The organism is Rhizobium sp. 01T444 (genome assembly GCF_056398305.1).
This window is the reverse complement of record NZ_JBFTPD010000003.1, coordinates 372,114-429,784: the sequence shown is the minus strand read 5'-3', so window position 1 is coordinate 429,784 and position 57,671 is coordinate 372,114. Positions and strand designations below refer to the sequence as shown.

Annotated in this window: 51 protein-coding genes (2 of these 51 cut by a window edge); 22 read left to right on the top strand and 29 right to left on the bottom strand. The window is 58.5% G+C overall.

The features are described from left to right. The 3 genes in view from AC1DTN_RS07525 to AC1DTN_RS07515 are tightly spaced (each overlapping or abutting the next) and all read right to left on the bottom strand, a layout consistent with a single transcriptional unit that may run on beyond the window. On the bottom strand, positions 1-1,001 hold the 5' end (the start) of the coding sequence (locus tag AC1DTN_RS07525) for an error-prone DNA polymerase (protein ID WP_477920273.1). It extends 2,479 nt beyond the left edge of the window; only the first 1,001 of its 3,480 coding nucleotides appear in the window; the start codon lies at positions 999-1,001; its stop codon lies beyond the left edge, outside the window. After that, a complete protein-coding gene (locus AC1DTN_RS07520) occupies positions 998-2,473 on the bottom strand; it encodes a Y-family DNA polymerase (RefSeq protein WP_477920271.1) in 1,476 nt (491 codons plus the stop codon). Before AC1DTN_RS07520 ends, AC1DTN_RS07525 begins: the two co-directional genes overlap by 4 nt. After that, positions 2,457-3,401 (bottom strand): ImuA family protein, encoded by a 945-nt coding sequence (locus AC1DTN_RS07515; RefSeq protein WP_439016892.1) that lies wholly within the window; start codon positions 3,399-3,401, stop codon positions 2,457-2,459. Before AC1DTN_RS07515 ends, AC1DTN_RS07520 begins: the two co-directional genes overlap by 17 nt. A 161-nt stretch (positions 3,402-3,562) precedes the next feature. Between AC1DTN_RS07515 and AC1DTN_RS07510 the strand changes: the two genes are divergently transcribed. Continuing rightward, on the top strand, positions 3,563-4,000 hold the full coding sequence (locus AC1DTN_RS07510; protein ID WP_113322206.1) for a metallopeptidase family protein: 438 nt from the start codon (positions 3,563-3,565) through the stop codon (positions 3,998-4,000). Positions 4,001-4,002: 2 nt separating this feature from the next. Here AC1DTN_RS07510 and AC1DTN_RS07505 read toward each other — a convergent pair whose 3' ends face one another. Together AC1DTN_RS07505 and AC1DTN_RS07500 are read right to left on the bottom strand one after the other, a co-directional pair. Then, on the bottom strand, positions 4,003-4,209 hold the full coding sequence (locus AC1DTN_RS07505; RefSeq protein ID WP_113322205.1) for a DUF1737 domain-containing protein: 207 nt from the start codon (positions 4,207-4,209) through the stop codon (positions 4,003-4,005). Then, complete coding sequence (locus AC1DTN_RS07500; protein WP_477920270.1) at positions 4,209-5,114, bottom strand: HpcH/HpaI aldolase/citrate lyase family protein; 906 nt, start codon at positions 5,112-5,114, stop codon at positions 4,209-4,211. The genes AC1DTN_RS07505 and AC1DTN_RS07500 overlap by 1 nt, the downstream gene beginning before the upstream one ends. 113 nt (positions 5,115-5,227) lie before the next feature. On the opposite strand from AC1DTN_RS07500, the gene AC1DTN_RS07495 reads away from it, so the two are divergent. The 3 genes from AC1DTN_RS07495 (at position 5,228) to leuD (ending at position 6,731) form a co-directional block, all read left to right on the top strand. After that, positions 5,228-5,458: a hypothetical protein gene (locus AC1DTN_RS07495; RefSeq protein ID WP_007824784.1), complete on the top strand. Its 231-nt coding sequence runs from the start codon at positions 5,228-5,230 to the stop codon at positions 5,456-5,458. Positions 5,459-5,567: 109 nt separating this feature from the next. Further along, complete coding sequence (locus tag AC1DTN_RS07490; RefSeq protein ID WP_477920269.1) at positions 5,568-5,987, top strand: VOC family protein; 420 nt, start codon at positions 5,568-5,570, stop codon at positions 5,985-5,987. 135 nt (positions 5,988-6,122) lie between these two features. Then, the gene (leuD, locus tag AC1DTN_RS07485; protein ID WP_113322202.1) at positions 6,123-6,731 is read left to right on the top strand and encodes a 3-isopropylmalate dehydratase small subunit; all 609 of its coding nucleotides are present in this window, start codon (positions 6,123-6,125) and stop codon (positions 6,729-6,731) included. Between the two features lie 62 nt (positions 6,732-6,793). Here leuD and AC1DTN_RS07480 read toward each other — a convergent pair whose 3' ends face one another. After that, the gene (locus AC1DTN_RS07480; protein ID WP_113322201.1) at positions 6,794-7,726 is read right to left on the bottom strand and encodes a pyridoxal-phosphate dependent enzyme; all 933 of its coding nucleotides are present in this window, start codon (positions 7,724-7,726) and stop codon (positions 6,794-6,796) included. Positions 7,727-7,907: 181 nt separating this feature from the next. Here AC1DTN_RS07480 and leuB point away from each other — a divergent pair, with 181 nt between their 5' ends. Next, positions 7,908-9,020: a 3-isopropylmalate dehydrogenase gene (leuB, locus tag AC1DTN_RS07475; protein WP_037102127.1), complete on the top strand. Its 1,113-nt coding sequence runs from the start codon at positions 7,908-7,910 to the stop codon at positions 9,018-9,020. 293 nt (positions 9,021-9,313) lie between these two features. Then, on the top strand, positions 9,314-10,048 hold the full coding sequence (gene lpxE, locus AC1DTN_RS07470; RefSeq protein WP_477920267.1) for a lipid A 1-phosphatase LpxE: 735 nt from the start codon (positions 9,314-9,316) through the stop codon (positions 10,046-10,048). An 84-nt stretch (positions 10,049-10,132) separates the two neighbouring features. Here lpxE and AC1DTN_RS07465 read toward each other — a convergent pair whose 3' ends face one another. The 5 genes from AC1DTN_RS07465 to AC1DTN_RS07445 all read right to left on the bottom strand — a co-directional run bounded on the left by AC1DTN_RS07465 (position 10,133) and on the right by AC1DTN_RS07445 (position 16,517). Then, positions 10,133-12,019 carry an MFS transporter gene (locus AC1DTN_RS07465; RefSeq protein ID WP_439016896.1) on the bottom strand — a complete coding sequence of 629 codons (1,887 nt, stop codon included), beginning with the start codon at positions 12,017-12,019 and terminating at the stop codon, positions 10,133-10,135. Positions 12,020-12,225: 206 nt separating this feature from the next. Next, complete coding sequence (locus AC1DTN_RS07460) at positions 12,226-13,509, bottom strand: FtsX-like permease family protein (protein ID WP_439016897.1); 1,284 nt, start codon at positions 13,507-13,509, stop codon at positions 12,226-12,228. Further along, entirely contained in the window at positions 13,506-14,195 is a 690-nt protein-coding gene (locus AC1DTN_RS07455) for an ABC transporter ATP-binding protein (RefSeq protein WP_439016898.1), read from the bottom strand. Before AC1DTN_RS07455 ends, AC1DTN_RS07460 begins: the two co-directional genes overlap by 4 nt. Before the next feature lie 6 nt (positions 14,196-14,201). After that, positions 14,202-14,663 carry a hypothetical protein gene (locus AC1DTN_RS07450; RefSeq protein WP_113322196.1) on the bottom strand — a complete coding sequence of 154 codons (462 nt, stop codon included), beginning with the start codon at positions 14,661-14,663 and terminating at the stop codon, positions 14,202-14,204. A gap of 99 nt (positions 14,664-14,762) precedes the next feature. Further along, positions 14,763-16,517 carry an alkaline phosphatase gene (locus AC1DTN_RS07445; RefSeq protein ID WP_439016899.1) on the bottom strand — a complete coding sequence of 585 codons (1,755 nt, stop codon included), beginning with the start codon at positions 16,515-16,517 and terminating at the stop codon, positions 14,763-14,765. A gap of 69 nt (positions 16,518-16,586) precedes the next feature. Here AC1DTN_RS07445 and AC1DTN_RS07440 point away from each other — a divergent pair, with 69 nt between their 5' ends. The 3 genes from AC1DTN_RS07440 to AC1DTN_RS07430 all read left to right on the top strand — a co-directional run bounded on the left by AC1DTN_RS07440 (position 16,587) and on the right by AC1DTN_RS07430 (position 18,958). Beyond that, entirely contained in the window at positions 16,587-16,817 is a 231-nt protein-coding gene (locus tag AC1DTN_RS07440; RefSeq protein WP_439016900.1) for a hypothetical protein, read from the top strand. Between the two features lie 114 nt (positions 16,818-16,931). After that, positions 16,932-17,966 (top strand): aspartate-semialdehyde dehydrogenase, encoded by a 1,035-nt coding sequence (locus AC1DTN_RS07435; RefSeq protein ID WP_113322194.1) that lies wholly within the window; start codon positions 16,932-16,934, stop codon positions 17,964-17,966. Between the two features lie 170 nt (positions 17,967-18,136). Then, positions 18,137-18,958, top strand: coding sequence for a lytic murein transglycosylase (locus AC1DTN_RS07430; RefSeq protein WP_113322193.1), 822 nt, complete (start codon positions 18,137-18,139; stop codon positions 18,956-18,958). A 53-nt stretch (positions 18,959-19,011) separates the two neighbouring features. On the opposite strand, the gene AC1DTN_RS07425 is transcribed toward AC1DTN_RS07430, so the two are convergent. The 3 genes from AC1DTN_RS07425 to pdxY form a co-directional block, all read right to left on the bottom strand. Then, positions 19,012-20,637 carry a GGDEF domain-containing protein gene (locus tag AC1DTN_RS07425; protein ID WP_439017289.1) on the bottom strand — a complete coding sequence of 542 codons (1,626 nt, stop codon included), beginning with the start codon at positions 20,635-20,637 and terminating at the stop codon, positions 19,012-19,014. Positions 20,638-20,729: 92 nt separating this feature from the next. Beyond that, positions 20,730-21,371, bottom strand: coding sequence for a carbonic anhydrase (locus tag AC1DTN_RS07420; protein ID WP_037072467.1), 642 nt, complete (start codon positions 21,369-21,371; stop codon positions 20,730-20,732). 60 nt (positions 21,372-21,431) lie between these two features. Further along, positions 21,432-22,307 carry a pyridoxal kinase PdxY gene (pdxY, locus tag AC1DTN_RS07415; RefSeq protein WP_477920265.1) on the bottom strand — a complete coding sequence of 292 codons (876 nt, stop codon included), beginning with the start codon at positions 22,305-22,307 and terminating at the stop codon, positions 21,432-21,434. A gap of 276 nt (positions 22,308-22,583) precedes the next feature. Here pdxY and AC1DTN_RS07410 point away from each other — a divergent pair, with 276 nt between their 5' ends. Together AC1DTN_RS07410 and AC1DTN_RS07405 are read left to right on the top strand one after the other, a co-directional pair. Further along, on the top strand, positions 22,584-27,362 hold the full coding sequence (locus AC1DTN_RS07410) for an NAD-glutamate dehydrogenase (RefSeq protein WP_477920264.1): 4,779 nt from the start codon (positions 22,584-22,586) through the stop codon (positions 27,360-27,362). Further along, positions 27,359-28,777 carry an MFS transporter gene (locus AC1DTN_RS07405; protein ID WP_477920263.1) on the top strand — a complete coding sequence of 473 codons (1,419 nt, stop codon included), beginning with the start codon at positions 27,359-27,361 and terminating at the stop codon, positions 28,775-28,777. The genes AC1DTN_RS07410 and AC1DTN_RS07405 overlap by 4 nt, the downstream gene beginning before the upstream one ends. Positions 28,778-28,822: 45 nt before the next feature. Here the strand turns inward: AC1DTN_RS07405 and purH are convergent, their stop codons facing one another. The 4 genes from purH to htpX form a co-directional block, all read right to left on the bottom strand. After that, the gene (purH, locus tag AC1DTN_RS07400; protein WP_310389750.1) at positions 28,823-30,439 is read right to left on the bottom strand and encodes a bifunctional phosphoribosylaminoimidazolecarboxamide formyltransferase/IMP cyclohydrolase; all 1,617 of its coding nucleotides are present in this window, start codon (positions 30,437-30,439) and stop codon (positions 28,823-28,825) included. 92 nt (positions 30,440-30,531) lie between these two features. Next, positions 30,532-32,199 carry a heparinase II/III family protein gene (locus tag AC1DTN_RS07395; RefSeq protein ID WP_310389752.1) on the bottom strand — a complete coding sequence of 556 codons (1,668 nt, stop codon included), beginning with the start codon at positions 32,197-32,199 and terminating at the stop codon, positions 30,532-30,534. 102 nt (positions 32,200-32,301) lie between these two features. Continuing rightward, positions 32,302-33,693 (bottom strand): RsmB/NOP family class I SAM-dependent RNA methyltransferase, encoded by a 1,392-nt coding sequence (locus tag AC1DTN_RS07390; RefSeq protein WP_477920262.1) that lies wholly within the window; start codon positions 33,691-33,693, stop codon positions 32,302-32,304. Beyond that, a complete protein-coding gene (gene htpX / locus AC1DTN_RS07385; protein ID WP_310389756.1) occupies positions 33,684-34,646 on the bottom strand; it encodes a zinc metalloprotease HtpX in 963 nt (320 codons plus the stop codon). The genes AC1DTN_RS07390 and htpX overlap by 10 nt, the downstream gene beginning before the upstream one ends. 110 nt (positions 34,647-34,756) lie before the next feature. On the opposite strand from htpX, the gene AC1DTN_RS07380 reads away from it, so the two are divergent. Both AC1DTN_RS07380 and AC1DTN_RS07375 read left to right on the top strand, forming a co-directional pair. Then, positions 34,757-34,981, top strand: a complete 225-nt coding sequence (locus AC1DTN_RS07380) for a DUF1674 domain-containing protein (RefSeq protein ID WP_310389758.1) — start codon at positions 34,757-34,759, stop codon at positions 34,979-34,981. Between the two features lie 75 nt (positions 34,982-35,056). After that, positions 35,057-35,473, top strand: a complete 417-nt coding sequence (locus AC1DTN_RS07375) for a thermonuclease family protein (protein WP_439016907.1) — start codon at positions 35,057-35,059, stop codon at positions 35,471-35,473. Positions 35,474-35,505: 32 nt separating this feature from the next. Here the strand turns inward: AC1DTN_RS07375 and acs are convergent, their stop codons facing one another. Beyond that, the gene (gene acs / locus AC1DTN_RS07370; protein ID WP_477920261.1) at positions 35,506-37,461 is read right to left on the bottom strand and encodes an acetate--CoA ligase; all 1,956 of its coding nucleotides are present in this window, start codon (positions 37,459-37,461) and stop codon (positions 35,506-35,508) included. Positions 37,462-37,694: 233 nt separating this feature from the next. Here acs and AC1DTN_RS07365 point away from each other — a divergent pair, with 233 nt between their 5' ends. Next, the gene (locus AC1DTN_RS07365; protein WP_477920259.1) at positions 37,695-38,396 is read left to right on the top strand and encodes a DUF1013 domain-containing protein; all 702 of its coding nucleotides are present in this window, start codon (positions 37,695-37,697) and stop codon (positions 38,394-38,396) included. Between the two features lie 71 nt (positions 38,397-38,467). Here the strand turns inward: AC1DTN_RS07365 and AC1DTN_RS07360 are convergent, their stop codons facing one another. Beyond that, the gene (locus AC1DTN_RS07360) at positions 38,468-39,403 is read right to left on the bottom strand and encodes a flagellin N-terminal helical domain-containing protein (RefSeq protein WP_477920258.1); all 936 of its coding nucleotides are present in this window, start codon (positions 39,401-39,403) and stop codon (positions 38,468-38,470) included. 417 nt (positions 39,404-39,820) lie between these two features. Then, positions 39,821-40,480 (bottom strand): YggS family pyridoxal phosphate-dependent enzyme, encoded by a 660-nt coding sequence (locus AC1DTN_RS07355; RefSeq protein WP_477920257.1) that lies wholly within the window; start codon positions 40,478-40,480, stop codon positions 39,821-39,823. Between the two features lie 196 nt (positions 40,481-40,676). On the opposite strand from AC1DTN_RS07355, the gene leuS reads away from it, so the two are divergent. Genes leuS through holA form a run of 3 tightly spaced genes read left to right on the top strand, consistent with a single transcriptional unit; the run spans position 40,677 to position 44,877 of the window. After that, positions 40,677-43,307 carry a leucine--tRNA ligase gene (gene leuS, locus AC1DTN_RS07350; RefSeq protein ID WP_477920256.1) on the top strand — a complete coding sequence of 877 codons (2,631 nt, stop codon included), beginning with the start codon at positions 40,677-40,679 and terminating at the stop codon, positions 43,305-43,307. Next, positions 43,297-43,818: an LPS assembly lipoprotein LptE gene (gene lptE / locus AC1DTN_RS07345; RefSeq protein ID WP_477920255.1), complete on the top strand. Its 522-nt coding sequence runs from the start codon at positions 43,297-43,299 to the stop codon at positions 43,816-43,818. Before leuS ends, lptE begins: the two co-directional genes overlap by 11 nt. Before the next feature lie 12 nt (positions 43,819-43,830). Beyond that, positions 43,831-44,877, top strand: coding sequence for a DNA polymerase III subunit delta (gene holA / locus AC1DTN_RS07340; RefSeq protein WP_477920254.1), 1,047 nt, complete (start codon positions 43,831-43,833; stop codon positions 44,875-44,877). Here the strand turns inward: holA and AC1DTN_RS07335 are convergent, their stop codons facing one another. The 8 genes from AC1DTN_RS07335 to hemE form a co-directional block, all read right to left on the bottom strand. After that, a complete protein-coding gene (locus AC1DTN_RS07335) occupies positions 44,878-45,759 on the bottom strand; it encodes a ParB/RepB/Spo0J family partition protein (RefSeq protein ID WP_477920253.1) in 882 nt (293 codons plus the stop codon). It lies immediately after the preceding gene. 33 nt (positions 45,760-45,792) lie between these two features. Continuing rightward, positions 45,793-46,587: a ParA family protein gene (locus tag AC1DTN_RS07330; RefSeq protein ID WP_477819882.1), complete on the bottom strand. Its 795-nt coding sequence runs from the start codon at positions 46,585-46,587 to the stop codon at positions 45,793-45,795. A 19-nt stretch (positions 46,588-46,606) separates the two neighbouring features. Further along, complete coding sequence (gene rsmG, locus AC1DTN_RS07325) at positions 46,607-47,224, bottom strand: 16S rRNA (guanine(527)-N(7))-methyltransferase RsmG (protein ID WP_477920252.1); 618 nt, start codon at positions 47,222-47,224, stop codon at positions 46,607-46,609. Positions 47,225-47,252: 28 nt separating this feature from the next. Next, positions 47,253-49,127, bottom strand: coding sequence for a tRNA uridine-5-carboxymethylaminomethyl(34) synthesis enzyme MnmG (gene mnmG, locus AC1DTN_RS07320; protein ID WP_477920251.1), 1,875 nt, complete (start codon positions 49,125-49,127; stop codon positions 47,253-47,255). A 65-nt stretch (positions 49,128-49,192) separates the two neighbouring features. Then, on the bottom strand, positions 49,193-50,515 hold the full coding sequence (gene mnmE, locus AC1DTN_RS07315) for a tRNA uridine-5-carboxymethylaminomethyl(34) synthesis GTPase MnmE (protein WP_477920250.1): 1,323 nt from the start codon (positions 50,513-50,515) through the stop codon (positions 49,193-49,195). A 105-nt stretch (positions 50,516-50,620) separates the two neighbouring features. Further along, positions 50,621-51,886 carry a transcription termination factor Rho gene (rho, locus tag AC1DTN_RS07310; RefSeq protein WP_113322177.1) on the bottom strand — a complete coding sequence of 422 codons (1,266 nt, stop codon included), beginning with the start codon at positions 51,884-51,886 and terminating at the stop codon, positions 50,621-50,623. 198 nt (positions 51,887-52,084) lie between these two features. After that, the gene (hemJ, locus tag AC1DTN_RS07305; protein WP_477920248.1) at positions 52,085-52,621 is read right to left on the bottom strand and encodes a protoporphyrinogen oxidase HemJ; all 537 of its coding nucleotides are present in this window, start codon (positions 52,619-52,621) and stop codon (positions 52,085-52,087) included. Beyond that, the gene (gene hemE / locus AC1DTN_RS07300) at positions 52,621-53,658 is read right to left on the bottom strand and encodes a uroporphyrinogen decarboxylase (RefSeq protein ID WP_477920247.1); all 1,038 of its coding nucleotides are present in this window, start codon (positions 53,656-53,658) and stop codon (positions 52,621-52,623) included. Before hemE ends, hemJ begins: the two co-directional genes overlap by 1 nt. A gap of 402 nt (positions 53,659-54,060) precedes the next feature. Here hemE and AC1DTN_RS07295 point away from each other — a divergent pair, with 402 nt between their 5' ends. The 5 genes in view from AC1DTN_RS07295 to dnaQ are tightly spaced (at most 35 nt apart) and all read left to right on the top strand, a layout consistent with a single transcriptional unit that may run on beyond the window. Next, positions 54,061-54,882: a pyruvate, water dikinase regulatory protein gene (locus tag AC1DTN_RS07295; protein ID WP_007813808.1), complete on the top strand. Its 822-nt coding sequence runs from the start codon at positions 54,061-54,063 to the stop codon at positions 54,880-54,882. 35 nt (positions 54,883-54,917) lie between these two features. Continuing rightward, a complete protein-coding gene (locus tag AC1DTN_RS07290) occupies positions 54,918-55,517 on the top strand; it encodes a Maf-like protein (RefSeq protein ID WP_439016918.1) in 600 nt (199 codons plus the stop codon). After that, the gene (locus AC1DTN_RS07285; protein WP_113322172.1) at positions 55,510-56,367 is read left to right on the top strand and encodes a shikimate dehydrogenase; all 858 of its coding nucleotides are present in this window, start codon (positions 55,510-55,512) and stop codon (positions 56,365-56,367) included. Before AC1DTN_RS07290 ends, AC1DTN_RS07285 begins: the two co-directional genes overlap by 8 nt. Beyond that, positions 56,367-56,978, top strand: a complete 612-nt coding sequence (gene coaE, locus AC1DTN_RS07280) for a dephospho-CoA kinase (protein WP_113322171.1) — start codon at positions 56,367-56,369, stop codon at positions 56,976-56,978. Before AC1DTN_RS07285 ends, coaE begins: the two co-directional genes overlap by 1 nt. Then, positions 56,971-57,671, top strand: partial view of a DNA polymerase III subunit epsilon gene (gene dnaQ, locus AC1DTN_RS07275; RefSeq protein WP_113322170.1) — the 5' portion only. It continues 16 nt past the right edge of the window; 701 of the gene's 717 nt are visible here — the first part of the coding sequence; it begins with the start codon at positions 56,971-56,973; its stop codon lies off the right edge, out of view. The genes coaE and dnaQ overlap by 8 nt, the downstream gene beginning before the upstream one ends.

Here is a 57,671-nt window from a genome sequence, read left to right as displayed (position 1 = left end):
TGCTTGGCCACTTTCTCCGGAACGCCATCAGGATAGCGTATTAGCGCACCCGCTCTCGTCAGCCTTTCGAGAGTTTCCTGCGGCGTTTCGCCCGGATCGTTTTCGGGGGGATAATTGTGTTTCAACTCGTTCAGCGAAAAGCTCAGCTTCCCGAAGAACAGCTGCGTATTCTCGACAGCATCCGGATAATCCCGGAAGATCCTCGATATTTCACGTGAATCCTTGAGATACCGCTCTGCATTCGGCGCCAGAAGGAATCCGGCTTCCGATATCTCCACATGTTCCCGGATGGCGATCACGATATCCGAAAGCGGCCGGCGCTCGGTGTCATGATAAAGCGGCTGATTGGTCGCAATCAGCGGCATGCGATTTCGAGCAGCAAGCATGGCAAGCACCGCAAAAGCCTGCCGATCACGACCGTCATAGGCCGGCGACAGCGCCATGAAAAATGTCTTGCGGAAGCGTTTGCGAAACCGCTCCAGATAGTCTTCGAGGACTGGCTGGCCGGCTGGATCATTCACGACAGTCCGATCAGGGACGAGGGCAAGCATCATCTCATCGCCCCATTCCATAAGCTCTGCTTCCGTGAGGATGCAGGTTCCCTTAACCGATTCTTCCTTCAGATTGCCCGCGCTGAGCAGGCGGCAGAGGTTTGCCCAACCTCGCCGGTTGCGCGGATAGGCAAGGATATCAGGCGTTCCATCGCAAAAGACGAGGCGGGCGCCGGGCTGAACCCGGATAGGATCGAGGATTACCTCTTTTTTTCCCTCCTTCTTCGCCTGGGCTAGAATTTCATCTCTGTTCTTGTATCTCTCCTCAAGCTGTTCTGCCTGTGCATGTGCCCGCACCACGCCGGCCACCGAATTGCGATCCGCAATGCCGAGACCACCGAGCTTCAGGCACGCGGCCTGTACGACCATCTCTTCGGGTTTCGAAGCACCTTCGAGGAACGAGAAATTCGTCTTCGCACCGATCTCGAAAAATGTGGGTTCGGGCCTCATGCAAAGACCCCGTGCATGAACCAGCGAGGATCAGGGTTCTCACCGTAGAGACCCCGGCGATAGATCCAGAAGCGATGTCCGGCCTCATCCTCGATCCGGAAATAGTCTCGCGCTTCGGCGTTATCACCATCGATCCACCATTCCATGGCAATCCGTTCAGGGCCTTCGCTCCTCGCCACCTGATGCTGCAGGCGCCGCCAACGGAAAGTCTGCGGCGCACCATCGGGCACTTCGGCAAATGCGACATCGACCGGTTCCGGCGTTGCAAAGAGCCGCAGAGGACGTTCCTCACGCAAAGGAAGCGCGCTTCCCTGCTCCGCCTTCCGCCGGGCCGGAAGGCTCTCCATTGCCGGCACCGTGATCACGGCGCGCTCCGGCACATGGCTCTCGCGAAGCTGGAAGCTTTGCAGGCAGTCCGAACCAAGCCGGGCCGCGACACGGTCGACAAAACTTGAAAGCGAGATCTCCCCCTGCCGGTCGCCTTCGAAATCGCCCTGCGCCTCGTTGAACGGGTCATGACGCAACACATTCAGGCGCAAGATCTCGAAGCCATAACCAGCATCGATATCGTCATAGATCATCTGCAGCCGCTCGGAAAACAGCCCGGCAACGAGCTTCGGCTCACGAAGCGGCCGGGAGGCGCCGACGGAAATGCGGAAAACCCTGCCGTCGACACGAAACAGCACCAGTTCGAACACCCGGCCGCCGGCGCCGCGCGCTTCCAGGGACGGTTTTAGCGACATGGCGACCTGTCCGGTAACCGCGAGGATCTGCTCTTCCGTGCCGATCGGCTCGACCAGACGGCGTTCGGATGAGAGGCTGGCGACAGGAAGCCGAGGAGAGATGGGTTCTTCCTCACGGCCGAGCGCCTGATCAAGGCGCAGAAGCAGCGTTGGCCCGAAGCGGCGGGTCAGCGGCGCCCGCGGCGCATGAATGACATCGCCGACGTATTTGAGGCCAAGTTTCCTAAGAGCATCGACGGTCTGGCCCTCCAGCCGCAAGGCCGCGACAGGCAGCGGCATCAGCATGCGCTCCATCTCTTCATCCTCCACGACGCCGCCCTGCCCGAAACGGGAGACTGCCCAGGAAAGACCCGGCGATGAGGAGATCGCACCCCGCACATCGAGCCCCATATGGAAGAGCCGGGACAGAATATCCTTGAGAAGCGCCACCTCACCGCCGAAGAGATGGGCGCAGCCGGTAATATCGAGAAACAGCCCGTCCTTGCCGTCGAGCGCGACCATCGGCGTATAGCGGTCGCACCAGTCGGCGATCCCTTCCAGTAACCGTCGATCGGCTGCTGGATCTTCCTCCAGGACATCAAGCGCCGGAAACATGGCGCGCGCTTCGGCAACGCCCTGTTCCTTTCTCAGCCCTAGCTTCTCGGCGAATTCATCCAGCGCTGTCAGCCGCATGGCATTATTGAGCTTGCCGGAACAGACGAGGGGTGCCGCTTCAGGACGCCCTTTCAAACGCCAGGACAGGCCCCATCGCCTGCGGGCGATACGGTCCGTTGGCAGATGCGGAAAGCTGAGCGCCAGAATGCGCTGACTGTTCGCTTGGAGGCCGAGCGAAGCTTGGCTCGTCGACGGGGAAAAATTCGCGTTCATGGGGGTTCCACTCCAGAAGAAAGGAGAGCGGGGCCGGATTGCGGCTCTTCTCCAGCGTGAGACGGAAAATCGGATTGCCGATGCTGCCGGAAAATTTTGATCCATCCGGCAACGACCGCAGATCAGACGGCGCCGGCTCGACATGCAGACGGAAGACAGCGCTGCTCGCCTCCTCCTCCCCAGCCTGGCGGACGAGAAAGAGCGGACGGCGGACGGCGCGTGCCCTGAGACTGAGCCGGCGGCTTTCGGTCAGGCCGAAATGCAGGGGATTGCCGCGCACTTCGAAGACGACAACCGAGAAGGCAGCACTTTCGATGGCCGCTTCCGCCAGCCAGAGCGCATCCTCCAGCTTGCGCGGCGCGGCATGGAAAAACCTTTCCGGCTTCAGCCCGAAATCCTTCAGCCCCGGAGCATAGGGACGACCCGCCTCCAGTGTGCCGACGGCATCACCGATCCAGAGCAGCGGCAGCAACCTGCCGGTATCCTCCTCGTGCTTCTGCAGTCGCGCTGCAATGGCCATCGCCAGTCCACTCGCCGCCCCTGCATCACCGGAACTCGCCGCGCGGAATTCGGTAATCGCATCGAGCTGAAGGCCGCCTTCCAGCGCTTCATCGAGTGCTTCCACCCCGAAGGGGAGGTGTGGCAGCATACACTCCTGCCGCCGTTTGCGTCCTTCCGCCAGGGCTTCCCGTTCCGCCGCGGCAAGCGCCGGCGCGGGTTTTCCCTCCAGTCGGGCAATGGTTTCGCGGAGCGCAAAAAGCCGCTCGCGCGCCAGGGCGGTCTGCGCCATGGCGGTCTCTCCATTCGTCTTGTTCCTGTTATGTTCTTATAGATTCCAGAGCTCTAATGAAGAGTCAACAATCATTTCATAAGAATTTATTCCTGCCTTTGATTCCGCACTCGAAAATCGGCGATAAAGGTTCTATATGGGCCGCAAAGGAAGGAATACTTATGGCCCGCATAGACCAGAGCGATGATTGGCGGGACCGCCATGCGCCGGCGATCAGCACCTTCGAGTCGCTGGCAATGGAGGCCTACAGTCATCTGCCGGACGAATTTCGCAAGCTGACGACCAATCTGACCATCGAAATCGAAGATTTCCCCGACGACGAAGTCTTCGAGGATATGGCGCTGGAAACGCCCTTTGACCTGCTCGGCCTTTTCGAGGGCCGCGGCATTTCGGAGCGCTTTACCGTGGAAACCGGCGAGATGCCGAACCGCATCCGCCTCTATCGCCGTCCGATCCTCGATTACTGGGCCGAAAACGACGAAACGCTGGGTGACATCATCACCCATGTGCTGATCCATGAGATCGGCCACCACTTCGGCCTCAGCGACGATGACATGGAACGCATCGAGGCAAGTGCCGAAGAGGCGGCAGAGCGTTAAGCTTACTGCTCGGACAGCTTCATGTCCGGGTGATAATCCTTGCCCTCGACATCCTTGACGACGGCCTGGCCGCACTGCATCTGGCCGGTCGCAGCATTGAAGCCATAGCTGGGCGAGCCGGACAGCGACCAGCCCTTGTTCAGTGCCGTCGTGACCTTGTGGCAAAAGGAAGCGTCGTCGGGACCGGTCAGGAAGCGGTAGAGTTTCATCAGGCGGGCTTTCTTGCAGAAATCAGGTGCGCTTTATGGACCAGAGCTTCGGCCTGGACAAGATGCAGCCGCTCGATCATCCGCCCGTTCACATTGATGACGTTGAGCCCCTCGGTCGCCGGATCGGCGAAAGCGGCAATGATGGCTTCCGCCTCCGCAATCTCCTCCGCGTCAGGCCCGAAATGCGTGTTGGCGGCTGCAATCTGCGCCGGATGGATCAGCATCTTGCCTGCAAAACCCATGGCACGGCCCTGCCCGCACTCGGCATCGAAACCTTCGTCATCCCGGAAATCGTTGAAGACGCTGTCAAGCGCATCGAGCCCATAGGCCTTGACCGCCAGAATGACCTGCATCAGCCAGGGCACGAGATAGGTCCGCCCCGACTGCGGCAAGGCGCCCGTTTCCTTGCGCAGGTCGTTGAGGCCGACGACGAGGCAATCGAGCCGCGATCCCGGCGTGCGGCCGGATTCGGCGATCGCTGCGGCATTCAGCACGCCACGCGGCGTCTCGATCATCGCCCAGATGCGCAACTCCTCCGGCGCATAAGCCTCGGCAAGCAAATCGCTGACAGCCATTACATCCTGTGGCTCATCCACCTTTGGAAGCAGAACGGCATCGGGCGAAAGCGCCTTGACCAGTTCCAGATCCGCCAGCCCGAATCCGGATGACAAAGAATTGATACGGATGATCCTTTCCTTGCCCGCAAGCGGCGGCCCGGCAAAAAAGGCCTTCAGATTGTCGCGCGCTTCCGCCTTCTTCTCGAGCGCGACGGAATCCTCCAGATCGAGAATAACCGCATCGCAATCAAGGGAATGGGTCTTTTCAAGCGCACGCGCATTGATGGCGGGTACGCTCAGCACCGAGCGGCGCAGACGCAGGGAACGAAGAGGTGGTGTTCGGCTCATGGACCATTAGTGCCAAGCTTCGCAAAGCCCGGCAAGACAACAAAAAGCCACGCTTGGCTTGCAGAGAGGAAAAAGAAGGACCACATTCCTTTCCGTAGAAAGGTTTCAAACCAATGCAGAACATTCGCTCCATCTTCTTCATGCTTGCCGGCGCCACCGTTTTCGTGGCCATGCTGCTTCTCACCTTCTCGGTCACGCTCGCCGTTGGCGGCATCCTGACCGTGCTCATGGTCGGCCGCGCCCTTTCGATGAAGATGAAGCCCGCTCCCGTCCGCGCCCGCGCCGATGGTAAGCGCGAGATGCGCATCTGGAACGACGGCCGCGGCACGATCATCGATCTCTGATCATTTTCTCTGAAAATTCTGACCGACATTGTCGGCTCACGTTCCCATGCTACGTCCTTGAAGCAGCCAGGCATTCAGCCGGCACTTTAAAAACGAATGGAGGACGAGCATGGATGCAACGGAGAACAACCAGACCAAGATGCCGCCGGTCAAGAACGGCCTGCTTCCCTATCTGACGGTCGACGGCGCGGTAAAGGCTGCGGAATTCTACAAGAAAGCTTTCGGCGCTGAAGAAGCCTATCTCGTGCCGGTCGACGAGAGCAGCCGCACGATGCATGTGCATCTCTACATCAATGGCAGCTCGCTCATGCTGTCGGATGCCTATCCGGAATACGGCCATGCCTTCAAAGGCCATGAGGGCTTCGCCATCCAGCTGGTGATCGACGATATCGATTTCTGGTGGAACCGCGCAGTGGCTGCCGGCGCCGAAGTCGTCATGCCGGTCGAACTGATGTTCTGGGGTGATCGCTACGGCCAGCTTCGTGATCCGTTCGGCGTGCTCTGGGGCCTGAATGCACCGTCCAAGTAAAGGGACACACGCAATCGGCAGGCCGCGCGAAACATCGCGTGGCCACCATCAACGAAAGATTCTTCTTCATTTCGGCGGGAAACTGGAATAGATGCAAAGTCAGAAAGTACGTTTTGCTGAAATGGAGCATAGGTCATGGATAAATTCGTGAAGCTCACGGGCGTTGCAGCCCCTCTGCCGGTCGTCAACATCGACACCGACATGATCATTCCGAAGGACTATCTGAAGACCATCAAGCGCACCGGCCTTGGCAAGGGCCTTTTCGCCGAAGCCCGCTACAACGAAGACGGCTCCGAAAACCCTGATTTCGTGCTGAACAAGCCGGCTTACCGCGAGGCAAAGATCCTGGTTGCCGGTGACAATTTCGGCTGCGGCTCCTCGCGCGAACACGCTCCATGGGCGCTGCTCGATTTCGGCATCCGCTGCGTGATCTCCACCAGCTTCGCCGACATCTTCTATAACAACTGCTTCAAGAACGGCATCCTGCCGATCCAGGTCAGCCACGAAGACCTCGACAAGCTGATGGACGACGCCGAGCGCGGCTCCAACGCCATTCTGACGGTCGACCTTGAAAACCTCGAAATCACCGGTCCGGACGGCGGCTCGATCAAGTTCGATCTCGACGAGTTCAAGCGCCACTGCCTGCTGAACGGCCTCGATGATATCGGCCTGACCATGGAAAAGGGCAAGGCGATCGACGAGTTCGAAAAGAAGAACGCCGCTTCGCACCCCTGGGCCGCCTGAGCCTCACCAAATTGCTTTGAGATCGAGCCGGGCTTTCGCCCGGCTTTTTCTTTGTCCGGATCTCAGAGAAACTTTTCTCTCCAGACGCTGAGCTTTTCAAGCGACACGCCGATACCGCCGCAAACTTCGATCAGCGGATTGTCGAAGCGCGACAGCAGACCGGCATGCACATCGGCAACGGCAAGTGCGGCACCACAGGCCGGTTCGACCAGGATGCGCTGCGCATCGGCAAATTTCAGGCAGGCGGCCACGGCATCGGCATCGCTGACGAGAACACTTTCGATCGGGTGATGCTTCGGCAGATCGAAGACATGCTGCGCCACCTGCCGCGCGCCGAGCGAGGTGGCAATCGATGTAATGGCCGGCAGCGAAATACGCTCATTGGCCTTGAGGCTTGCATGAAATGATGCAGCTCCTTCCGTCTCGACGGCAATGACAGGCACGTCCGAAAGCCCGTTCCGCTTCAGCCCCTCGACGATGCCGGCAAGCAGACCGCCACCGCCGACGCTGGTAACGACACAATCGAATTTGGCACCCTTTGCCACCACCTCATCGATCAGCGTCGCATGGCCATCCCACAGGAGCGGATGGTCGAAAGGATGCACATAGGTCGCCTTGCGGCTTTCGGCGAGTTCGATCGCATGCGCATTGGCCTCATCGAAGACAGAACCATGAACCAGCACATTGGCGCCCGTTGCGGCAATCGTTCGACGCACGTCAGGTGCCGTCGTCTCAGGCACGACGATCGTAACAGGCACGCCAAGTGCCCGCCCGGCATAGGCTGCGGCAATGCCGGCATTGCCGCCGGAGGCGCAGAAGATCTCGCGCGCACCGTTTTGAACCTCATGCTGGCAAAGGCGGCCGACACCACGCAGCTTGAAGCTGCCTGAAGGCTGTAGCGCATCGAGCTTTAACCAAAGCGGCTTGCCGCTGGCGCTGAAATCGGGTGCTGTCTGGATCAGAGGAGTGTCGAGATGAAGGGGCGCAAAAGACATGGGAGAATATCCAGGGAAAGAAAGGCAGGCCTGTCGTTCTAGCTCGTTTGCAGGCACGGGAGCAACCTTGTCAGACATCACATGACGCGGAGGCAAGCGTACCGATTCACCCCTTCTCTCGCTTGAAATGCCCATTTCCGGGGTCTAAGAAGCCGCAGCTTGTTTTTCCGCGGAGGGTTTCATGACAGTGCGCAATCTTTTCCTGCTGCCGGGTGACGGTATCGGCCCCGAAGCCATGGGTGAAGTCCGCAAGATCATCGCTTACATGAATGAGGCGATGAATGCCGGTTTTGTCACCGACGAGGGCCTCGTTGGCGGCTGCGCCTATGATGCGCATGGCGCAGCGATCTCCGAAGACGACATGAAGAAGGCGCTAGCAGCCGACGCTGTGCTCTTCGGCGCCGTCGGCGGCCCGAAGTGGGATAGCGTTCCCTATGAAGTACGCCCGGAAGCCGGCCTACTGCGCCTGCGCAAGGATCTGGAACTTTTCGCCAATCTGCGTCCGGCGATCTGCTATCCCGCACTCGCCTCCGCTTCCTCGCTGAAGCCGGAACTGGTCGAGGGTCTCGACATCCTCATCATTCGCGAACTGACGGGCGGTGTTTATTTCGGCGAGCCGAAAGAAATCATCGATCTCGGCAATGGCCAGAAGCGCGGCATCGATACGCAGGTTTACGACACCTACGAGATCGAGCGCATTGCCGGTGTCGCCTTTGAAATGGCCCGCACCCGCAACAACCGCGTCTGCTCCATGGAAAAGCGCAACGTCATGAAATCTGGCGTGCTCTGGAACCAGGTCGTGACCGAGACGCACAAGGCGAAATATTCAGACGTACAGCTCGAGCATATGCTGGCCGATGCCGGTGGCATGCAGCTCGTGCGCCAGCCGAAACAGTTCGACGTCATCGTCACCGACAACCTCTTCGGCGACATGCTCTCGGACGTTGCCGCCATGCTGACCGGCTCTCTCGGCATGCTGCCGTCGGCCTCGCTCGGAGCACCTGACGGAAAGACCGGCAAGCGCAAGGCGCTCTATGAGCCGGTTCACGGCTCAGCACCCGATATCGCAGGCAAGGGCATCGCCAATCCGATCGCCATGATTGCCTCCTTCGCCATGTGCCTTCGCTACTCCTTCAATCTGGTCAAGGAAGCAGACAACCTCGAAAAGGCGATCGCCAACGTGCTCGACAAGGGCATCCGCACTGGCGACATCATGGCACCAGGCAGCCGCCAGGTCGGCACCGTCGAGATGGGCGACGCGATCCTCGACGAGTTCAAGGCCCTTTCTGCCTGATATTTCACGTGAAACGCTTTTCGGCCCTTCGCACCTCATGCGGAGGGCTTTTTTGTTGAAGCCAGCGTCCCCGCTCCTATGAATGATGTCACGGTAGGGTCTGGCATTCAGCGCACGGGTCGCATTTGCCATCGCTATCACGCTCACTCGCCTCTGCCTGATCCTCTCCTTCAGGGCACGAATTGGACCATTACCAAAATTGATTAGAATTATCTCGGGAGTCCCGCCCTCTGTCGTAATCCTGTGCATTTTTACCGCCTATCTCATACCCAAGGGTTATACGGATAGTCGGAATGCGGGAACTTCTAGTCTCCTTGGACAGGCGCTGGCGCAGAAATAGATGCGTCATGCCACCATTGCGGTGGCGCGCATGCCTTTTCATTACGCTGAACGCCGTCATCCTTTCCATGCTGATCTTTGATGCGCCAATCGGTGCCGGCCATCTGCCGGAGTCCATTCAGCGCTTCGGCGAGATGTTGACCGATTTCGGCAATTCCGCCTGGCTAATCCTCACCAGCGTCCTGCTCTTTTTCCACGGCAGAGCCGGCTACAAGCTTTTGAACAGTGCAAAAGCAAGGGCCCAGGCACTCTATGTGAGCTGGATCGGCGCCTACCTGTTTACGACCGTCGTCTTTTCCGGCCTGCTCGCAAACCTTCTGAAACGCACGATCGGCCGCGCGCGCCCCGAACATTTCCAGGACCTCGGGGTGCTTTCCTTCACACCCTTCTCCGGCCATGCAGCGCTGGAAAGTTTCCCGTCAGGCCATTCAACCACGGTGGGCGCCTTCTTTGCCGCCTTCGCCCTGCTCTTCCCGCGTTACCGGGTGCCCTTCATCGCCGGTGCCATCTGGCTCGGCATGACGCGTGTCATGGTCGGCGCGCACTATCCAAGTGATGTCATTGCCGGCCTTGCCTTCGGCGCGTGGTTCTCGCTGCTGACAGCAATCGTCTATGCGCGCTACGGCCTGCTTTTCAAACTTGCGCCGGATGGCTGGCCGATGTCCAAGCGATACTTCCCAAACGCATAAGAAATGACGCGTAAGAAAAATAACGCATGAAAAACCCGGCGCCTTTCGAGCGCCGGGCTTTGTTCTCAAGATATCCGCCGTGCCTTAATCCAGCGCGTGAATATCCCGATTCTTGGTTTCCGGCAGGAACAGCAGGCCGATGACCAGCGTGATCGATGCGAACACGATCGGATACCAGAGGCCGTAATAGATGTTGCCGGCGGCAGCACTCATCGCAAAGGCCGTAGCTGGCAGCAGACCGCCGAACCAGCCGTTGCCGATATGATAGGGCAGCGACATGCCGGTATAGCGGATGCGGGTCGGAAAGAGCTCGACCAGCAGCGCCGCGATCGGGCCGTAGACCATCGTCACGTAAAGTACGAGCACGAACAGGACGGCGATCGTGCCGATCCAGTTGACGCGAGCAGGATCAGCCACCATCGCGAACGTACCACCGCCAGGGATCGTGTAGACGGCCATGTCGGTGACACTTTTCGCTTCATCCGCCGTCAGCAGCTTGCCGGCAACGAGTTTGTCGGCCGGCAGCGTTTCCTTCTGGCCCGCGCGTATCGCATCGGCATTGAGGGTGAGTTCCGGATTGGCGGCGATGAAGGCATCGAGCTTGGCATCGGCAACCTTGGCAACACCGCGCTTCAGCGGATAGCCGGCATCATGAAGGGCAAGATTGACGCCCTTTTCGAAGGCAGCATTGGTCTTGGCGGCATCGGCACCGGCTGCGACAGCGTCGTAACCGGTAATCGTGTCGTCACCGACCTTCACGGTCGCCGGCTGGCCGGCCGGACCCGGCACCACGTCATAAGGCACCGAGTTCTTGGTCAGGAACGCCGTTGCGATATCGCATGAACTGGTGAACTTGGAGGTACCGGTCGGATTGAACTGGAATTTGCAATCCGCCGGATCCACCGTCACCGTTGCCCGGATCGTCGCCTGCGCCTCATAGAGGGCTGGATTTGCCGTATAAGTCATCGCCTTGAACAGCGGGAAATAGGTGACCGCTGCGATGAGCAGCCCCGCCATGATGATCGGCTTGCGGCCGATCCTGTCCGACAGTCCGCCGAAGATGACGAAGAATGGCGTGGCGAGGAAGAGGGCAATCGCGACCATGATGTTGGCCGACTGCAGATCGACCTTCAGCACGTTCTGCAGGAAGAACAGGGCGTAGAATTGACCGCCGTACCAGATGACCGCCTGGCCCATGGTAGCGCCGAAAAGCGCAATCAGCGCGATCTTGGCATTCTTCCACTGGCCGAATGCTTCCGTCAGCGGTGCCTTCGATCCCTTGCCTTCCGCCTTCATGCGCTGGAAGGCGGGCGACTCGTTCATCTTCAACCGGATCCAGACGGAGATGCCGAGCAGGACGACCGAGACGAGGAACGGAATGCGCCAGCCCCAGGCGGCAAAGGCGGTCGAGCCCATGATCGACTGGACCGTGACGATGACGATCAGCGACAGGAAGAGACCGAGGGTTGCCGTCGTCTGGATCCAGGACGTGAAATAGCCGCGGCGGCCGTTCGGCGCATGTTCGGCAACGTAAGTGGCCGCACCGCCATATTCGCCGCCCAGCGCCAGGCCCTGCAGCAGGCGCAGGCCGATCAGGATGATCGGAGCGGCAATACCGATGGAGGCAGCACCCGGCAGGATGCCGACCAGGAAGGTCGAGAAGCCCATGATGAGAATGGTCACCAGGAAGGTGTATTTGCGGCCGACGAGATCGCCGAGGCGGCCGAAGACCAATGCGCCGAACGGACGCACCAGGAAACCCGCAGCGAAGGCGAGCAGCGTGAAGATGTTACGTGTCGCTTCCGGATACTGGGTGAAATAGGTCGCGCCGATATAGGTGGCGAGCGAACCGTAAAGATAGAAATCATACCATTCGAAAACCGTGCCTAGCGACGAGGCGAAGATGACCTTCTTCTCCTCGCCCGTCATCGGACCGGCTTTCGCGCCGTCGACGCTTGCGACATTTGCCATTGTCTGTCCTCCACAGAGTGATGAGCAACGGTCGCGGCCTACTCTCCTCAAAGCATACCCCTAGCCGCGACACGCCTGACGAGAGTTTGACAGAAAAGACGAGCCAGAAAGAGGGATGCTTTGGGATTATGACTTTAGTCTAATTTTTGTGCATGGAATTGCTCTAGCATGGCTCTTGTCGTGGCGGAACAGGCACGCTGCAATCGTCACACTCGCAAAGCCTGGGCCGGGGACTGCCGGTAGGCGAGCACTGCCGGCAAGGCGGCGAGAACAGCGGCGAAGGCGAGAAGGATCACCGCAAGCGTTCCGTCTTCGCGTGCAAAGCCGACGGGCAGGTTGACGCCGCTGCTTTGCGAGAACAAGCCGGAAAGAATGAGTGCTGCGCCATAGCCGAGTGTAAAGCCAAGCCCGACTCCAACGGCGACGAGGACATAGAATTCCAGCCAGACAATGCCGAAGATCGCGCCGCGGGGAGCACCGAAGGCGCGTAGCGCGCCAATCTGCCGCCGACGCTGGCCGATATGGATGACAGTCACGAGGATCAGCGAGGCGGCGACGAGCCCCTGCGCGCCGGAGGCAACAGCAACGAGAATCTGCTTGGCATCACCGAGCGTCGCATAGAGGCTGGTCAGCACCTCGCCGGGAAAGACGGCAATCGTCGTGCCGTTGCGATAGTCCTGCCGCAGCTTGTAGGCATCGGCAATCGTCTTTGGCTTGATGAGGATGGCCGGAAGACCGGGCGTTTCCGCGGTCCAGCTCTCGTTCAGGCCGGCATGGGGATCAGGCTCCGCATGATGGTCGGCATCCTCATGGGCACCTTCCGCGTGTACGGCCTCTTCATGAGGATCCGCCTCCCCGGCGTGGTCATGCTCATGCTCTTCGCCCGCTTCCAGTCCATGGATATGCCAGACGGCCTGGATTGGAACGAGGATAGCGCGGTCCCAGGCTGTGCCTGTCGGCCGCAGGCGCCCCGTCACATGATAGGCGAGCTCCGTATGGGTGTGGCCGCCGGTTTCGATCGTGCCGTGCATCGGCTTGATCTCGCCGCCGACGGCAAGGTCGACGCTCGAGCCGATGACAGCCTCGCCCTCACTGGCGAAAACCTGGCCTTCGGAAAAGCCGCCGGAAATCGTTTCCGTCAACGCCCTCGTCGTGCCGACAATCGGATAGCCCGAGAAGGAATCGCCGAAGCCGACGGGGGCAGCCCATTCAACGCGCGGATCGGCGGCAAGCTTGGCCAGAACGTCGCCGGACATCAGCGGCAGCGCAGACGGCTGCAGGAAGATCGACGATAGCACGAGCTGGGTTTCGCTGCCGCCCGCGCCGATGACGAGATCGAACTTGTCGGCCGCACGGGCGCTACCAAGACGTAAGGCACGTTCCTGCAGGATGACGGAAACGCCGAGCGCCGTTGCAAGCGCCACCAGCAGCACGACAACGAAGGAACCAGCCCACAACCGGCGCAGATCGGCGAGGATGAAGCGGATCATGCGGCCGCTCCCTTAATGTCGGAATCGTCGATGATACGGCCGGAGCGGAATGTAAGGCGGCGATCGAGACGGCTGGCAAGGCGGGAATCGTGCGACACGACGATCAGAGTGCTGCCTTCGGCCACGGCAAGATCGAGCAGCAGATCACCGACGGCATCGCCGCTTTCCGCATCGAGGCTGGCGGTCGGCTCGTCGGCGACGATGACGCCGGGCTTGCGCAGGAGCGCCCGGGCAATCGCCACACGCTGCATTTCGCCGCGCGACATGGTCTCAATCTTCTGCCCGGCGCGTTCAAGGCCGACGATGTTAAGGAGATCGTGGGCGCGCTCGACTATTACTGACGTAGCGGCACGCGCAAGACGCGCAGGCAATAACACGTTTTCGACAGCAGACAGGCCGGGAAAAAGGTGAAATTCCTGCATGATCAATCCGATATTGGCGGCCCGGAAGCGGTCACGGCGACTTTCGGAGAGCGCGGCGATGTCCTCGCCTTTCCAGCGGATGCGGCCTTCACGAACCCGCTCTAGTCCGGTGATGACATTGACGAAGGTACTTTTACCGGAGCCCGAGCCGCCCGTCACTGCGATACGGCTGCCGGCGGCAATCGACAAATGATCGATCGCGAGCGCAGGCGCCGATAAGCCGGGAAAGGTCACGGCGAGATGTTCAATATCGAGAGCCAGCATCGACGCTCAGACAGTGAAATATTCGGCCTGGCGGATGCGCAGCAGGCTGACGAAACCAGTCTCGGGATCCTGCCAGGATCCATACTCCAGCATACCACGCACCTCGATCGTCTGGCTCGGCTGCACGAAGGTCTGCTTCTCGCCAAGATAAACGACGACGATATTGTCCGGCCAATCCGCATCCGACGAACAGAACGGGCAGAGCGACATCGGCACTTCGGTCAGCACGAAGAATTGTGCCTCTGCCTTCAGCGGCGGAGCCATGAAGCCCTTCATGCTGATGTCCTTGCCGGCAAGCGTTTTCACCTTGTCGGAGAATTCGAGCCCCAGCACACCGAACTTGCCGTAGAGCTCGTCGAAAGTGAGCGAAGAATCGGCAGCGCGAGCAAGGGAACCGACGAAGGGAAGCGTGACGGCAGCACTGATCAGCTGGCGTCTGCTGAGCTGCAGCGAAGAGAATTTTTCCATGGCGATCTCCAGGAACCAAATTCCCGGCCGCTTAGCGGCCGGGATCATGATCGATGAAAGAGGCAAGGCCAGCAAGTGGCCTTGCCGGATCGACTTGGATCAGTTCGTCTGCTTGGCGCCGAGAGCGAAAGTGTCTGCCAGCACGCGGTAGACATCGCTCTGTTCCATGTAGCCATGGAAGCCTTCAGCACCCGGACCGGCCGACTGCAGAACGACGTCGTCAACGGCGTGAACACCGCTGTCGCCGCTCTTCGGAATATTGCCCTGAACAAAGACAGCGCCAGGAACATCCTTGTACTGTTCGTTGGCGACATATTCCTTCTTTTCGTTCTGGATAGCCGGAACGAACGGGCCTTCGAGCTTCGGACGGAAGGTCTCGTAATGGTCAGGGCCGTTGTTGGCGCTCAGGAACAAGCGACGGCTGACGTCGATCTTATCGGGATAACCGTCGCCATTCTCGTCCTTGTAGTTCGGGAAGCCGGCTTCGGCATAGGTCCCGACCTTTTCGCGCATTTCCGTGCCTGGCTTCTCATCATCGACGGTACCGATGATGGAAACGCCGTGAGTGTGGTCACCGGTGACGACGATCAACGTGTCCGGATGAGCCTTCTGGAATTCGCGGGCTACACCGACCGCCTTGTCAAATTCGATGGTATCGACGACGGCACGATCCCAATCGAGCGGATGGGACATCTTGTCGATCGAGGAACCTTCAACCATGAGGAAGAAGCCTTCCGGATTCTTGGACAGACGGTCGAGCGCGACCTTGGTCATGTCGACGAGACCCGGCTGGTTCGGGAACTTTTCGACGGTGCCCTTCTTCAGGAACTCACGATCAAGCGTGACGTCCATGTTGCCGGTATGGAAGAGACCAAGAAGATTGCCTTCAGCCGATGCATTGGCCGCAAGCTCGTTCTTGTCGGTCGCAAGCTTGTAGCCGGCATCCTGGAAGAGCTTGATGTAATCCTGATTGTCCTTGCGCTTCGAACCGGCGACCTCTTTGCCGAGGAAATAGGCCGAGCCGCCGCCAAGGAGGACTTCCGGCTTGACTTCGAGCAACATGCCGACGATGTCGGCCTTGTCGCTGCGGTTGCGGGTATGGGAAACGACGGCAGCCGGCGTGGCGTCTTCGACTTCGGCCGTCGCAACGATGCCGACAGACTTTTTCGTCATGCGGCGAACGGCCTCTGCGAAGGTTTCAACGCGCGGATCATCGAGCGAGTCAGGTGTACGGTCTGCATAAACGCCAATCGCGTTGACGGCCGTCTTGTGGCCCGTCATGTAAGCCGACATTGTGTTGGCCGAGTCCGTGGCAACGGCATTCGTCGCCGACGTACCGATGAACGCCATGCGCTCGAGATCGTCCATGTTCAGGCGGCCATTCGCTTTACCTTCCGTCATGCCCTTGGACATGATGCGGGCAGCCGTGCGATGCGCGACGGAAAGACCGTCGCCGAGCAGGAAGATGATGTTCTTTGCCTTCGGCTGGGCCGCGGTGTCGTAGACGTTCCAGGTTACGGACTTCGTCTCGTCGCCGGCGGCGATCTCGACCTTATAGGCGCCAGGAGCGGAAATCTTCAGGCCGCGCAGCAGGAGAGCGGAACCGAGAGCCTTGTCTTCCTTACCCTTTTCCAGCTCGACGAACTGTGCCTCGCCCCCGAGGACAGTTTTGTAATCCTGGCCGTTGACCGTGATCTTCACGTCTTCCGGCTTGACCTGCTTGCTGAGCTCGACCTTGAAGTCGAACGGTGAACCAGCCAGAATCGTAGCGCGATCAAGCGGATAGATCGAAGCTGCCTGAGCGGCACCGGCAAGAATCGTGGTGGCCGCGAAAGCGGCGAGAAGCATACGCATGGAAAAACCCCCGTTTTTCGTTGCAGTTATTACAACGGGTCGGGGATACCCCCCGGCAATGACAGAGGGATGACAAAACGCCGCAGCATTGCAGCACCCTTCTCCTACTCTCGTCCCACACGTAAAAACCTTGACTCCTGTGGAAAACCTTTTATGAGCAACGACGGAAAAGGAATATCCATGGTTCGCCACGAGCACGCCATCGCTGAGCGCAATAACCTGGCAGAAAATGCCCGGTTGGATTTTGCCGTTCCGGTTTCTTCCAAAACCAAGGCCAAAACGACGACGAAAACCGTCTGACGTCTCTGGCCTGCCGCTCTCTCCCCGGCCCGGCTGGGGACAGGAAGCCGCGATGATATCGCGCTTCCCCCCCCTCACCGGACAAGAGGAGAGAAGAGAAAGAGAGCTTGAGAAATGGGTTTCAAAGTTGCAGTTGCCGGAGCCACCGGAAATGTCGGGCGCGAAATGCTCAACATTCTCTCCGAACGTGGTTTCCCGGCCGATGAAGTCGTAGCACTCGCCTCCTCCCGCTCCCAGGGCCTCGAGGTTTCCTACGGCGATCGGACGCTGAAGGTCTCCAATCTGGAGAATTACGATTTCTCCGACACCGATATCTGCCTGATGTCGGCCGGCGGCGAGGTTTCCAAGCGCGTCTCCCCGAAGATCGGCCAGCAGGGCTGCGTCGTCATCGATAATTCTTCGGCCTGGCGCTACGACGCCGACGTGCCGCTGATTGTTCCGGAAGTAAATCCGGATGCGATTTCGCTCTTCACAAAGCGCAACATCATTGCCAACCCGAACTGCTCGACTGCCCAGCTCGTCGTTGCGCTGAAGCCGCTGCATGACTTCGCCAAGATCAAGCGTGTCGTCGTCTCGACTTACCAGTCGGTTTCCGGCGCCGGCAAGGATGGCATGGACGAGCTCTTCAACCAGACACGCGCCGTCTTCGTTGCCGATCCGATCGAGAACAAGAAATTCACCAAGCGTATCGCCTTCAACGTCATTCCGCACATCGACACTTTCATGGAAGACGGCTACACGAAGGAAGAGTGGAAGGTTCTGGCTGAAACGAAGAAGATGCTGGATCCGAAGATCAAGGTGACCTGCACCGCGGTCCGCGTTCCGGTCTTCATCGGCCATTCTGAATCGGTCAACATCGAATTCGAAAACGAGATTACGGCTGACCAGGCCCGCGATATCCTGCGCGATGCGCCGGGCTGCCTCGTCATCGACAAGCACGAGGATGGCGGCTACATCACGCCATACGAATCCGCCGGCGAGGATGCGACTTTCATTTCGCGCATCCGCGAAGATGCGACCGTCGAAAACGGCCTCAACATCTGGGTGGTCTCCGACAACCTGCGCAAGGGTGCGGCTCTCAACGCCATCCAGATCGCCGAGCTGCTCATCAATCGTGGCCTCGTCAAGCCGCGCAAGCAGGCAGCCTGATACCATTTGTAAACCATAATATGCTAAAGCCCCTGCTCGACGAGCGGGGCTTTTTCGGGCAAATACCGCCGTATAAGCGTTCGCTAAAAGGTGATCGTGACAAAGTCGCCGGTGGCTGGCATTCTCTTGCCCGGCTTAAAAGCTATGCAGATCGAGAGCGGGGTTTCTCAATGCGCATGAAAAAATTGATTTTGGCGGCCGCCGCGGCAATGGGCGTCCTCCATACGGTACCGGCGTTCGCGCAGGGTCCCCAATGCGGCAATACCAGCGCCGGTTTCGATGCCTGGGTCGCCGACTTCAAGCAGACGGCAGCGGCCAATGGCGTCAGCCAGTCGGTCCTGAGCCGTGCCTTCGCTAATGTCAGCTATAACAAGCCGACGATCGCCGCCGACCGCGGCCAGAAGAGCTTCAAGCTGTCCTTCGACGCATTCATGAAGAAGCGCGGCGGTGCGGCCGTCATCTCTCGCGGCCGTTCGATGAAAGCCGCCAACCAGGCTCTCTTCGCTTCGATCGAGCGCCGCTTCGGCGTTCCGGCCGGTCCGCTGATCGCCATCTGGGGCATGGAAACCGGCTTCGGCAGCTATATGGGCAACCAGCATACGATGTCCGCAGTCTCCACCCTCGCCTATGACTGCCGTCGCTCGGAATATTTCACCGACCAGCTTTATGCAGCCTTGCAGCTCGTTTCGGAAGGCTATCTCAGCCCGCAAGCCCGCGGTGCTGCCCATGGCGAAATCGGCCAGACGCAGTTCCTGCCACGCAACGTCGTAAGCTACGGCGCGGACGGTGACGGTGACGGCCGCGTCGATATGGTTGGCTCCCGCGCTGATGCGCTGGCCTCTACCGCCAATTTCCTTAAGGGTCACGGCTGGCGTGCCGGCGCCGGTTACCAGCCGGGCGAGCCGAACTTCGTCGCCATCCAGGGCTGGAATGCCGCAACGGTCTATCAGCAGGCAATCGCCTATATCGGTCAGCAGATCGACGGCAACTGAAGAGACGTTCAATAGGAAAATGATACGAGCGCCGCATACGAATGCGGCGTTTTTCAACTGCGGATATCGTGGGTTCCGCCGGCAGCCTTGCGCCGCTCTTCCTGCGGTGCCGCCGAAGGAACAATCGGCCCGGCAACGACACAATTGCGTCCCGAGGCCTTGGCGGCATAGAGCGCCAGATCGGCGCGCTTCACCAGATCATCGAAATTGCGATTGCTCACGGCATTTGCACGCCCCGCACAGCCGAAGCTTGCGGTAACCCGCAGACGCTCGCCACTCGGCAACACGATGTCAGCAGCCTCGATGGCCAATCGGACACGTTCCGCAACGATCGCCGCATCCTCAGGTGTCGAATCCGGCAGCAACGCCATGAACTCCTCGCCACCGTGGCGCACCAGCAGATCGAAGGAGCGGAAGCTTTCCCGCGCGACGCCGGCTACGTGCTTCAGCACGATATCGCCGGCATCATGACCATACACGTCGTTGATTTTCTTGAAGTGATCGAGATCGAACAACACGACCGAAATCCAACGTGATCCATATTCAGCCTGCATCAGAAGCGCTAAAGCGGCAGCCTCGAAGCCACGGCGATTATAAAGGCCTGTCAGAAGATCGGTTTGGGCAGCATTGCGCAGCTCGTTGATGAGTAGTTCACGCTCTTCGGTGACACGGGCGACGAGGCGGATGCCCCGAACCGCAAGCGCCGCAATAAGGGCAACGAGCAGAACCAGTCCGGATGACAACGCAAGCACGATCGTCATGTGAATGTGCGAGCGCATCGATAGCTTCTGTCCGGTCACATGAATATCATCGGTTACGGAGGCGATTTTCTGCCGCAGGAAATCCAGCCGCTCGTTCTGGATACCAATCCATTTGTCTCGGATCGCCTTGTCCGGCCGCAGCGCACCGGAAACCATGGCCTTTGTGAAGGTATCGGCCCAGACCTCGTCGGGCTGAGCCCTATAGGCAAGGATCTCCCGGACGACAGGCGAGGAAGAATGAAAACGCAGGCGATCCATGCCGTTACCGAGCATCATTTCGCCTTGAACGAGCTGCTCGTGCGACATGGCGGAAAAGTCGGTTTGGTCGAAATAACGCTGGCCAAGGTTGCCGATCAGCCGCTCACCGTAGTAGGTCAGCAGGATACTCATCAGCTCGCTGGATTTGCGCATCAACACGGGATCATGGATCCTCGACGAAAGCGACGAGACGAGACCAAGCTGCTTCAATCCGGCCTGACCATAGATATGAACGGGGTTGCCGCCTTTGCCGTAATAACCTCGATCGACCGCCGAACGCGCCGCAACGATACGGCTGTAAGCAAGGCGGAGATCGGAAAGCTGTGACTGCAGACCGAGATCAAGTGTTTCAACGGGCGGGAGACTGGCGTTGAAACGCGCGCGTTCGCTGTCGAGCGCGCTCCGCCTTTCCATCATGGCCGCCCTGGTTATCTCGTCCGGATTGTTGATGTAGGTTCGCGTCGCGACGAGTTCCGCCAGGATCTCATTGGCAGCAATCGATCCTCCACGAGCAAGAACATCGGCAAAGAGATGGTCATTTTCGAGCGCGCGGTACTGCATGAGCGAGGAGCGGATCAACACCACTCCTTCGACAATCATGAAGACGAAGGGCAGCAGAATGGCGGCTAGTACTGCCCTTCTGATATTCTTGAATTTCAGCACTTCGAAATTCATAACTGATCCACGCGCATATACCGCCTGCAAGCGCAGCTTAGTGGAATATCTTAAAAAACTGCTAAAGCGGTCTATCCCTAGATTTCGGGACGGATAAAATCGAGTGTCTCAGAATCCATCACCCAGAGCTCGCCGGTCGAAATGTCGAACCAGGCGCCGTGAAGCTCCAGCTTGCCCTCTTCTTCAAGCGCCTTGATATCAGGGAAAGATCTGAGATTGTTGATCGAATTGCGGATGGAGACCCGCTCCAGCGCAGTCTGCCGTTCGGCCGGCGTCATGACGTTGTTGCTGCCAATCTGTTCGGCGGCAGGGCGAACGAGCGACATCCAGCGGCCGATGAAATCACCCGATGACAAAGGCTCGGCATCGGGATCGAGGGCTGCGCGGATACCGCCGCAGCGGCCATGGCCCATGACAACGATATTCTTGACCTTCAGCGCCTGCACGGCGAATTCGAGCGCTGCCGACGTGGAATGGAAATGGCCATCCGGTTCATAGGGCGGCACCATGTTGGCGACGTTGCGGATGACGAAGAGTTCGCCCGGCCCTGCATCGAAGATCAGCTCGGGAGCAGCGCGCGAGTCGCAACAGGCAATAACGAGCGTCGTCGGGTTCTGCCCGTTTTCTGCAAGCTGCCGATACCGGTCGCGGGCATCGGCATATCGCCCGCTCATGAAGTTGCGATAACCGTCCAGCAGGGAGTTGGGGAAGCTCATCATGTCTCTGGATTAGCGCGCGCGTGAGCCAAGATCAACTGCTGCGCTGCAAAAGCCTGAGACCTATTTTTTCCGCCGCTGGGCAGGATGGACCAGGTGACGCATCTGCACCATTGCCATGGGCGTCGAAAGACTGGAGGCATCGCTTGCCAGCATCAGCTCGTTGCTGCCGCGCTTGACAGCGCGCGCCAACACTTCGAACACGCTGGCGGTCGCCAGCTGCAGCGCCTTTTTATCCTCCATTCCCGAAAGCAGGCGAGAGAGAAAAAGGGCGGCAAGCAGGTCGCCGAGCCCATTTGGTGGGTTTTCAACGACACGGTGTTCGGCAAGCAGGGCATGCCTTCCGGAGAGATAGAGATTGCCGGTGCCCCCCGCCATCATCGGCACCGCCGATGTGACCAGCATGCGTGAGGGGCCGAGCGAAAGAGCGGCCTCCATGACCGCGTTGTTGTCATCGAGTGCCGCCCCTGAAAGCCAGGCAAGTTCGTACCGGTTCGGCGTTGCGAGCGAGGCAAGCGGTATCAGATGGTCACGGATCGCCTCGGCTGTCGCTTCCGGGACGTAGAGGCCGCCGAGATCACCCATGACCGGATCGCAGACATAGAGCAGCTCCGGATTCTTCTCGCGCAAGGATGCAACGAGTTTCGCGACGGAGCGGGCCTGGGCGGCGTTGCCGAAGTAGCCCGACAAGACGGCCTTGACCTCGCCGATCCATGGCGCGCGGATGAGATCGTCAATCGCCGCCTCGAAATCGGCATCGGCGAAGGTCAGCCGTGTCGAGCGGCCATGACCGGGATGCCAGGGCAGCACGATCGTCGGCAGCGCCCAGACCTGATGGCCGAGCGTTTCCAGCGCAAAGACCGCAGCACGGTTTCCAACCGACCCCCGCACGACATGGCTGGAGATGACGATGACTGCGCCCGCTGCGTTTTCCGACATGGCATCCGAATCCGAATTTCGACCGCCGTTGATGATCTTTTTGACGAGGCGCTGTCAACCATTCTTCACGGGAGCGTGGAAATGTGCGGCGGGACGAAAAAGCCGGATAAAGTCATTTCGCCGTCGATAGGCATAAAACGACCTAAAAGCTTTCGAAATCTCTCGCCAGCATAGCCAAAAAAGCACGAAAACTACTTTTCGAAGCGCTCTTTTAAGGATTCTTTCGAAGAACCTTCTGCTACCTTGCCCACATCAAAACAATCGGGGGGATGATCCATGGCCACCAGAAACAATCCAAAACGGGAAAAGCAGATCGAGAGCGCGCGCAAAATCGCGGCCGCGACCGGCGAACCCCATCTCGATCCCGAAATTCTCTTCGGCCGTGCCAGCGGCGACGACCTCGAACTCTACACGCCGGAAATGCTTGCGCTTTCCTCCGTACACTCGGCAGCCGAGCTCGGCGCCTGGAACGGCAAGGTGCCGCGCGTCAGCATCGACACGGTCGCCGATGTCACGCCCGATGGCGTTGCAATCTCCATTCTTTCGGTGACGGATCACAATAAGCCCTTCCTCTACGAATCCGTCATGGGTGAGGTGACCAGCACCTACCGCGACATCTACATGGCAGTTCATCCGATCCTGATCCTGGAAGACGGCAAGGCTCCGGAACTCTATTCCGCCGATGTGCCGAGCGACCCGGCAAAGCGGGTGAGCCACATCCAGCTTCACATTTCGCCTCTGAGCCCCTCCCAGGCCGCCGACCTGATCAAGCGGATCAAGGCAGTACTCGAGCAGGTAGAGCTTGCCGTTTCCGACTGGAAGCCGATGCTTGCCCGCGTCGATGAAGTGATTTCAGAGCTTTCGAATTACAACGCCAGCCGCAAGAAAGCCGACCGTGACGAGGCGATCGCCTTCCTGACCTGGCTGCGTGACGAGAACTTCACCTTCCTCGGCATGCGCGACTACGTCTATTCCGGCAAGGGTCCCGATTCCAAGGTCGAACGCGACAAGGGAACAGGCCTCGGCATTCTCTCCAATCCCGAGGTTCTTGTTCTGCGCACCGGTAAGGACGCCGTGACGACGACGCCGGAAATTCTCGCCTTCCTCGATGGTCCCGATTTCCTGATCGTCACCAAAGCCAACGTGAAATCCATTGTCCATCGCCGCGCCTACATGGATTATGTCGGCGTCAAGCGCTTCGACGCACAGGGCAACGTAACGGGGGAACTCCGCATCGTTGGCCTGTTCACCTCGACAGCCTATACGTCCTCGGCCACCGAAATCCCGCTACTGCGGTCCAAAATCGAGAAGGTGAAGGAGCATTTCGGCTTCGACCCGATGAGCCACTCCGGCCGTATGCTCGACAATACGCTGGAATCCTATCCGCGCGACGACCTCTTCCAGATCGATACGCCGCTGCTCGCGACCTTTGCAGAGCAGATCAATGACCTCGCCGATCGCCCGCGCGTGCGGGTGCTGCCGCGCATCGACCATTTCGACCGTTTCGTCTCGGTCATCATCTTCGTGCCGCGCGAGGAATATGACTCGATCGTGCGCGAACGCATCGGCGCCTATCTGAAAACCGTCTATGACGGCCGTGTTTCCGCCTATTATCCGGCCTTCCCGGAAGGTGGAGTGGCTCGCGTTCACTTCATCATCGGCCGCTCGGGCGGTAAGACGCCACGCATCCATCAGGCCAAGCTCGAGGAGACGATCCGCCAGATCACCGCGCGCTGGGACAGCCGCTTCGAGATGCTCGCCGGTCCCAAGGCGCCGAAGCTCGGCGTCAGCAACGCCTTCCAGGAAGCCTTCACGCCGGATGAAGCGGTCGGCGATCTGCCCGACATCGCCGCATGCGCCGCCGGCGAGCCGATCCGCATCGAATTCTACTATCGCCAGGACGATGAACGCGGCCGCATCCTGTCGCTGAAGATCTTCCATAGCGGCGAACAGCTGCCGCTGTCGCGCCGCGTGCCTCTACTCGAAAACCTCGGCTTCAACGTCCTGAGCGAACGGACCTTCGATATCGAAGTTCCGGCCGCCGACAGCGCCATCAACATTGTCGTGCTGCACGACATGGAACTCGAGGCTCGCAGCGGTGCGGACATTGACCTCGCACGTTTTGGCGCACCGCTCGAAGAAGCCTTCGTCGCAGCCTTCAGTGACACGATCGACAATGACAGCTTCAACCGGCTGATCCTGTCGGCCGGTCTCTCGGCCCGCGAGGTTAGTGTGCTGCGCGCCTATGCGCGCTATCTGCGCCAGGCCGGCATCGCCTATTCGCAGGATTATATCGCAACCACCCTCGACAAATATCCTGTTATCGCCGCTTCGATCTTCCGCCTGTTCCACGACACGCTCGATACGAAGCTGTCGGAAAAGGCGCGTATCAAGAAGCTCGCCGAACTGCATCAGGCAATCGAAGCCGAGCTTGCCGACGTGCCGAGCCTGGATGACGACCGTATCCTGCGCCGCTATGTCAATATCGTCGATGCAACGCTGCGCACCAATTATTTCCAGCGCAATGCCGATGGGACACCGAAGGCGATGCTCGCCTTCAAGCTCGACCCGCATCTGGTCGACGGCCTGCCGGAACCGAAGCCTTTCCGTGAAATCTTCGTGTATGGCGTGGAAGTGGAAGGCGTGCATCTGCGCTTCGGCCGCGTTGCCCGTGGCGGCCTGCGCTGGTCGGACCGCGCCGAGGACTATCGTACCGAAGTTCTGGGCCTCGTGAAGGCGCAGCAGGTCAAGAATGCTGTGATCGTGCCTGTCGGTGCCAAGGGCGGTTTCTATCCCAAGAAACTGCCGATCGGCGGCAGCCGCGATGAGGTCTTCAATGCAGGCAGGGAAGCCTACAAAACCTATATCCGTACGCTGCTTTCCATCACTGACAATATCTCCGGCGCCGACATCGTCCCGCCTGATAACACGGTGCGTCTCGATGGCGATGACCCCTATTTCGTCGTCGCTGCCGACAAGGGCACGGCAACCTTTTCCGACACCGCCAATGCCCTTGCTCAGGAAGCGGGCTTCTGGCTGGACGACGCCTTCGCTTCGGGTGGTTCGGCCGGTTACGATCACAAGAAAATGGGCATCACCGCACGCGGCGCGTGGGAAACCGTGAAGCGTCATTTCCGCGAAATGGACATCGATATCCAGACGACACCTTTCACAGTTTCCGGCGTCGGCGACATGTCCGGTGACGTTTTCGGCAATGGCATGCTGCTCTCGCCGAAGATCCGGCTAGTCGCCGCTTTCGATCATCGCGACATCGTCATCGACCCCGACCCTGATATGGAAAAGACGCTCGCAGAGCGCCAGCGCTTGTTCAACCTACCGCGCTCAAGCTGGCAGGACTTCGACAAGTCCGTGCTCTCGAAAGGCGCCATGATCATTTCGCGCTCGGCAAAGTCGGTTACGCTGACGCCGGAGGCCGTAGCCGCAATCGGCATCGACAAGGCGGTCGCCACGCCCTTCGAGATCATGACGGCGATCCTGAAGAGCCCGGTCGACCTGCTCTGGTTTGGCGGCATCGGCACCTACGTGAAGGCCGCGTCGGAAACCGATGCGGAAGTGGGCGACCGCGCCAACGATCCGATCCGCATCACGGCCGACGAAGTGCGCGCCAAGGTAATCGGCGAAGGCGCCAATCTCGGCGTCACGCAGAAGGGCCGCATTGCCTATGGCCTGAAGGGCGGACGCAGCAATTCCGATGCTATCGACAACTCTGCCGGCGTTAACACGTCGGACGTCGAGGTCAATATCAAGATCGCGCTGGCAAACGCCATGCATGAACAGCGCCTCAACCGGGCAAAGCGCGACCAGCTTCTCGGCAGCATGACCGATGAAGTGGCCGGCCTCGTGCTGCGCAACAACTACCTGCAGTCCCTGGCGATCTCACTGACATCCCGCAAAGGAACGGCAAACGGCCTGGAACTCGGCCGCTTCATGAGCGTGCTGGAAGCAGCCGGCCAACTGAACCGCAAGGTCGAGACGCTTCCCGACGACGCCTCGCTGTCCGAACGTTACACGGCCGGACGGCCACTGACGCGCCCCGAGATCGGCGTGCTGCTCTCCTATGCCAAGATCGTCCTCTTCGACGCGCTGATCGCCAGTGAGTTACCTGATGACCCTTATTTCATCAGCACGCTATTCAACTACTTCCCGGCCAAGATGCAGAAGTCGAACGCATCCGACATCGACACCCACCGGCTGAAGCGGGAAATCGTCGCGACCGTCCTCGCAAATGAGGCGATCAACCGCGGCGGGCCGGGCTTTACGGTGAGCATGATGGATGCCACAGCGGCCTCTGCCTCTGAGGTCGTACGCGCCGCGATCGTCGCCCGTGACGGCTTTGATCTCAACCGGCTATGGGCCGAAACCGATGCCCTGGACAACAAGGTTTCCGGCGAGGTCCAGAACCGGATTTACGAGGAGATCACCAATAACTTCACCGTGCTGACACGTCTGCTGCTGAAGACCGGCATGACCCGAGGCGGGATGGCGGAAATCATTAGCCGGCTGCAGGCTGCTCTGAAAAAACTTAAACCCGCCTTTGCCGAGCAGGCAGCAGCCGAAGTCTCAGCGCGCCAGCAGGAGTACCAGCAGGCCGGCCTGCCGGAAAAACTGGCCGCCGAAATTGCAGCTCTACCGACCCTCGCCCTTGTGCCGGAAATCATGCAGATCGCCGAACGGACCGGCGAGGCGCTGCCGCGTGCGGCCGAAAACTATTTTGCCGTCACCCAGACCTTCCGTGTCGGCCGGCTGCTTGCTGCGGGGAACCGCATCATTACGTCGGACCACTATGAAAACCTCGCGCTTGCCCGCAGCATCGACCAGATCGCCAGCGCCCGTCGCGATATCGTGATCTCCGCACTTTCAGATCACGGCAAGGAAAAGCAGCCGGTCCAGGCCTGGCATGCGCAGGACAGGATCCGCATCAACCGCATCGTCGAGGAGCTTGCGAGCCTCAGCGACGGTGCCGATCCGAACCTCGCCCGCATCACTGTTGCCGCAGGCATCCTGACCGACCTTGCGCGCGACCGGGCGAGATGAGACAGTCCGCCCCAAAAAGGAGCGGACGCTTGAATCGCATTGACTGGACAGGAACGCAGCCGCCGAAAGCCACGGAGAAGGGCATATGGGGCTGGATGCTCTTCGATTGGGCAGCCCAGCCTTTCTTCACCGTGGTCACCACCTTCATTTTCGGCCCCTACTTCGTCTCGCGGCTGACGGCCGATCCCGTCTCCGCGCAGACGATGTGGAGCAATATGGCGACGATCTCCTCGATCATCATCGCCATCCTGTCTCCCATACTAGGCTCCATTGCCGACCAGTCCGGCGCACGCAAACCCTGGATCGCCTTCTTCGCTGTGATCAAGATCGTCAGCCTCTGCTGCCTCTGGTTTGCTGCCCCGGGCTCGCCAATTATCTATCCCGTCATCTTCATGATCCTTGCCTCGATTTCGGCGGAGTTTTCGATCGTATTCAACGATTCCATGATGCCGCGCCTTGTCGGCAAGGATGAGGTTGGCAGGCTTTCCAACACCGCCTGGGGTCTTGGTTATCTCGGCGGTATGATCGTGCTGATCGCCGTCGTGGTACTGCTGGCCGGCAGCCCCGAAAGCGGCAAGACCATTCTGGGCCTCGATCCGCTTTTCGGTCTCGATCCTCATACGGGCGAGGATGCGCGCGTCACCGGTCCGATTTCGGCCGTCTGGTATCTGATCTTCATCCTGCCGATGTTTTTCTTCACACCGGATGCCCGCAAGGGACTGCCTTTCGGCTTTGCCGTGCGTTTCGGCCTCAGGGAATTGCGCAATACGCTCGGCGAACTGAAGACGCGCCGCAATATCCTGACCTTCCTTATCGCCCGCATGATCTATCAGGATGGCGTCAACGGCCTGCTGATCCTTGGCGGCGCCTTCGCGGCGGGCATGTTCGGCTGGGCCACGATCGAGATCGGCATCTACGGGATCATTCTCAATGTCGTGGCAATCCTCGGCTGCCTGATTGCCGGACGCGTCGACAGGGGGATCGGCTCGAAGGTGACTGTTATCATCAGCCTCACCATGCTGTTGCTGGCCACGATCGGCATTATTTCCACCGGCCCCGGCTACACTTTCTTCGGACTGATGCCGCTTTCGACCGCCGACGGCGGTGGACTTTTCGGCACGATGGCAGAAAAAGCCTATATCCTCTATGGCCTGTTGATCGGTCTTGCCTTTGGCCCGGTGCAGGCCTCATCGCGCTCCTATCTGGCGCGCAGCGTCAGCCTCGAAGAAGCGGGCCGTTATTTCGGCATCTATGCGCTGTCCGGCCGCGCCACGAGCTTCATGGCAACGCTGTTGTTTTCGATTGTGACCTATTTGACCGGATCGGCGCATCTCGGCATGTCGACGCTGATCCTGTTCCTGGCCGGAGGCCTGGTGCTGCTGATCCGCACGCCCTATCCGGCGGATCGCGCCTGACATATTCCCCCGGCCGCAAAGCCGGGGGCATATCCGTTGCTCCGCTTAATGGCGGAAATGGCGCATGCCGGTAAAGACCATCGCGACATTGTGCTCGTTTGCCGCATCGATGACTTCCTGATCGCGCATAGAACCGCCCGGCTGGATCACGGCGGTGGCGCCAGCAGCAATCATCGACAGTAAGCCATCGGCGAAGGGCAGGAAGGCCTCGGAGGCGACTGCCGAACCATGTGTCATCGGAACGGCGAGACCAAGCGCCTTGGCCGCTTCCTCAGCTTTGAGCGCAGCGATGCGGGCGGAATCGACACGGCTCATCTGGCCGGCGCCTATACCTGCGGTCTGGCCGTCCTTGGCATAGACCACGGCATTCGACTTCACATGCTTGCCGACCTTGAAGGCGAACTTCATGTCTTCGAGTTCCTGGGCCGTGGGCGCGCGTTTAGTGACCACCTTCAGTTCCAGATCCTCGACCATGCCGTTGTCGCGGCTCTGGACGAGCAGGCCGCCGGAAACGGTCTTGGCAGTGATGCCGGCCGCACGCGCGTCCGGCAGGCCGCCGGCTGAAAGCAGGCGCAGGTTCGGCTTGCGTGCCACGATTGCCTTGGCTTCTTCGGTGACGTCAGGCGCAATGATGACCTCGGTGAAGAGCTGGATGATTTCTTCGGCCGTCGCCGCATCGAGCGTCTGGTTCAATGCGATGATACCGCCGAAAGCCGAGACGGAATCGCAGGCAAGCGCCCGCTTATAGGCCTCGAGAAGTGTTGAACCGGTTGCGACACCGCAGGGATTGGCGTGCTTGATGATGGCGCAGGCCGGCGACTTCTCCGGCAGGAACTCGGCCACGAGTTCGTAGGCTGCATCGGTATCGTTGATATTGTTGTAGGAAAGTTGCTTACCCTGCAGGAGGACGGCTGTCGAAACGCCCGGGCGCTTTTCGCCCGTCACGTAGAAGGCGGCCTTCTGGTGCGGGTTTTCACCGTAGCGCATCTCTTCCTTCAGCACGCCGCCAATGGTGCGATGACGCGGCGTATCGATCGAAAGCGCTTCAGCAAACCAGTTGGAGATGGCAGCGTCATAGGCGGCAGTACGGGCATAGGCTTTGGCCGCCATGCGCTGGCGGAAGGCATAGGCTGTCTTGCCGGCATCGGCCGACAGTTGCTCGGCCAGCTCGGCATAGTCGGCCGGGTCGGTGATGACGGTGACATAGGCATGGTTCTTAGCGGAAGCACGGATCATTGCCGGGCCACCGATATCGATATTCTCGACCGTCGTCGGATAGTCACCGCCGGCCGCACGAACATCCTCAAAGGGATAGAGATTGACGACCAGCAGGTCGATGCCGTCGATCCCATGGGCCTTCATGGCTTCCTGATGCTCGACATCGTCACGGATCGCCAGCAGGCCGCCATGCACCTTGGGATGCAGGGTCTTCACGCGGCCATCCATGATTTCCGGAAACTGCGTCACTTCGGAAACGTCGGTCACCGCAAGTCCTTCGGCCGCGATCGCCTTGTAAGTGCCGCCGGTCGACAGCAGGCGCACGCCACGCGCCGAAAGCGCACGGGCAAGTTCGATGATACCGGTCTTGTCGAAGACAGAGAGCAGCGCGGTCTTGACTTCGACCTTGTCGGGGGCGGGGATTTTCTTGGAAATGACGGCCATGAACCTTCTCCGTTCGGGCTTCGGGAGACATCCGGGCAAGGGACGCTTGATGGGGCCGCGTTACCACAGCTTGGAGCCGGCGCAAACAGCTGCTAGCCCTTGCGCGATAAAAACCAGCGAATTTCAGGTTTCTCCGCCAAATCGAAATCGATCTCGATCTGGTCCGAGCTGCTGATACCGGCGCTGTCAGCAAAGAAAATATCTTCCGAGATCAGCACTTCATTGCCGGGAGAGGAAAACAACCAGCTTTCGCCATCCGGCGCCGTCAGCAGCACGGATTCCGTATCGTTCTGCCTAGGCACGATGGCGGGATGGATGTGGAAGCGGGCAACCGCCCGCAGCGGACCTTCACTGTGATACCGGTCGTCCGTCACAAAACGGTCCATGCCGGTCACGATGGAGCCAGCGGCGTTCAGCGTCAGCTCCCGCTCATGGATGACGCCAAAAGCATCGAGATAGCCGTCATGCCTCGCCTTGATGCCTTCACGGCCATCCTCGGTCTCCACGCGCTCGGCGGCAACCGTTTCCACCGGCTCCGTCATCATATGGGCCAGAAAAGCCGAGGGAGAGAACCGACTAGAGGACGTATCGTTCAGGACCACGGTGGAATGGGCAGCCGTGGTGCGGGCCATCTGGACATAGCGTTGGCCTGCGAATTTCGGCGATCCCGAGTTGACGATGAAGCGGTAGCGGCCTGAGGACATTTCGAAGGAGAGACTGCCTGCATGGGCTGTTCTGAAGCAGGCGGGCGAGGGTGGTCCGGTATCGGCAATGATCACCGTCTTGCCGGCGGCAAGTCGCTGATAGCGGGAATGCGGTAGCGCTTTGAACGGCTGGCCTGCAGTCTCGTCGTAGCGCAGCACGGACATCAGCTCGTCTGCCAGCGTGGATGTCGCACCGTTGAAAAGCGCCAGATCTCCATCCTGATGGCGGAAGAAGCGCAGGGCAGGGTACATGCGGTCAATACCGGAGATCAGCTTCTGTGGCAGATCGTGGCCGAGATTGACATAGGTCTGCCGCAGCGGCAGCAGATCGAGCAGCAGCTCAAGCCCGACGCGTGGATTGCGGGAGATATGGCCTCCGTCAGGCAGAATCTGGCTGTCGAATTCGCGGTCGAGCGCCTGGGCCGCCCGCCGCACTGTCGAGGCACGCACTGGCATAGCGACAGAGGCCGTCGCGAGCGCGATGCGCAAGCGGAAGCGGACTTCGCCGGTCGAATAGGGCGCCATGCGGCGCAAATAACCGATATGAAAGGCGAGCGACTTCATGAAGCGGCGATAAAAACCGCGATCGGCATTCTGCAGGACGACCGGAGAATGCGCCAGCCAGGCAATGACACGCTGCGAGACGACGTCGGTCTCCCAGGCGATCCCTTCAATACGACCCCCGTGAATAGAGAGCCAACTATCGACGATCACACGGGCAACGGCCGAACCGCGCTCGCTCTTATTGGCCCGCATATGCCGCAGCCAGCCGAAGCTATGAAGCCTGACCGCAAAAGCGCGTGACGGAAGCGTCAACGTGAAGGGGGATTTGCCGCCGGTTTCCAACATACGCCCGGCAAGCGGAAACCGGCCGTCCATGATTTCTTCGGCAACGTGTGAATCGACGCCTCTCAGATCCGTCGGCGCGACGATCAGGCGTTCCGGCACCGGTATGGCATGGCGGAAGAAACGCAAGCGCAGAAGTGCGGCACGGCGCGTACCGCGCCGCCAAGCTTCCCGAACATACATGCTCGCAAGACGCCGACCGGACTGCATATCAATTGTCTATTGCCCCTCGTGGTTAAGAATAGATGAATCAAAACCGATTTCATTAGCCACGATGTATTATTTTGTGATGAAGTTGGAATATAATAGAACTTAGACGCGTCTGAGCACCGCAGCGTAGAAGCCATCGAGGCCCGATGCAAAACCATCAGGCATATCCAGCATTGTAGGAAGTGTGCGGAACTCGCCCAGTGGTGTAATCGCCTGGCTCATACCGGGCCATTTTTCGGTGTCGATCGGCACCCGTTCAACGCCCTTCACATCTTCGAGTACGCGCGCCACGACCTCCTCGCCTTCCTGCGGATCGAGCGAGCAGTTGGAAAAGACGAGCACGCCGCCAGGGTTCAGCAGGGTAATAGCATGGCGCAGAAGACGCTCCTGCAGTGCTGCGAGCTTGGTGATATCCTCGGCGCCTTTCGTCCAGAGCACGTCGGGATGCCGGCGCGTCGTACCTGTCGAAGAGCAGGGCGCGTCGAGAAGAATCGCGTCGAAACGCTCCGACGGTTCGAATTTCGTGAGATCCACCGCGATCGTATCGGCTTCGAGGCCCAGCCGCTCCAGATTGGAGCGCAAGCGCTTCAGCCGATTTTCGGACTGGTCGATCGCCGTCACCTTGCCACCGGCAAGGATGAGCTGGGCGGTCTTGCCGCCCGGCGCAGCGCAGAGATCGGCAACACGCTTGCCGGTGAGATCACCGAAGAGATTTGCGGGAATGCTCGCGGCCGCATCCTGAACCCACCATTCACCCTCGTCAAAGCCGGCAAGCAAGGGAATACCGCCTTCAAAAGCGGAAAGTCGCACGCCGCCAGTGGGTAGCACCGTGCCGTTCAGGCGCTCCGCCCAGCCTGCGGCATCGGATTTAACGGTAAGATCGATCGCCGCCGGCTCAAGCTGGGATTCGGAAATGGCAAGTGCCCGCTCTTTCCCATAGGCTTTTTCAAGCCGCGCGATGAACCACGCCGGCATTGGCGGAATGTCAGCGATCTCGGCAAGGACATGCTCCTTCTCACGGCTAAGACGGCGCAGGATCGCATTGACGAGCTTGGCGAAACGCCGATTGCGAGGATCCTGATTGGCCTGTTCGACCGCAAGGTCGACGGCGGAGTGATCGGGAACGTCGAGATAGAGAATCTGCGCAGCTCCAACGGCAAGCACATGATGCAAAGCTCGGGCACCTTCCGGCAACGGCGTTTCGAGCAGCGAGGCAATGGCGGCATCGATGCGAGGCAGATGCCTGAGGGTGGTGTTGAGGATGGCGCGAACCAGAGCACGATCGCTTTCCCCGAGCGCCTTGTAGGCCGGATTTCCATGCTCGTGATCCAGCGCGCCATCGAGCGGCAGTTTTTTGTCGACGACGGCGGCAAGGATTTTTGCGGCAGCAGCACGCGCCGGCAGGCCGGGTTTTATCGGCGCCTGCGCTGAGCGTTCTGGGGAAGGTTTATGTTTGTGAGCTGGCTTCTTCTTGCCGTCTGAATTCAAGACCACGGACCCTTTGGCGGTTGCGAGCCACCGCCGCCGGAACCCGTATTCGGAACCGAGCGCGATTTGCGTGTCGGATTAGCAGCACGAACCGGCCGCGTCGAGACGTCGAAACCTCCCCTTGCCATTTCCTGCAGGGCCGCGATACGATTTTCGGTGTTCGGATGGGTCGAAAACAGGTTGTCCATCCGCTCCCCGGAGAGCGGATTGATGATGAACATATGCGCGGTGGCCGGGTTGCGTTCAGCGTCGTAGTTCGGCACATGCGCCGCACCACGGGCAATCTTGCCGAGCGCGGAGGCCAACCACAGCGGGTTGCCGCAGATTTCAGCACCCCGCCTGTCGGCCGAATATTCGCGCGTACGGCTGATTGCCATCTGCACCAGCATGGCGGCAAGCGGCGCAACGATCATCGCGACGAGCACGCCGACGAAGCCCAGGGGATTGTTGTTGTTCTCGCGGTTGCCGCCAAAGAAGAAGGCGAAATTGCCGAGCATCGAGATCGCACCGGCAAGCGTGGCGGTGATCGTCATGGTCAGCGTATCGCGGTTCTGGACGTGGGCAAGCTCATGCGCCATCACGCCCGCAACTTCTTCTGGCGAGAGGGCGGCAAGCAGGCCGGTCGAGGCCGCGACGGCAGCATTCTCCGGATTGCGCCCGGTCGCAAAGGCATTCGGCTGAGGGCTGTCGTAGAGATAGACCTTCGGCATCGGCAGGCCCGCATTGTGGGCGAGATCGCGCACGATACGGTAAAATTCCGGGGCGTTGCGCTCATCGACCTCCTGCGCCCGATAGGCCGATAATACCATCCGGTCGGCATTCCAGTAGGAGAAGAAATTCATGCCGGCAGCGATGAGAAAGGCGATCATCATGCCGCCTCTGCCGCCGATCAAAAAGCCGACAAACATGAAAAGCGCCGTCATGAAGGCAAGCAACATGGCAGTACGCACGAGGTTCATCAGAGGTCTCCATCTCCTTGATTGCAGCGGGATGCTTTAAATCCTGGCGCCAACGCACTATGATTTGGTTATTCGCCAGCCATTTTCAATATTTTCAGGCGGGAGTCAGCATGCAGACGGCCGATAACGACAATGTGGAAACCCCGGTGCCAGAGGGCTCCGAGCCGCCGCGCAAGATGCTTTCCCCTGCCGCAAAGCGTGCGTTGGCCGAAGCCGAGGAGCGCCGCAAAAACGCTAGGCTTGCCGATCTGCCACCGGAGATCGGCGGACGGGGCGGAGCTGAGCCCTCCCGCTTCGGCGACTATGAAATCAACGGCCGTGCGATCGATTTCTAGGCAAATATTCCCATTGACTTCAGGGCATAATCGGAATTTATTCCTGTTATGCTTAAGCCGCTTTTGATTCTTCTGTTGTCTCTTTCGTCTGTGCCGGCCCTTGCGGCACGGGACGAAATCGAAGGTCCTGTATCGGCGAAGATTATCCGGATCATTGACGGCGATACGCTGCTGGTCGCCGCAACACCCTGGCCGCAGCAGACCATGGAAGTCTATGTCCGCATTCGCGGCATAGATGCGCCCGAAATCCATTCGAAATGCGCTGAAATCCGGAAGGCTGGTCTTGAGGCACGAGATGCGCTTGAACAAATGATATCAGGCGTCTCCATTATCCAGCTGAGGGAGATCGCCGGCGACAAATATTTCGGACGAATACTCGCCAATGTCACCTTCGCGGATGGGCGCAATCCCGCACAGGATCTTCTTTCGGAAGGACTGGTCCGCGCCTATGATGGCGGTCGCAAACCACAGGTTTTCTGCGCGGAAGAATAGGGCCGCTCCTGACGGTGGAGCGGCCCTTTGACTCAAGCCGTAGCCTTGTTCTGCCGGTTAGCGATCAGATCTTCGACAACCGCCGGATCTGCCAGCGTCGAAGTATCGCCAAGCGAACCGAAATCGTCCTCTGCTATTTTGCGCAGGATGCGGCGCATGATCTTGCCCGAACGGGTCTTCGGCAGGCCGGGCGCGAACTGGATTTTGTCGGGTGCTGCAATCGGGCCGATTTCGGCACGCACATGTTTGACAAGCTGCTGGCGCAGCTCGTCCGTGCCCTCATTGCCCGCCATCAGCGTGACGTAGCAATAAATGCCCTGGCCTTTGATCGGGTGCGGATAACCAACGACGGCAGCTTCCGAGACGAGATTGTGCGAGACGAGGGCGGATTCGACTTCCGCCGTACCGAGACGATGGCCGGAGACGTTCAGAACATCGTCGACGCGGCCGGTGATCCAGTAATAGCCGTCCTCGTCGCGGCGGCAGCCGTCACCGGTGAAATACTTGCCCTTGTAGGTGGTGAAGTAAGTCTGGATGAAACGCTCGTGGTCGCCATAGACCGTACGCATCTGGCCGGGCCAGCTCTCAGTGATGCAGAGATTGCCGTCTGCGGCACCTTCCAGCACCTTGCCCTCGTTGTCGACGAGCTGCGGCTTGACACCGAAGAAGGGCTTCGTCGCCGAACCCGGCTTGAGATCGGTGGCGCCCGGCAATGGCGTGATCATGTGGCCGCCGGTTTCCGTCTGCCACCAGGTGTCGATAACGGGGCAACGCTTGTCCCCGACGACATTGTAGTACCATTCCCAGGCTTCCGGATTGATCGGCTCGCCGACCGTGCCGAGCAGGCGCAGGCTCTCGCGGGAAGAGCGGGTAACGAAATGGTCGCCGGCGCCCATGAGCGAGCGGATCGCCGTCGGCGCCGTGTAGAAGATATTGACCTTGTGCTTGTCGATGATTTCCCAGAACCGGCCTTGGTCCGGAAAATTCGGCACGCCTTCGAACATCAGTGTCGTCGCGCAGTTCGCGAGCGGCCCGTAGACGATATAGGAGTGACCGGTAACCCAGCCGACATCAGCCGTGCACCAATAGATATCACCGGGGTGATAATCGAAAACATATTCATGTGTCATCGCCGCATAGACGAGATAACCGCCCGTCGTATGCAGCACCCCCTTCGGCTTGCCCGTAGAACCCGAAGTGTAGAGGATGAAAAGCGGATCTTCCGCCCTCATCTTCACCGGCGGGCATTCCGGCTTCACCGTGGCGATTTCCTGATGGTGCCAGAGGTCGCGACCCGGCGCCCAGCCGGTCTTGCCGCCAGTGCGGCGTACGACGAGCACCTTGTTGACCGTCACATGCTGGCGGGCGGCAATATGGATGGCGGTATCGGTGTTGTCTTTCAGCGGAACCGGCTTGCCGCCGCGGATGCCCTCGTCGCAGGTGATGATGAAAGTGGATTCGCAGTCCACGATACGGCCGGCCAGCGCTTCCGGCGAGAAACCGCCGAAGACGACGGAATGCACCGCACCGATGCGGGCGCAGGCGAGCATCGCATAGGCCGCTTCGGGGATCATCGGCATGTAGATGGTGACGCGGTCACCCTTCTTGACGCCATGCTTCTTCAGCACGTTCGCCATGCGGCAGACATGCTCATAGAGCTCGTTATAGGTGATCTTTTTATCGATATAGGGATTGTCGCCTTCGAAGATGATGGCGGTCTGATTGCCGTTCGTCTTCAGGTGACGATCGATACAATTATAGGAAACATTGGTCTGGCCATCCTCGAACCACTTGATCGAGACTTTGCCGGTAAAGGACGTGTTCTTGACCTTGGTGTAGGGCTTGAACCAGTCGATGCGCTTGCCGTGTTTGCCCCAGAACTTGTCGGGGTTTTCAATGCTTTCCTCGTACCATTGCTCGTACTTGGCCTGATCGATCAGCGCACGGGTCTTCACCGGTTTGGAAACCGGATAGATCTTCTCCGACATGGGAACTCCTCCTCACAAGGCTATGCAACGGCCGATGGTTTCGACGCAGCGACCGGGACTCGAATTGCGCAATTCATATCAGGTAGTCTGATGACGGCAATTAGACAAAGGTCATTTCATTTCTGAAGAATTGCAATTCTGCGACAGTGCGGTTATATAGCGCCATATTTCCCGGACATTGTGGTGACAATCCACGGACCGCGACCGGCGCGGACGATAGAAGGACTATATCCATGGCTCAACAGCTGCTCATGCCAAAGGCGACTGCCATCTGGCTCGTCGACAATACAGCCCTGTCTTTCGACCAGATCGCTCAGTTTTGCAAACTGCATCCGCTCGAAGTCAAGGCGATTGCCGATGGTGAAGCCGCGCAGGGCATCAAAGGCCTGGACCCGATCGCCACCGGCCAGCTTTCCCGTGATGAAATCGCCCGCGCAGAGGGCAACCCGAACTACAAGCTAAAGCTTTCCGAGCCGAAGGTCCGCGTGCCGGAATCCAAGCGCCGTGGCCCGCGCTATACGCCGGTTTCCAAGCGTCAGGACCGCCCGAACGCCATTCTCTGGCTGGTTCGCAACCATCCGGAACTGAAGGATGCCCAGATCTCGCGTCTCGTCGGCACCACCAAGTCGACGATCGAGCAGATCCGCGAGCGCACCCACTGGAATTCGGCAAACCTCGCACCGATGGATCCGGTCACGCTCGGCCTTTGCAGCCAGATCGATCTCGACATGGAAGTGGAAARGGCATCCAAGGGCCGTCCGCTGCCAACCGCTGCCGAACTCGGCGCAACGCTGCAGTCCGCTCAGGAAACCGAGCGTCTGACGCCAAGCTATGAGCGTGAGGAAGAAAAGGAAATCGACGCCGATGCCGTCTTCCGCAAGCTGAGCTCGCTGCGCTCGACCCCCAAGGACGAGGATGAAGATGATCACTTCTGAGATCGTCATATTTTGAAATGAATAAACCCCGCCAATGGCGGGGTTTTTTGTTGCCGTTCTCCTGCGCGCTATTAGCTGCGGAAGAGCGAGAGAATGTTCTGCGCCGAGGAATTGGCGATCGAGAGGGACTGGATCGCGAGCTGCTGCTGCGTCTGCAGGGCAGRGAGCTTGGAGGACTCTTCTTCCATGTCGGCGTCGACGAGGCGGCCGACACCGGAGTCGATCGAGTCACCCAGAGCGCTGACGAAGGTTTCCTGCAACTGAATTCGGGTCGAAATCGAGCCGAGCTGTGAACCTGCATTCGTCATGGCCTGGAGCACGAGTTCGACGCCGGAAAGCGCTCCATCGAGCTGGCCCTGAGTGAAGGTGGTGATGTCGAGTGCATAGATCGACGGCATCACGATGGAGACGTTGCCATAGGTGCCGTTGAATGCGGTACCGATGATGCCGCTCGTCGTTTGGATCGTGCCGTTGCTGTTCATGCCGAACAGCACGTTGCCGAGTGTGCCCGCATCAAGAACATAGTCCGTCATCTTGACCGAAACGGCATTGGAACCGTCACGGACGAAGGAGGAGACGACGCTCTTCGTGCCCGAAGCGCCGGCAACCCAGTTTTCACCGGAGAAGGAAGCCGACTGAGCGATGCTTACCAGCTGTTCCTGCAGCTGGTCGATTTCTTCCTGGACCTTGGTCTTGTCGACGCCCTTTTCCGTAGCGGCGACGATCTTGGACTTGATTTCGCTGACGACGTCGATGGCATTGTCCATGGCAGTGTAGGCCGTATCGACCTTTGCAGCGCCGAGGCCGAGAGCGTCGGAAACAGCCGAGAGGGCCTTGTTGTCCGAACGCATGGTCGTTGCGATCGACCAATAAGCAGCGTTGTCGGCAGCTTTGTCGATACGATAGCCCGAGGAGACGCGGCCCTGGGTATCCTTGAGGCTGTCATTTACGCCGCGCAGGGTCTGCAGCGCTGCCATAGCAGCGTTGTTGGTGAGGATGCTTGTCATGTTCCGTTTTCCGCAATCAAAGTGAAAGGGGTCATCCGGACGAGTCCGGTAACGGCGACGCTTCATGCAAAACCCAAGAGAGCTGGGTCATTGCCGTTAACGAATGGTTGCGCCCAACATAGTTAATAATTCCTCAATTAGCTTTGCTGAAAATTTAATTTAAGCTCTCGTTAGGGCTTGCGGCGGCAGTCAACCGGCTTTGCAAAAACGCGAGAAATCGGCAAAAATTATTCAATAATTTAAGTATCTTAGGGGAATGCCGCGAACGATGTGTGGCCGAGCATTAACCGGAAAAACCGCCGTCTTAAACTTTTTTTCGTGTTAATGAATATTATCGCTTTCCAAACAACGGCCACCGGATACCTCTTCGAATCATGAGCAATCCTCTGATTCGAAGAGGTCGTTTTCCGCCATTTGTTAACGCGTGCCGAAAATCGCCGAGCCAACGCGCACGCTGGTGGCGCCGAACGCAATGGCAATCTCGTAGTCACCGGACATGCCCATGGAGAGTTTTTTGACGCCGCACTTTTCTGCGAGCTTGGCGAGCAGGGCGAAATGCGGACCGGGATTTTCATCCGCCGGCGGAATACACATCAGCCCTTCAATGGCAAGGCCGAGCTCATCGCGACAGAAATTCACGAAAGCTGCCGTATCGTCAGGTGCAATGCCGGCCTTTTGTGGCTCCAGGCCGGTATTGACCTGCACATAGAGACGCAGCGTCTTGCCCTGCCGCTTCATTTCCTCGGCAATGGCGCGCGCGATCTTCTCACGATCAATGGTCTCGATCACGTCGAAAAGCGCAACCGCTTCGGCAGCCTTGTTGGATTGCAGCGGACCAATGAGGTGCAGCTCGATGCCGGGCGTTTCCGCCTTCAGTTCCGGCCATTTTCCCTGGCTTTCCTGAACGCGGTTTTCTCCGAAGACGCGCTGACCGGCTTCGATCGCCAGGCGAATGGTATCGGCCTCAAAGGTCTTGGAGACCGCCACCAGCTGCACGGAACGTTCCGGACGACCCGCATCCCGCCCCGCTGCAGCAACCCTGGACCATACTTCTTTCAACCGCTCTTGAAGTTCCATCGTTTCGTCCCGATAACAGGCATAAATTCATCGGCAATGCACTACTGGGCTGCCGTGGGCTTGCCAAGGCTTCTCTCCGTGAAATCGCCTCATAGCCAAGATCGAACGCGTGAAGCGCCTGCAAAACTTGACGCTTGGTTGGTTTCATGGTGAAGGTCTCGACCAACCTCCCCTGATTTTCCGGAAATTCTGATACATGGCTACCGAACGTTACAATCCGCGCGACGCCGAGCCCCGCTGGCAGCAGAAATGGAACGAGGAAAAGGTCTTCGAGACCGATAACTCCGATCCGCGCGAGAAATATTACGTCCTAGAGATGTTCCCCTATCCGTCGGGCCGTATCCACATGGGCCATGTCCGCAACTACGCCATGGGTGACGTCGTGGCACGCTACAAGCGTGCTCGCGGCTATAACGTCCTTCATCCGATGGGTTGGGACGCCTTTGGCATGCCAGCGGAAAATGCGGCGATGGAGCGCGGCGTACACCCCGCATCCTGGACTTATCAGAATATCGGCTCGATGAAGGCACAGCTGAAGGCGATGGGCCTGTCGCTGGACTGGTCCCGCGAATTCGCGACCTGCGATGTCGAATATTACCAGCAGCAGCAGCATCTCTTCCTGGACTTCCTGGAAAAGGGCCTCGTGTACCGCAAGCAGTCCAAGGTGAACTGGGATCCGGTCGACAACACCGTTCTCGCCAACGAACAGGTCATCGACGGCCGCGGCTGGCGGTCCGGCGCGCTGGTCGAACAGCGCGAACTGACGCAGTGGTTCTTTAAGATCACCGATTTCAGCCAGGACCTGCTGGACGCGCTCGATACGCTCGACCAGTGGCCGGAAAAAGTACGGCTGATGCAGAAGAACTGGATCGGCCGCTCTGAAGGCCTCACGATCCGCTGGGAGATCGTCCCGGAAACCGCACCTGCCGGCGAAACCGAAGTGGTGGTCTACACGACCCGTCCGGATACGCTGTTTGGCGCCTCCTTCCTGGCGATCGCCGCTGATCATCCGCTCGCCAAGGAGGCCGCGGGAAAGAATGCTGACATCGAGGCGTTCTGCGAGGAATGCCGCCGCGCTGGTACCTCTCTTGCCGCACTCGAGACGGCTGAGAAGAAGGGCATGGATACCGGCATCCGCGTGAAGCACCCGCTCGATCCTTCCTGGGAGCTGCCGGTCTACGTCRCCAATTTCGTCCTGATGGATTACGGCACGGGCGCCATCTTCGGCTGCCCTTCCGGCGACCAGCGAGACCTGGATTTCGCCCGCAAATATGGTCTGCCGGTCGTGCCGGTCGTCATGCCTGAGGACGGCGATGCCGCAAGCTTCACCATCGGCGATGTCGCCTATGACGGCGAGGGCGTGATGATCAACTCGCGCTTCCTTGATGGCAAGACGGCGGACGAAGCTTTCCAGATCGTTGCCGACAAGCTGTCGTCCACTCTGCTCGGCAACGCGCCGCAGGGCGAACGCAAGGTCAATTTCCGCCTGCGTGACTGGGGTATCTCCCGTCAGCGTTACTGGGGCTGCCCCATCCCGGTTATCCATTGCGATGACTGCGGCGTCATCCCGGTTCCGAAAAAGGACCTGCCGGTAAAGCTGCCGCAGGATGTGACTTTCGATCAGCCGGGCAACCCGCTGGACCGCCACCCGACCTGGCGGCACGTCGCCTGCCCGCAATGTGGCAAGGATGCGCGTCGTGAGACGGACACGATGGACACATTCGTCGATTCGAGCTGGTACTTCACCCGCTTCACGGCCCCCTGGGAGACGCAGCCGACCGACCCGGCTGCGGCCAACCGCTGGCTGCCGGTAGACCAGTATATCGGCGGTATCGAACACGCGATCCTGCATCTGCTCTATTCGCGCTTCTTCACCCGCGCGATGCGCGAGACAGGCCACGTGGATGTCAAGGAGCCTTTCAAGGGCCTCTTCACCCAGGGTATGGTGGTCCACGAAACCTATAGCCGCGGCGCGGGCATGCATCGCGAATGGATTTCCCCCACCGATATCCGCATCGAGGAGATTGACGGGAAGCGCAGCGCTTATCTGCTGGAAGGCGGCGAAGAAATCACCATCGGCTCGATCGAAAAGATGTCGAAGTCGAAAAAGAACGTCGTAGACCCCGACGATATCATCGCCTCCTATGGCGCCGATACTGCCCGCTTCTTCGTTCTGTCAGACTCTCCGCCCGAGCGCGACGTGATCTGGTCGGAAGCCGGCGTTGAAGGTGCTCACCGCTTCACACAGCGGCTGTGGCGTCTGATTTCGGAAGCGGCTGAAGTGCTCTCCACCGTGGAACCGAAGACGGCGAAAGACGGCGAAGCCCTCGCAATCTCTCAGCTCGCCCACAAGACGCTGAAGGCAGTCCAGAACGACTATGACAGGCTTTGGTTCAACAAAGCAGTCGCCCGCATCTACGAACTCGTCAACGCGCTGGCAGGCCCGCTGACGAAGGTCGCGGCCGGTGAGGGCGATGCAACCTATCGGGCTGCAATCCGCGATGCGGCTGAGATCCTCATCCAGCTCGTCGCGCCGATGACGCCGCATCTGGCTGAGGAATGCTGGATGACCCTCGGCAACAAGGACCTCATCGCCCATACGACCTGGCCGGATTTTGATGAATCGCTCGTCGTCGAGAACGACGTGATCCTTCCCGTGCAAATCAACGGCAAGAAGCGCGCCGAATTGACAATTTCTCGCGACGCAGATCAAAATGCCGTCACCGAAGCCGTGCTGGAATTGGACGCGGTGAAGAATGTCTTGAACGGTCAAGCACCGAAAAAAATCATCGTGGTTCCACAGAGGATTGTAAACATTGTCGTCTGATTTCGCCCGCAAGCTTGCGCGCCGCGCCGGCATCGTCACGATCCTTGTGTCCACGGCGTTTCTTTCCGCCTGCCAGGTTCGGCCGCTCTATTCCGAAAGCACCGGCGTTACCGAAAAGCTCGGCTCCGTCGGCTTTTCCGAAGCGGGTACACGTGTCGGACAGGAAGTTCGCAATCATCTGATCTTCCTGGCTTCCCGCGGTGCCGGAGAAGTCGAGAAGCCGGATTACATGGTTGATATGCAAGTTTCGTCATACGTTGCCGATACTTTGCTTGTTCAGTCCTCGGATACGTCTCGCGCAGGCCGCGCGACCGTTTCGGTTAGCTACACTTTGCGCACCACTAAAGACAATCAGGTGATCAAGGCAGGCAGACGCGAAGCGACGGCCCTGGTAGACTTCCCGAGTCAGGAATTTGCAAAGCAGCGCGCCATCCGTGATGCCGAAAATCGCGCCGCCAATCAGGCGGCCGAATTCGTGGGAGCGGATCTCGCCGCCGCACTCAGCCGCTAAGGGAGCGGTGGCGTGGCGGAAATCAAATCCCATGAGTTCGAAGGGTTTCTGCAGAAATCCGCACGCCTGTACCGCATCTATCTGATCTATGGTCCGGACCGTGGACTCGTTTCCGAGCGCGCCGGTATGATCGCTGGAAAGACGGGCATAGATCAGAACGATCCGTTCTCCGTCACCAAGCTTGATGTCGGCGATCTACAGAAAGAGCCTGGCCGGTTGGTTGATGAAGCCCAATCCATCGGTCTTTTCGGCGGCGAAAAGCTGATATGGGTAAGGGGTGGCGCGAATGAGAAATATCTCGTCGATGCTGTCGCGTTTCTGTCCGGCGCTTCCCTTGAAGCAGTCAGCATCATCATCGAAGCAGGTGACCTGAAAAAGGGATCTGCCTTACGCAAGACAGTCGAGGCTGCTCGTAGCGCAGCAGTTGCCATCCCCTGCTATGCTGACGACGGCCGAGCGCTGAACGCGCTGATCGACAACGAACTTTCCGCCGAAGGGTTGGGCATAACGCCTGCTGCCAGGCAAGCTCTCGTCGCGCTGATCGGCGGCGACAGAATTGCCTCCAGAAACGAAATTCGCAAACTGGCGCTCTATTGCCGAGGCATGGGAACGATCGATGATCATCACGTTACCGAAATAATCGGGGACGCCAGTGCAATTTCGGTCGATGATGCCGTGGACGCGATATTGAGCGGCAACAGCAACAGTTTCCTGCATGCGATGCAGAAGATCACCAGTTCCAAAACGTCGGTTTTTCTGGTTCTCCAAGCCTGCCTTAGACAATTTCAGCTTCTCGATACGATGCGCGCCGAGATGGATGACAAGAAACTGCCGCCCGCTCAAATCATGCAGACGCTGGGCAGACATCTTCATTTCCGCCGCAAGCCGATTATAGAGCAGGCGTTAAAAAGCTGGAGCGCAGACTCCATCTCTCGTGAAACAAAGCGCCTGCAAGCAGCTGTCCTGCAAACGAGACAGCGTCAGATATTGGAAGACAGCATCGCCATGCAGACGTTGCTCTCCACGACACTGCAGTCGGCAAGACGCCCCCAAGCCTGATCAGCGGCGTTCCAGAAGCCGGCAGACTTCCTCGAGCTGCTCCAGAGATTTGTAGGAGATGCGGATCTGACCGCCACTGGCCTTGTGATTGATGAACACATCAAGCCCGAGCGTATCCGATAGCGTGCGCTCCAAAGCCAGCGTATCGGAATCCTTCTGGTTCCTTTGAACAGGCGCGTGTGGCTCTGACTGAGCCTTTATGTCGTTTTGCGCAAGCTTCTCCGCATCGCGCACCGACATGCCCTTGGAAACAATTGTACGCGCAAGTGCCGAGGGGTCCGATGTCGAAACCAGCGCACGCGCATGCCCCGCGGAAAGGCTCCCAGCAGCCAGCATGTCCCGAACGGGYTCAGGCAGCTTCAATAGGCGCAACGAATTGGCGACATGGCTGCGGCTCTTGCCGATAATCTCACCGAGATCATTTTGGGTATATCCATATTCGGCGATGAGCTGCTCATACCCGAGCGCCTCTTCGAGAGCATTGAGATCGGAGCGTTGAACGTTCTCAACGATCGCAATTTCCAGCGCCGTCTTGTCATCAACATCCCTGATAATAACAGGGATTTCAACCAAACCCGCCAGTTGGGCTGCCCGCCAACGTCTTTCGCCGGCTATGATTTCATAGCGGTCCCGCGCGAGCGTTCTGGCGACGATTGGCTGCACGATCCCATGCTGTCGGATCGAACTCGCAAGGTCGTGAAGCTCGGAGTCATCGAAGAAACGACGAGGGTTGCGAGGGTTGCGAGTGACGAACTCGATGGGGATCATCCGGTCGGCGCTGACCGTAGGCCGCTCCGCCTCGGCCGGAACGGGCTGATCCATTTCACCTATAAGGGCTGCGAGGCCACGGCCAAGCCGTCTTTTCGATGTATCGTCATTCATGTTCAAAACTCGCTTACTCTGTCATGCAGTCTTTCAAGCTGCCAGTCTCTGCCGCTCCCGCTGGATAACTTCCGATGCGAGCTGCAGATAGGCCTGGCTGCCGGCGCACTTGAGATCATAGAGAATAGCCGGCTTGCCGTATGAAGGCGCCTCTGAAACACGGACATTCCGCGGGATAAGTGTGTGATAGACCTTCTCACCGAGATGAGTTCGCACGTCGTTGACGACCTGCTGCGCCAGATTATTGCGAGCATCGAACATCGTCAGCACGATGCCTTGAATATCGAGCTGCGGATTGACCGTCCGGCGGACCTGGTTGACGGTCTCCAGAAGCTGGCTCAAACCTTCAAGCGCGAAGAACTCGCACTGCAGCGGTACCAGCACGGAATGGGCAGCCGCCATCGCATTCATCGTCAGCAGGTTGAAAGAAGGCGGGCAGTCGAGAAGAATGTAAGAAAAAGACACCGCCTCAGAGGAAGACAATGCCTTTTTGAGCTTGAAGACGCGATCGCTTTGCTGCGAGATTTCCATCTCGACTCCGAGAAGATCCATCGTCGACGGAACAATGAAGAGATTAGGAACCGCCGTTTCCAACGCGGTCTCAGCGACACCAGCTTGCCCGACCATCAGATCGTAAGAAGAAAGCTTACGATTGCGTCGATCAATACCCAAACCAGTGCTTGCATTGCCCTGTGGGTCCAGATCGATAATCAGCACCCGCTCGCCAATGGCGGCGAGAGCGGTTGCCAAATTGATTGCGGTGGTCGTCTTGCCGACGCCACCCTTTTGATTTGCGATGGTGATAATCCGATTACGTTCGCCAGCCATTGCCGCAATATCCGTTTCGTTAAACCAGGCGCTGGAGACTTGATATTTCGAGAATTACAGAATCTTGCTCAACAGCGCTATTGTGTTCTAGCAGATCAAAAGTCCAGCGGCCATGTGCTTTCTGGATCTCTCTTTGGTAATCCCGGCCTTTATGAAAATATGCGCGATTATTTTCCTTTCCAACCATCCAGGGCGCCGCGTATTCAATCAGCTTATCGAGATCGGCTAGCGCACGGGCGGAAACAGCGTCGCAAGCAGCTATTGCTACCGGCGCATCTTCGATCCTGATAGCGTGCACCTCGCCTCGCGCGCCGGTTTCTCGCAAAGCAGTGCGCAGAAATGCCGCCTTCTTATTGTTGCTCTCCACCAGGTGAACCCAACCTTGTTGCTGTTCGGCCAGGAAGATCGCGGTGATCACACCCGGAAAACCGCCGCCGCTTCCGAGATCGATCCAGGTTTGCGGGTGAGGGGAGATCTGAAATATCTGCGCACTATCCGCGATATGCCGGTTCCACATATCACTCATGGTCGAAGGGGCGATGAGGTTGATCGCCTTGGCCCATTTCGTGAAAAGCTCTGCGAAATATTGCAGACGTTCTTGTGTTTCACGTGAAACACGCAATCCGTTTAATTCCATTCCCGAAGACTCTCAAACCTTGCAGCGACTACGCGACCTGCCCACGAACACTTTCACCGCGACGCAAGTGCACGAGCAAGAGCGAAATCGCCGCTGGCGTCATACCTTCCACTTTCAGAGCCTGAGCGATGTTGGCGGGCTTTTGTGAGTTGAGCTTATTCTTCAGCTCATTCGAGAGTCCCGATAGACTGCTGTAATCAAAGCTCTCAGGAATCAAGCGCGCCTCATCTCGCCGCTGTGCCTCGATGGCCGCGGTCTGACGATCCATATAAACCGAATAGATCGCCTCGATCTCCAGAGCCTCGACAACCTTCTTGGAGAAGGACTTCAGATCTCCCCACACCTGCTCCAACTGCGAAAACGCATATTCGGGATAGGACAGAAGTTCATAGGCAGTTCGGCGTTGGCCGTCGAGATTAAGATTAAGTCCTGCCTTACGCGCTTCATTCGGCGTAACGGATAAAGACTGAAGGAGCGTTCTACCGCTCTCCAACTCGTCTTGATATGCCGCAAAACGAGCTTGGCGTTCACTGGAAACACACCCAAGTTCGATCGCGCCTGGCGTAAGCCTCGCGTCAGCATTATCGGCGCGGAGTGTCAATCGATACTCCGCGCGAGACGTGAACATTCGATACGGCTCCGTAACACCCCGCGTCGTCAGGTCATCAATCATGACGCCGATATAGGAGTTCGTACGACTGAATATAAAAGGTTTGGAATTGCCACTCGACAATGCGGCGTTGAGACCTGCAGCAAGACCTTGGGCGCCGGCTTCCTCATAACCCGTCGTCCCGTTAATCTGACCAGCCAGGAAAAGCCCTGGTAGTTTTTTAACTTCCAATGTTGCCGTCAACTCTCTTGGATCGACATGGTCATATTCAATCGCGTAGCCAGGATGCAATATTTCTACGCGCTCCAAACCAGGAATCGTCCTGATGAACGCGGCTTGAACGTCGGCCGGCAGCGACGTTGAAATCCCGTTTGGATAAACGGTATTATCGTCAAGCCCTTCAGGTTCCAAGAAAATCTGATGTCCGTCCCTCTCACCAAATTTAACGAGCTTGTCTTCAATCGATGGGCAATATCGCGGACCGACACCTTCGATCTGTCCAGAATACATCGCCGATTTTTGCAGGTTAGCGACGATGATACGGTGCGTCGCCTCTGTTGTTCGCGTTACGCCGCACTCGACCTGTGGATTCACGATCCGATCGGTCATGAAGGAGAACGGCACCAGCTCGTCATCGGCAGCCTGACGCCCGACAGATTCCCAATCAATCGTTTTCCCGTTCAAGCGAGCCGGTGTCCCTGTCTTAAGACGGCCCAGCTTCAAACCCAATTGCAGGAACGTCGTTGAAAGCCCCATCGAAGGTGGCTCCCCGGCGCGGCCTGCAGGTGTCTTCTCATTTCCTATATGGATAAGTCCCCGAAGGAACGTGCCTGTCGTAATAACAACCGACGGGCCTACGATGAGCCTTCCGTCTTTCATTATTACGCCAGCGACTCGATTGCATTTGATATCCAGATCAAATGCGTCGCCTTCGATCACATCAAGGTTCTCAATTGCCTCGATGGCATTCAACATGGCGAGTCGATAGAGCTTACGATCGGCTTGGGTGCGCGGACCACGAACCGCTGCACCCTTCTTCTTATTCAACATACGAAACTGGATGCCTGCGGCATCAGCAATACGGCCCATAAGACCATCCATCGCATCAATCTCGCGAACAAGGTGGCCCTTGCCAAGCCCGCCGATGGCCGGATTGCAGGACATTACGCCAATCGTGTCGCGCCGATGCGTGATCAAGGCAGTTTTTGCGCCCATCCTCGCGGCAGCCGCGGCTGCTTCTGATCCGGCATGACCGCCTCCGATCACGATAACGTCATAACTACTGGCGCTCATGCGCTACTCCACAAAAGGTTTCACGTGAAACTTCTCACGCCGCTGCCGCCGGCGTTCCACGTGAATCATTTTCCGATACAAAACTCCGAAAAGATGACGCCAAGAAGATCTTCAACGTCGACCCGTCCGGTGATGCGCCCCAGATGATCACCGGCGAGTCTTAAAGATTCCGCCCTGATCTCCAGGCTTTGCTCTGCCTGATCGATTGCCGCCGATAGGGCAATCAGGCATTTCGAGAGCGAATCCTTATGCCGCTCCCGTGTCGGAACGGATAGAGACAATCCCTCAAACTTCTGTTCGATGAAGGAAGAAACAAAGTCCCGAAGTTCCGGAAGGCCTTCACCTGTCATTGTAGAAATCTGAAGGTCGTATGAAGCAGTTGAAGGATACAGGTCCCGCTTGGTGCCGACCATAACATGCGATGAAGCGCGTTCCAAGTCGATAGGATCTATTGGTGATGGCGACCCCATGTCAGTCAGAAAGAGCACGAGATCAGCATTGTTCAACGCCAGCTGTGCTCTCTTGATACCTTCCTGCTCCACTATATCGCCGGTGTCTCTCAGACCCGCTGTGTCATAAAGCTTGACCAGATAGCCATTCAGATTGATATCGACATGAAGCACGTCGCGCGTCGTGCCTGCTATGTCGGTAACGATCGCCACGTCCCTTTGCGCAAACCAGTTCATCAGGCTGGACTTTCCAGCATTGGGCGCCCCGGCAATAACAACTTTAAAACCATCTCGGACAATCTCTCCCATTTCGGCATGAGAAAGATGATCCTCCATCTCTCGCCGAAGCTCCGCCAGCGACACCCAGATCTGATCCGCTACAGAGCCGGGAACATCGTCTTCATCCGGAAAGTCCAGTTCGGCTTCAATCAAAGCGCGGGAGCGCGTAATTCGTTCCGCCCACGAATCGTATAGGCGCGACAGACCGCCCGAGCTCTGCTCCAGCGCTAGGCGACGCTGCATTTCCGTCTCAGCCGCTATAAGGTCCGCTAACCCCTCGACCTCAACGAGGTCAAGCTTGCCGTTTTCAAAGGCGCGACGGCTGAATTCGCCTTCCATGGCAAGTCTGGTTCCCGAAAACGTTGCCAGTTCTCTCGAGAGAGCCGATATAACTGCTTTCGAACCGTGAATCTGGAATTCGGCGGAGTCCTCGCCGGTAAAGGAAGCCGGGCCAGGAAAGAAAAGAACCAGCCCGGCATCGATCGGAAAACCGTTCCGAGTCCGAATCGTTCTGTAGGCAGCCGTTCGCGGTGATGGAATCCCGCCAACCAGTGCCTCCAGGATAAAACAGGTCTGGGGGCCGCTGACACGAACAACCGACACACCTGACGGAGGGGCGCCGCTCGAAAGAGCAAATATGGTGTCGTTCCACGTTTCCATATGGTCTTCGGCCTATCGGTTCGTTTCCGAATCAATTCGAAACAGAAAAGGCTGGTGGTCGTGTGAACGACTCACCAGCCTCAGCGTGAGGAATCCGGCTAATAATCAGGTATTCATCGAGTCGAAGAAGTCACCATTATTCTTGGTCTGTTTCAGCTTGTCGATGAGGAATTCAATCGCATCGGTCGTTCCCATCGGGGCGAGGATGCGGCGCAGAACGAAGATCTTCTGCAGATCCTGGCGCGGGACGAGCAGGTCTTCCTTGCGCGTGCCCGACTTGAGAATATCCATGGCCGGGAAGATACGCTTGTCAGCAACCTTACGGTCGAGAACGATTTCAGAGTTACCGGTGCCCTTGAACTCTTCGAAGATGACTTCATCCATACGGCTGCCGGTGTCGATGAGAGCCGTTGCAATGATGGTCAGCGAACCACCTTCTTCAATGTTACGTGCTGCACCGAAGAAGCGCTTCGGGCGCTGGAGCGCGTTGGCGTCGACACCACCAGTCAGAACCTTACCGGACGAAGGAACGACGGTATTGTAGGCGCGACCAAGGCGGGTGATGGAATCGAGCAGGATGACAACGTCGCGGCCGTGCTCCACGAGTCGCTTGGCCTTTTCGATTACCATTTCGGCGACCTGGACGTGCCGAACCGCCGGCTCGTCGAATGTAGAAGAAATAACTTCGCCGCGGACCGAACGCTGCATATCCGTGACTTCTTCTGGACGTTCATCGATCAGCAGAACGATTAGATAGCATTCCGGATGGTTGGCGGTGATCGAGTGAGCGATGTTCTGCAGGAGAACCGTCTTACCCGTACGCGGCGGAGCAACGATCAGGCCGCGCTGGCCCTTGCCGAGAGGCGCCACGAGATCGATCACGCGGGGCGAAAGATCCTTGGAGGTYGGAACATCCAGTTCCATCTTGAAACGGTCGTTCGGATAGAGCGGCGTCAGGTTGTCGAAGTGAACCTTATGACGGATCTTTTCGGGATCATCGAAATTGATTGTGTTGACCTTGAGAAGCGCGAAATAGCGTTCGCCTTCCTTCGGACCGCGGATCGGACCCTCGACCGTATCGCCGGTCTTCAGAGAGAAGCGGCGGATCTGGGAGGGAGAGATGTAGATATCGTCCGGACCGGGCAGATAGTTAGCATTTGCGGAGCGCAGAAACCCGAAACCATCCTGCAGGACTTCAACGACGCCTTCGCCGATAATTTCGATATCCTGACTGGCAAGAACCTTGAGGATTGCAAACATGAGCTCCTGCTTGCGCATCGTGCTCGCATTTTCGACCTCGAGCGATTCGGCAAAAGCCAGAAGATCCGTCGGGGATTTACTCTTAAGTTCCTGAAGCTTCATTTCAGCCATGAAGTGACCAATACTCGTTATTTTATAAGGGGAAAGGCGATGTTGGGTCGTATTCGGTACTGCGAAAGGGGCTCGCAGGCGACTGAACTCTACACACATGCCACGAAGATGAGATGGCCGGAAAATAGCGAGTCGGAACCCGGCCCGCAAGGGGGCTGCTTAAAATGACTGAAATTTAACCTCAGCAACCCCTGGGCTTCAAAAAGGCTTCACCACTACCAGGATGACGATGAGGATCATCAGTGCTGTTGGCGCCTCGTTCATGAAGCGCCAGTAACGTGCCGAGCGACGGTTTTCATCCCGTTCGAACGCCCGCACGGCTCTGCTGAAAAAAACATGGACGATTGTCAGGAGGACAACCAACCCGATCTTCGCATGTAGCCAGCCGCCGTGGAAACCATAGACCGACCAGGCGAGATAAAGACCAAGGATCCAGGTCAGCATCATCGCCGGGTTCATAATGATCTTGAGCAGCCGCCGCTCCATCACCTTGAAGGTCTCGGATTGAACCGAACCAGGTTCTGCATCCGTGTGATAGATGAAAAGGCGGGGCATGTAGAAAAGCCCGGCCATCCACGAGATCACGGCGATGATGTGAAGGGCCTTGATCCAGAGATAGAGATTATCAGGGTTCCAGACGAAGAGCCCGACAGCCAGAAGAGCGAAGAAGGCCAGCGCAAAATTGGCACGCCGGCGGGCATAGGCACCCGGCTTTTGATCCGTCTGCTTTTCCATCACGCAGCCCCCATACCACGCACGCGATCGACAAGAAGGCGTACATTCTCCGGATCCGCTTGCGGCGTGATGCCATGACCCAGATTGAAAATCAGCGGTCCGTTTCCGAGCGCTTGAATAATATCGTCGATACCTTCCTCCAGTGAACGACCGCCAGCCACGACACGCATCGGATCGAGATTGCCTTGCACTGGTCCGTCCTTCTGCAGCTCGGCCGCAAAGGCAAGTGGTACGGACCAATCGAGCCCGATCGCATCTGCTCCGGTCCTCTGCCGGTAGGTCTTGAGCATGTAGCCCGCACCTTTGGCGAAGGCGATGATCCGCGCTTGCGGCCGCCGTGCCCTGATCGAAGCGATCATGCGCGCCACGGGACGGATTGCGAAAGCGTCAAATTCCCTCTCGCCGAGAACACCGGCCCAGGAGTCGAAGATTTGCACCGCATCAGCGCCAGCATCGATCTGCGCCACGAGATAATCTGCAGAGACATCCGCGAGCAGCGTCAACAGGTATTCGAAGGCGCGCGGATGCCTGTAGGCGAAGAGGCGAGCGGGCGCCTGATCTGGCGTGCCATGACCGGCAATCATATAGGTCGCAACCGTCCAGGGCGCGCCGCAGAAGCCAAGGAGGGTTGTCTCGGTGGGTAGCTCATTCCTCAGGCGCTTCACCGTCTCCAGGACTGGCTGCAGGTAATCGACAACGCTTTCTCCATCCAGGCCGGCGATACCCGCCTCGTCGATCGGATCCATTTCAGGGCCATGCCCCTCGGTAAAGCGTACATTGCGCTTCATCGCATCAGGGATGACCAGGATATCGGAAAACAGGATCGCGGCATCAAAGCCATAGCGGCGTATCGGCTGAAGCGTGACCTCGACGGCATGATCAGGCGAATAACAGAGATCGAGGAAACTTCCCGCCTTCGCACGCGTTTCCCTGTACTCGGGCAGATAGCGACCCGCCTGCCTCATGAGCCAGAGGGGTGGGGGCGTCAGGGTCTCGCCATCAAGAACCCGCATAATTTTCCGGCGCGTTTCGCTCAAGCGCTTCTTCCCTATAAAAATACAAAGATATTTTAAAAGGTTTCTATTTCTTAGAGTCGGTGTCTATCAAGGATTAAAATCCATCCACTGACAGCGCGATTTGTCACGCAGGCTGGGTCAGTGGGAACCGAGATTCGTATATTTGCGCTTAAAGCGGTAGGGAATTCTAATCCAATAGAGATTCCAGAAGGTTCCGGGAATTCATTTTGTCGCCGATCTTGTGGATAAGCTGTGCATCGTTTTAGGAAGCATGACCACAGTCCCCACACTCCACAGGCACCTCCGAAACGACCTCCGAAAGTTCCGGATGTGGATAAGGAGGCATGTTTTCCCTTGCCTCGATCCCGGCCGGGCCATTAGCTCTTCGCTGTCCAGTCTTTTCAACAGGCAGCGGAAAATAGCGTGGAGAACAGAACGAACTTCTTCCATCTGCATCTGATTTCTGACTCGACCGGTGAGACTCTGATCTCCGCCGGCCGTGCCGCGTCGGCGCAGTTCAAGTCTTCTCAGCCGATCGAACACGTCTATCCGCTGATCAGAAACCGCAAGCAGCTGATGCCGGTGCTTCAGGCGATCGACAGTGAACCCGGCATTGTTCTCTACACGATCGTCGATCCGGAGCTTGCCAGCATCATTGATGAACGCTGCGCAGAAATGGGCGTGGCCTCGGTCAATGTTTTGGAACCGGTTATCGGCGCGTTCCAGATCTATCTCGGCGCTCCCTCCAGAAGGCGGGTCGGCGCTCAGCACGTGATGAACGCCGGCTACTTCGCGCGCATCGAAGCGCTGAATTTCACGATGGACCATGATGATGGTCAGATGCCGGAGGATTATAATGAGGCCGACGTCGTCATCGTCGGCATCAGCCGTACGTCGAAGACGCCGACCAGCATTTATCTCGCAAACCGTGGCATCAAGACCGCGAATATCCCGATCGTCTATGGCGTGCCCTTGCCCGAGGCTTTGGCGGCAGCGACCAAACCGCTGATAGTCTGCCTCATCGCCACCACGGATCGGATTTCTCAAGTCCGTGAAAATCGTCTGCTCGGATCGACGCCGGGTTTCGACCAGGAACACTATACCGACCGTGCAGCAATCTCGGAGGAGCTGAAGTATGCGCGCTCTCTTTGTGCCCGCCATAACTGGCCGATGATCGACGTCACTCGGCGCTCGATCGAGGAAACGGCTGCGGCGATCGTTGCCCTGCGGCCGAAGCTGCGTTAAGCGCTGAACAACTGAATCGCTCCCGAGGAACTGGGATGACACCAAAGCTCGTTCTCGCATCGTCGAGCCCATTCCGGCGGATGCTGATGGAAAATGCCGGTCTGGCTTTTGAAGCGCATGCCGCTCACATCGATGAACGGGCAATCGAGGCTCCTCTGGAAAAATCGGGCGCCACACCCGATCAGGTGGCGCTCGTTCTTGCCGAAGCAAAGGCGGATGAGGTCAGCCGGCGCTTCGGCGGTGCACTCGTCATCGGCTCGGATCAGACGATGTCGCTTGGCGCTCAGGTCTTTCACAAGCCGAAGGATATGGCGGATGCAGCCAATCATCTGAGCATGCTTGGCGGCAGAACACACAGCTTGAACAGCGCGATTGCGATTGTCAGGGATGGCGGAGTCCTATGGCAACACGTGGCGCATGCGGAACTGACGATGCGTCCGCTGACCGATGATTTTATTGCGCGCCATCTCAAGCGCGTGGGACCAAAGGCTCTGGCAAGCGTCGGTGCCTATCAGCTTGAGGGGGAAGGGATCCAGCTGTTCGAGAAGATCGACGGAGATTATTTCACGATCCTCGGTCTGCCGATGTTGCCTCTCCTTGCAAAACTCCGGGAACTGGATGCGATCGATGGATGATTCACGTGAAACACATGGGCCGAAAGCGTTTGTCACGGGTTTTCCCGTCAAGCATTCACGCTCACCATTGATCCACGGCTACTGGCTGAAGACCCTCGATCTGCCCGGCAGCTATCGGGCGCATGAGGTTGCCCCGGAAATCTTTGCAGATTTCATCGCCTCGTTAAGGAACGGTAGTGCCGGTTTCGTTGGCGGCAATGTCACGATCCCGCACAAGGAGATGGCGTTCAAGCTAGCGGACCAACCGGACGAGCTTTCGGAAGAACTCGGCGCATCGAATACGCTGTGGCTGGAGGATGGAAAACTTCTTGCGACGAACACGGACGGCCGCGGCTTTACCGCCAATCTCAATGAACGCCATCCCGGCTGGGACCGGCATAACCGGGTCGTCATCTTCGGTGCCGGTGGTGCAAGTCGCGCTGTCATTCAGGCGGTCCGCGACCGCGGCTTCAAAGAAATCCACGTCGTCAACCGCACAGTCGAGCGGGCGCAGGAACTGGCCGACCGCTTCGGCCCGAAGGTCCATGCTCATCCGACCGCAGCACTCGCCGAAGTAATGACCGGGGCGGGCCTATTCATCAACACCACCTCTCTCGGCATGGACGGAGAGGCGGCACCCGCCATCGATTTCTCGCCAATGCTTTCGGACGCAGTCGTCACGGATATCGTCTATGTGCCCTTGAAAACACCGATCCTTGCACAGGCAGAGGAACAAGGTTTTGCCATCGTCGATGGCCTCGGCATGCTCCTGCACCAGGCGGTCCCGGGATTTGAAAAATGGTTCGGCAGGCGGCCTGTCGTTGATGAAACGCTGCGCGCATTGATAACAGCGGATATGGAAAAACACTGATGCTGAAGATCGGCCTCACCGGCTCCATCGGAATGGGCAAGTCGACGGCGGCGAAGCTCTTTGCCGAAGCCGGTGTCGCGGTCAACGATTCTGACGCTGTTGTGCACGATCTTTATGCGGGCGAGGCGGCACCTCTGGTCGATGCAGCTTTCCCCGGCACAATGAAGAACGGTACCGTCGACCGTCAGGAACTTGGCCGGCAACTCGCTCGAGATCCAGCTGGCTTCAAGCGGCTCGAACAGATTGTTCATCCCTTGGTGCGCAAGCGGGAGAGTGAATTCCTAGCACGGCAGGAGGCAGCGGGAGCAGATATGGTCCTGCTCGACATTCCCCTCCTTTTCGAAACCGACGCCGATCAGAGGGTGGATGTTATTGTCGTCGTCAGCGCCGATCCACAGATTCAGCGGGAGAGGGTGCTTGCGCGGCCGAACATGACGGAAGAAAAATTCAATATGATTCTCTCCCGCCAGATATCAGATACAGAAAAACGCCGTCGGGCCGACTACATCGTAGATAGCAGCCACAGCATCGAGACGACAAGAAAACAGGTGGCAGATATCGTCGCCGACTTGAAGAAGCGGATAGCGAAGGAAGAAGTCCCACATGCGTGAGATCATTTTCGATACGGAAACCACCGGCCTCGACAACCGCATGGACCGCATCATCGAAATCGGCGGTATTGAACTCTTCAATCATTTTCCGACCGGAAGGACGCTCCACCTCTTCGTCAATCCGGGTGATCAGAAGGTTCATCCCGATGCGCTCGCCGTCCACGGCATCACCGACGAATTCCTGAAGGACAAGCCGCCTTTTGCCGATGTCTTCGAGCAGATTCTGGAATTCTTCGGCGACGGCAAGTGGATCGCCCACAACGCCACTTTCGACATGGGCTTTGTGAATGCCGAGCTTGCCAGGCTCGGCGTTCCGCCGATCCTGCCGGATCGCGTCGTCGACACGCTCTCGCTTGCCCGCCGAAAGCATCCAATGGGACCGAACTCGCTCGATGCTCTCTGCCGCCGTTACGGTATCGACAACTCGCACCGTACCAAACACGGCGCTCTCCTCGACTCCGAACTTCTCGCCGAAGTCTATATCGAGATGATCGGCGGCCGGCAGGCTGCACTGGGCCTCGGCGTTGCGGGATCTGCGAGCCGGAGCAAAAGCGACGCCGAGGTGGAAGAAGTCGTGGTCGCTGCCATCATGGAGAGGCCGCGGTCGTTGGCGCCGCGATTGAGCAAAGCGGAAGTTGAGGCACATGACGCTCTCATCGCCAAGCTTGGTCAAAAGGCCGTCTGGTCGAAATA

What these genes read in the sequence shown, in the direction of transcription:
- coaE (WP_113322171.1), top strand. Translation starts at nt 56,367, where the DNA reads ATGCTGAAGATCGGCCTCACCGGCTCCATCGGAATGGGCAAGTCGACG.
- AC1DTN_RS07285 (WP_113322172.1), top strand. Translation starts at nt 55,510, where the DNA reads ATGGATGATTCACGTGAAACACATGGGCCGAAAGCGTTTGTCACGGGT.
- AC1DTN_RS07420 (WP_037072467.1), bottom strand. Translation starts at nt 21,371, where the DNA reads ATGATGAGCTTCCCCAACTCCCTGCTGGACGGTTATCGCAACTTCATG.
- AC1DTN_RS07490 (WP_477920269.1), top strand. Translation starts at nt 5,568, where the DNA reads ATGGATGCAACGGAGAACAACCAGACCAAGATGCCGCCGGTCAAGAAC.
- hemJ (WP_477920248.1), bottom strand. Translation starts at nt 52,621, where the DNA reads ATGGAAAAGCAGACGGATCAAAAGCCGGGTGCCTATGCCCGCCGGCGT.
- htpX (WP_310389756.1), bottom strand. Translation starts at nt 34,646, where the DNA reads ATGAACCTCGTGCGTACTGCCATGTTGCTTGCCTTCATGACGGCGCTT.
- AC1DTN_RS07465 (WP_439016896.1), bottom strand. Translation starts at nt 12,019, where the DNA reads ATGGCAAATGTCGCAAGCGTCGACGGCGCGAAAGCCGGTCCGATGACG.
- AC1DTN_RS07290 (WP_439016918.1), top strand. Translation starts at nt 54,918, where the DNA reads ATGACACCAAAGCTCGTTCTCGCATCGTCGAGCCCATTCCGGCGGATG.
- AC1DTN_RS07455 (WP_439016898.1), bottom strand. Translation starts at nt 14,195, where the DNA reads ATGCTGGCTCTCGATATTGAACATCTCGCCGTGACCTTTCCCGGCTTA.
- AC1DTN_RS07440 (WP_439016900.1), top strand. Translation starts at nt 16,587, where the DNA reads ATGACAAAACGCCGCAGCATTGCAGCACCCTTCTCCTACTCTCGTCCC.
- leuB (WP_037102127.1), top strand. Translation starts at nt 7,908, where the DNA reads ATGACAGTGCGCAATCTTTTCCTGCTGCCGGGTGACGGTATCGGCCCC.
- purH (WP_310389750.1), bottom strand. Translation starts at nt 30,439, where the DNA reads ATGGCCGTCATTTCCAAGAAAATCCCCGCCCCCGACAAGGTCGAAGTC.
- AC1DTN_RS07445 (WP_439016899.1), bottom strand. Translation starts at nt 16,517, where the DNA reads ATGCGTATGCTTCTCGCCGCTTTCGCGGCCACCACGATTCTTGCCGGT.
- pdxY (WP_477920265.1), bottom strand. Translation starts at nt 22,307, where the DNA reads ATGTCGGAAAACGCAGCGGGCGCAGTCATCGTCATCTCCAGCCATGTC.
- AC1DTN_RS07380 (WP_310389758.1), top strand. Translation starts at nt 34,757, where the DNA reads ATGCAGACGGCCGATAACGACAATGTGGAAACCCCGGTGCCAGAGGGC.
- AC1DTN_RS07405 (WP_477920263.1), top strand. Translation starts at nt 27,359, where the DNA reads ATGAGACAGTCCGCCCCAAAAAGGAGCGGACGCTTGAATCGCATTGAC.
- AC1DTN_RS07355 (WP_477920257.1), bottom strand. Translation starts at nt 40,480, where the DNA reads ATGGAACTTCAAGAGCGGTTGAAAGAAGTATGGTCCAGGGTTGCTGCA.
- AC1DTN_RS07435 (WP_113322194.1), top strand. Translation starts at nt 16,932, where the DNA reads ATGGGTTTCAAAGTTGCAGTTGCCGGAGCCACCGGAAATGTCGGGCGC.
- AC1DTN_RS07510 (WP_113322206.1), top strand. Translation starts at nt 3,563, where the DNA reads ATGGCCCGCATAGACCAGAGCGATGATTGGCGGGACCGCCATGCGCCG.
- AC1DTN_RS07495 (WP_007824784.1), top strand. Translation starts at nt 5,228, where the DNA reads ATGCAGAACATTCGCTCCATCTTCTTCATGCTTGCCGGCGCCACCGTT.
- AC1DTN_RS07410 (WP_477920264.1), top strand. Translation starts at nt 22,584, where the DNA reads ATGGCCACCAGAAACAATCCAAAACGGGAAAAGCAGATCGAGAGCGCG.
- AC1DTN_RS07450 (WP_113322196.1), bottom strand. Translation starts at nt 14,663, where the DNA reads ATGGAAAAATTCTCTTCGCTGCAGCTCAGCAGACGCCAGCTGATCAGT.
- acs (WP_477920261.1), bottom strand. Translation starts at nt 37,461, where the DNA reads ATGTCGGAGAAGATCTATCCGGTTTCCAAACCGGTGAAGACCCGTGCG.
- AC1DTN_RS07430 (WP_113322193.1), top strand. Translation starts at nt 18,137, where the DNA reads ATGCGCATGAAAAAATTGATTTTGGCGGCCGCCGCGGCAATGGGCGTC.
- AC1DTN_RS07395 (WP_310389752.1), bottom strand. Translation starts at nt 32,199, where the DNA reads ATGCAGTCCGGTCGGCGTCTTGCGAGCATGTATGTTCGGGAAGCTTGG.
- AC1DTN_RS07330 (WP_477819882.1), bottom strand. Translation starts at nt 46,587, where the DNA reads ATGGCTGGCGAACGTAATCGGATTATCACCATCGCAAATCAAAAGGGT.
- AC1DTN_RS07460 (WP_439016897.1), bottom strand. Translation starts at nt 13,509, where the DNA reads ATGATCCGCTTCATCCTCGCCGATCTGCGCCGGTTGTGGGCTGGTTCC.
- lpxE (WP_477920267.1), top strand. Translation starts at nt 9,314, where the DNA reads ATGCGGGAACTTCTAGTCTCCTTGGACAGGCGCTGGCGCAGAAATAGA.
- AC1DTN_RS07480 (WP_113322201.1), bottom strand. Translation starts at nt 7,726, where the DNA reads ATGTCTTTTGCGCCCCTTCATCTCGACACTCCTCTGATCCAGACAGCA.
- mnmE (WP_477920250.1), bottom strand. Translation starts at nt 50,515, where the DNA reads ATGGAAACGTGGAACGACACCATATTTGCTCTTTCGAGCGGCGCCCCT.
- mnmG (WP_477920251.1), bottom strand. Translation starts at nt 49,127, where the DNA reads ATGAGCGCCAGTAGTTATGACGTTATCGTGATCGGAGGCGGTCATGCC.
- AC1DTN_RS07515 (WP_439016892.1), bottom strand. Translation starts at nt 3,401, where the DNA reads ATGGCGCAGACCGCCCTGGCGCGCGAGCGGCTTTTTGCGCTCCGCGAA.
- rsmG (WP_477920252.1), bottom strand. Translation starts at nt 47,224, where the DNA reads ATGGAATTAAACGGATTGCGTGTTTCACGTGAAACACAAGAACGTCTG.
- AC1DTN_RS07500 (WP_477920270.1), bottom strand. Translation starts at nt 5,114, where the DNA reads ATGAGCCGAACACCACCTCTTCGTTCCCTGCGTCTGCGCCGCTCGGTG.
- leuD (WP_113322202.1), top strand. Translation starts at nt 6,123, where the DNA reads ATGGATAAATTCGTGAAGCTCACGGGCGTTGCAGCCCCTCTGCCGGTC.
- AC1DTN_RS07505 (WP_113322205.1), bottom strand. Translation starts at nt 4,209, where the DNA reads ATGAAACTCTACCGCTTCCTGACCGGTCCCGACGACGCTTCCTTTTGC.